Annotated in this window: 41 protein-coding genes (2 of these 41 cut by a window edge); 30 read left to right on the forward strand and 11 right to left on the reverse strand. The window is 39.8% G+C overall.

Going from position 1 to position 57671, the window contains the following annotated elements:
* Both U859_RS0106015 and U859_RS30920 read left to right on the forward strand, forming a co-directional pair.
* Positions 1-200 carry the final stretch of a zinc-dependent metalloprotease gene (locus tag U859_RS0106015; protein WP_051584659.1) on the forward strand. Its footprint begins 2356 nt before the window's first position, so 200 of the gene's 2556 nt are visible here — the last part of the coding sequence; its start codon lies off the left edge, out of view; the stop codon is at positions 198-200.
* A 41-nt stretch (positions 201-241) separates the two neighbouring features.
* Positions 242-1321, forward strand: a complete 1080-nt coding sequence (locus tag U859_RS30920; protein ID WP_025142522.1) for a TlpA disulfide reductase family protein — start codon at positions 242-244, stop codon at positions 1319-1321.
* Between the two features lie 138 nt (positions 1322-1459).
* On the opposite strand, the gene U859_RS0106025 is transcribed toward U859_RS30920, so the two are convergent.
* The 3 genes from U859_RS0106025 to U859_RS0106035 all read right to left on the reverse strand — a co-directional run bounded on the left by U859_RS0106025 (position 1460) and on the right by U859_RS0106035 (position 4223).
* The gene (locus tag U859_RS0106025; protein ID WP_025142523.1) at positions 1460-2053 is read right to left on the reverse strand and encodes a porin family protein; all 594 of its coding nucleotides are present in this window, start codon (positions 2051-2053) and stop codon (positions 1460-1462) included.
* 384 nt (positions 2054-2437) lie between these two features.
* Positions 2438-3202: a LytR/AlgR family response regulator transcription factor gene (locus tag U859_RS0106030; RefSeq protein ID WP_025142524.1), complete on the reverse strand. Its 765-nt coding sequence runs from the start codon at positions 3200-3202 to the stop codon at positions 2438-2440.
* Positions 3183-4223, reverse strand: a complete 1041-nt coding sequence (locus U859_RS0106035) for a sensor histidine kinase (protein WP_240183019.1) — start codon at positions 4221-4223, stop codon at positions 3183-3185. Before U859_RS0106035 ends, U859_RS0106030 begins: the two co-directional genes overlap by 20 nt.
* A 622-nt stretch (positions 4224-4845) precedes the next feature.
* Here U859_RS0106035 and U859_RS0106040 point away from each other — a divergent pair.
* Together U859_RS0106040 and U859_RS0106045 are read left to right on the forward strand one after the other, a co-directional pair.
* Positions 4846-8046 carry a SusC/RagA family TonB-linked outer membrane protein gene (locus tag U859_RS0106040; protein WP_084153031.1) on the forward strand — a complete coding sequence of 1067 codons (3201 nt, stop codon included), beginning with the start codon at positions 4846-4848 and terminating at the stop codon, positions 8044-8046.
* 25 nt (positions 8047-8071) lie between these two features.
* Positions 8072-9628, forward strand: a complete 1557-nt coding sequence (locus U859_RS0106045) for a RagB/SusD family nutrient uptake outer membrane protein (RefSeq protein ID WP_025142527.1) — start codon at positions 8072-8074, stop codon at positions 9626-9628.
* 91 nt (positions 9629-9719) lie between these two features.
* Here the strand turns inward: U859_RS0106045 and U859_RS0106050 are convergent, their stop codons facing one another.
* On the reverse strand, positions 9720-10703 hold the full coding sequence (locus U859_RS0106050) for an aldo/keto reductase (protein WP_025142528.1): 984 nt from the start codon (positions 10701-10703) through the stop codon (positions 9720-9722).
* Between the two features lie 562 nt (positions 10704-11265).
* Here U859_RS0106050 and U859_RS0106055 point away from each other — a divergent pair.
* The 4 genes from U859_RS0106055 to U859_RS30925 all read left to right on the forward strand — a co-directional run bounded on the left by U859_RS0106055 (position 11266) and on the right by U859_RS30925 (position 18760).
* Complete coding sequence (locus tag U859_RS0106055; RefSeq protein ID WP_025142529.1) at positions 11266-14409, forward strand: SusC/RagA family TonB-linked outer membrane protein; 3144 nt, start codon at positions 11266-11268, stop codon at positions 14407-14409.
* 12 nt (positions 14410-14421) lie between these two features.
* Complete coding sequence (locus U859_RS0106060) at positions 14422-16302, forward strand: RagB/SusD family nutrient uptake outer membrane protein (protein ID WP_029985512.1); 1881 nt, start codon at positions 14422-14424, stop codon at positions 16300-16302.
* A 278-nt stretch (positions 16303-16580) separates the two neighbouring features.
* The gene (locus tag U859_RS0106065) at positions 16581-17603 is read left to right on the forward strand and encodes a LacI family DNA-binding transcriptional regulator (protein WP_025142531.1); all 1023 of its coding nucleotides are present in this window, start codon (positions 16581-16583) and stop codon (positions 17601-17603) included.
* Positions 17604-17872: 269 nt separating this feature from the next.
* Entirely contained in the window at positions 17873-18760 is an 888-nt protein-coding gene (locus U859_RS30925; RefSeq protein WP_025142532.1) for a polysaccharide lyase, read from the forward strand.
* Positions 18761-18951: 191 nt separating this feature from the next.
* Here the strand turns inward: U859_RS30925 and U859_RS0106075 are convergent, their stop codons facing one another.
* Positions 18952-20118, reverse strand: coding sequence for a chondroitinase-B domain-containing protein (locus U859_RS0106075; protein WP_025142533.1), 1167 nt, complete (start codon positions 20116-20118; stop codon positions 18952-18954).
* A 267-nt stretch (positions 20119-20385) separates the two neighbouring features.
* Here U859_RS0106075 and U859_RS0106080 point away from each other — a divergent pair, with 267 nt between their 5' ends.
* From U859_RS0106080 to U859_RS0106135, 12 genes are all read left to right on the forward strand, one after another.
* Entirely contained in the window at positions 20386-20883 is a 498-nt protein-coding gene (locus tag U859_RS0106080) for a phosphoheptose isomerase (RefSeq protein WP_025142534.1), read from the forward strand.
* A gap of 139 nt (positions 20884-21022) precedes the next feature.
* Positions 21023-21751, forward strand: coding sequence for an acyl-CoA desaturase (locus U859_RS0106085; RefSeq protein WP_025142535.1), 729 nt, complete (start codon positions 21023-21025; stop codon positions 21749-21751).
* Positions 21752-22370: 619 nt separating this feature from the next.
* On the forward strand, positions 22371-22718 hold the full coding sequence (locus U859_RS0106090) for a DUF1475 family protein (protein WP_025142536.1): 348 nt from the start codon (positions 22371-22373) through the stop codon (positions 22716-22718).
* Between the two features lie 69 nt (positions 22719-22787).
* Positions 22788-23597 carry a DUF1295 domain-containing protein gene (locus U859_RS0106095; RefSeq protein WP_064774705.1) on the forward strand — a complete coding sequence of 270 codons (810 nt, stop codon included), beginning with the start codon at positions 22788-22790 and terminating at the stop codon, positions 23595-23597.
* Between the two features lie 137 nt (positions 23598-23734).
* Positions 23735-24769 carry an SAM-dependent methyltransferase gene (locus U859_RS0106100; RefSeq protein ID WP_025142538.1) on the forward strand — a complete coding sequence of 345 codons (1035 nt, stop codon included), beginning with the start codon at positions 23735-23737 and terminating at the stop codon, positions 24767-24769.
* An 80-nt stretch (positions 24770-24849) separates the two neighbouring features.
* Positions 24850-26094 carry an NAD(P)/FAD-dependent oxidoreductase gene (locus U859_RS0106105; RefSeq protein WP_205314376.1) on the forward strand — a complete coding sequence of 415 codons (1245 nt, stop codon included), beginning with the start codon at positions 24850-24852 and terminating at the stop codon, positions 26092-26094.
* A 181-nt stretch (positions 26095-26275) separates the two neighbouring features.
* Positions 26276-27088 (forward strand): DUF1365 domain-containing protein, encoded by an 813-nt coding sequence (locus U859_RS0106110; RefSeq protein ID WP_029985516.1) that lies wholly within the window; start codon positions 26276-26278, stop codon positions 27086-27088.
* A 10-nt stretch (positions 27089-27098) separates the two neighbouring features.
* The gene (locus U859_RS0106115; protein ID WP_025142541.1) at positions 27099-28337 is read left to right on the forward strand and encodes an SAM-dependent methyltransferase; all 1239 of its coding nucleotides are present in this window, start codon (positions 27099-27101) and stop codon (positions 28335-28337) included.
* Between the two features lie 346 nt (positions 28338-28683).
* Positions 28684-31134: a TonB-dependent receptor domain-containing protein gene (locus U859_RS0106120; RefSeq protein ID WP_025142542.1), complete on the forward strand. Its 2451-nt coding sequence runs from the start codon at positions 28684-28686 to the stop codon at positions 31132-31134.
* A gap of 614 nt (positions 31135-31748) precedes the next feature.
* A complete protein-coding gene (locus U859_RS0106125; protein WP_025142543.1) occupies positions 31749-34883 on the forward strand; it encodes a SusC/RagA family TonB-linked outer membrane protein in 3135 nt (1044 codons plus the stop codon).
* 11 nt (positions 34884-34894) lie between these two features.
* The gene (locus U859_RS0106130) at positions 34895-36325 is read left to right on the forward strand and encodes a SusD/RagB family nutrient-binding outer membrane lipoprotein (RefSeq protein WP_025142544.1); all 1431 of its coding nucleotides are present in this window, start codon (positions 34895-34897) and stop codon (positions 36323-36325) included.
* Between the two features lie 109 nt (positions 36326-36434).
* Entirely contained in the window at positions 36435-38516 is a 2082-nt protein-coding gene (locus U859_RS0106135; RefSeq protein ID WP_025142545.1) for a S9 family peptidase, read from the forward strand.
* Positions 38517-38769: 253 nt separating this feature from the next.
* Here the strand turns inward: U859_RS0106135 and U859_RS0106140 are convergent, their stop codons facing one another.
* Positions 38770-40404, reverse strand: a complete 1635-nt coding sequence (locus U859_RS0106140) for an ABC transporter substrate-binding protein (RefSeq protein WP_025142546.1) — start codon at positions 40402-40404, stop codon at positions 38770-38772.
* A gap of 46 nt (positions 40405-40450) precedes the next feature.
* Between U859_RS0106140 and U859_RS0106145 the strand changes: the two genes are divergently transcribed.
* The gene (locus tag U859_RS0106145) at positions 40451-40903 is read left to right on the forward strand and encodes a hypothetical protein (protein ID WP_029985518.1); all 453 of its coding nucleotides are present in this window, start codon (positions 40451-40453) and stop codon (positions 40901-40903) included.
* A gap of 183 nt (positions 40904-41086) precedes the next feature.
* Here U859_RS0106145 and U859_RS0106155 read toward each other — a convergent pair whose 3' ends face one another.
* The gene (locus U859_RS0106155; protein WP_025142548.1) at positions 41087-42424 is read right to left on the reverse strand and encodes a sigma-54-dependent transcriptional regulator; all 1338 of its coding nucleotides are present in this window, start codon (positions 42422-42424) and stop codon (positions 41087-41089) included.
* A gap of 527 nt (positions 42425-42951) precedes the next feature.
* Here U859_RS0106155 and U859_RS0106160 point away from each other — a divergent pair.
* The 7 genes from U859_RS0106160 to U859_RS0106195 all read left to right on the forward strand — a co-directional run bounded on the left by U859_RS0106160 (position 42952) and on the right by U859_RS0106195 (position 52070).
* Positions 42952-45420 carry a PIG-L family deacetylase gene (locus U859_RS0106160; protein ID WP_025142549.1) on the forward strand — a complete coding sequence of 823 codons (2469 nt, stop codon included), beginning with the start codon at positions 42952-42954 and terminating at the stop codon, positions 45418-45420.
* Between the two features lie 100 nt (positions 45421-45520).
* Positions 45521-47212 (forward strand): sodium:solute symporter, encoded by a 1692-nt coding sequence (locus U859_RS0106170; RefSeq protein ID WP_025142550.1) that lies wholly within the window; start codon positions 45521-45523, stop codon positions 47210-47212.
* Positions 47213-47309: 97 nt separating this feature from the next.
* Positions 47310-47933, forward strand: a complete 624-nt coding sequence (locus U859_RS0106175; protein ID WP_025142551.1) for a class I SAM-dependent methyltransferase — start codon at positions 47310-47312, stop codon at positions 47931-47933.
* Between the two features lie 124 nt (positions 47934-48057).
* Entirely contained in the window at positions 48058-48576 is a 519-nt protein-coding gene (locus U859_RS0106180) for a DUF2911 domain-containing protein (protein ID WP_025142552.1), read from the forward strand.
* A 566-nt stretch (positions 48577-49142) separates the two neighbouring features.
* The gene (locus U859_RS0106185) at positions 49143-51227 is read left to right on the forward strand and encodes a glycoside hydrolase domain-containing protein (RefSeq protein WP_025142553.1); all 2085 of its coding nucleotides are present in this window, start codon (positions 49143-49145) and stop codon (positions 51225-51227) included.
* 72 nt (positions 51228-51299) lie between these two features.
* Positions 51300-51491, forward strand: coding sequence for a hypothetical protein (locus tag U859_RS0106190; RefSeq protein ID WP_025142554.1), 192 nt, complete (start codon positions 51300-51302; stop codon positions 51489-51491).
* 120 nt (positions 51492-51611) lie between these two features.
* A complete protein-coding gene (locus tag U859_RS0106195; protein ID WP_025142555.1) occupies positions 51612-52070 on the forward strand; it encodes an NUDIX domain-containing protein in 459 nt (152 codons plus the stop codon).
* On the opposite strand, the gene U859_RS0106200 is transcribed toward U859_RS0106195, so the two are convergent.
* Complete coding sequence (locus tag U859_RS0106200; protein ID WP_025142556.1) at positions 52059-53162, reverse strand: hypothetical protein; 1104 nt, start codon at positions 53160-53162, stop codon at positions 52059-52061. The genes U859_RS0106195 and U859_RS0106200 overlap by 12 nt on opposite strands.
* Positions 53163-53336: 174 nt before the next feature.
* Between U859_RS0106200 and U859_RS0106205 the strand changes: the two genes are divergently transcribed.
* Complete coding sequence (locus U859_RS0106205) at positions 53337-54194, forward strand: NAD(P)-dependent oxidoreductase (protein WP_025142557.1); 858 nt, start codon at positions 53337-53339, stop codon at positions 54192-54194.
* A gap of 76 nt (positions 54195-54270) precedes the next feature.
* On the opposite strand, the gene U859_RS0106210 is transcribed toward U859_RS0106205, so the two are convergent.
* The 3 genes from U859_RS0106210 to U859_RS0106220 are packed head-to-tail and all read right to left on the reverse strand — an operon-like array spanning position 54271 to position 56183.
* A complete protein-coding gene (locus U859_RS0106210) occupies positions 54271-54672 on the reverse strand; it encodes a DUF1634 domain-containing protein (protein WP_025142558.1) in 402 nt (133 codons plus the stop codon).
* A gap of 12 nt (positions 54673-54684) precedes the next feature.
* Positions 54685-55518: a sulfite exporter TauE/SafE family protein gene (locus U859_RS0106215; RefSeq protein WP_025142559.1), complete on the reverse strand. Its 834-nt coding sequence runs from the start codon at positions 55516-55518 to the stop codon at positions 54685-54687.
* Between the two features lie 11 nt (positions 55519-55529).
* On the reverse strand, positions 55530-56183 hold the full coding sequence (locus tag U859_RS0106220) for a FadR/GntR family transcriptional regulator (protein ID WP_029985519.1): 654 nt from the start codon (positions 56181-56183) through the stop codon (positions 55530-55532).
* A 253-nt stretch (positions 56184-56436) separates the two neighbouring features.
* Here U859_RS0106220 and U859_RS30930 point away from each other — a divergent pair, with 253 nt between their 5' ends.
* Positions 56437-57671, forward strand: partial view of a hypothetical protein gene (locus tag U859_RS30930; RefSeq protein WP_162799880.1) — the 5' portion only. 1006 nt of this gene lie beyond the right edge of the window; 1235 of the gene's 2241 nt are visible here — the first part of the coding sequence; the start codon lies at positions 56437-56439; its stop codon lies off the right edge, out of view.

Genomic DNA, 57671 nt, shown 5'->3' on the forward strand with positions numbered 1-57671 from the left:
CTGGTGTAACTCCGACTGAGATTTTACTTTACTCTAATGTGAAACCATTAGCCCTGGCACACCTGAAAGATTTACGCAAAGATATCGGTGCTGCAATAGCCAGAACAACAGATAACGATAGTAAGATCCATTTGGCTTATTTAAAACAGATGCTGGATAAGATTCTAACAGAATCGCCTATCCCGGGTTTGAATTACTAAGATTAATTACATCGCCTTTTAAAAAAACAGATGATCTACTGATGAAAAAACGATATAAACTGCTAAGCATCCTTATTATAGCCTTAGTTTTAGTTGCTGATCTACATGCGCAGTCTACCGCGCATGTAGCGGCAAATATTAAGGGATTAAATGATGGGAAAATCATATTTTCTTATGAATTAAACGATGTGCTTTATCAAGATTCTGTTCAGGCAGATAAAGGCATTTTTTCGAGGAAAATACCCATTACAGAATCGGTACGCTGTACATTGTCCAATTCAGTTAACAAACAGATTAGCATATTTATGCTCGAAAAAGGTTCGGTTACCATTAGTGGCGAAATCGGGAAGTTTTACGGACTGAACATCTCCGGATCTAAAGAAAACGATCTTTTAAACGCATACAAAACCGCACTTTACGCTTCGCCAAATAAAAAACCGAAACCTACCGGTGATGAAGAAAACGATAAAAAAGCAATCAAAGATTTTGTTTCTAAGCAACAGGTCTTTAAAGACAGTGTGCTTTCTACATTTGTTCATGCCCATCCAGACCAAATTGCCGCCGCCATTGCCATTTTAGACCTTTATGTAACCTATCCCGATAGGCCAAAAGCAGCGCTAAATTTCAAATTGTTGACTAATCAAGTACAACAGAGCAGTTATGGCAAAAGGATTAAAACCTTTATTGATGCGGCGGTAAATACCAAAAACGGTGCTGTTGCGGCAAACTTTTCTTTAGCCGATGAAAATGGCAAACGGTTTTCGTTAGCTGATTTTAAGGGTAAATATGTGCTGATCGATTTTTGGGCAAGTTGGTGCATGCCCTGCAGAAAAGAAAACCCAAATTTAATTAAAGCCTATAATCAATATAAAGATAAAGGTTTTACCATTGTTGGTTTATCAATGGACAGTTCGAAAGAAAATTGGTTAATGGCTGTTGAGCAGGATAAATTACCCTGGCTACAACTAAACGATCCGAAAACAACCGATGGTGCAGCTGCAGAAATCTATGGCGTTAAAAGCCTGCCTGCAAATTTTCTGATCGATCCCTCCGGAAAAATAGTTGCAAGCAATTTAAGGGGTGATGCCCTTGAGCTAAAGCTTAAAGAACTTTTACATTAAGTTAGTGTAATTGATAGATAGTTAATGACTAAACGCAGATGGTGGATGCCTCTGCGTTTTTTTATGATATACAAAAACCGATTACGTTGAGGTAACCGGTTTTGCCATGTTAAATTTAGGATTGGAAATGATATTGATTTAGAACATATAAAACAAACTCGCCTGGGCAACATTGTTTTTCAAATCAGGGCTGATATTGCCCAACTTAAAGTCGCCTACTTTTTGTAGTCCTGCAATATACCTGGCCCCAATACCAAAACCGCTTTTGGTTTGGAAGCCGATGCCACCCACAGCACCTATATCGAGCTTTTTAGCGAAATTATTGCCGTTTAAACCTTCTAAATCTTCTTTAACGCGGAAACCAACCTGGGTACCGGCTTCAACATACAGGCCAAATTTTGTTTTGTACTTCAATAAAACCGGAACACTTGCATAATAAAGCTTGATGTCCTGTCCACCAAAATTGCTGTTGGTTGTTTTTGCGCCCTGGGTAGAGAACAAGAATTCTTGCTGTACAGAGAAACCCTCCGAAATTCTAAAGTTTACAATGGCTCCTGCATGAAAACCAACCAGGCCTTCCGTTTCGAAATTGGCATCGGTAAAATCACTGTAATTTACACCTCCCTTTAGTCCAAAACTTAGGCGGTTAACAATGTTTTTCATCATACTCTGACTATAAGCACCTGTAGATGCTAAAACAAAACAAATACAAACTAGGATTAACTTTTTCATTATCTTTTCTTTAATTTTTGTTGGGTCGCCACGACCTTTATTTTTTCTTTGGTCAAAGGTGAATTTTATATCCTTCAGCCTCAAGGTAAATGATGCCGAAACGGGCAAAATAGGGGCTGAATGTAGCAGTGAACTGTTTGAAAATTTTGGAGAAAATTGATGTTTTAGGTGTACCCCAGTAACATGAGATCAATTCGTCTATACGTTTAGCCTATCTTCCGCAAATTTCATTAGAATGGTCGTCAGTTCGATCCGATAGCTATCATAAAGCGCAGCGAAATGGAGAAATTTTTGGATCGGGTTTATCAAAATGAAAATTAAAAGATTTCTTCCCGAATCCTCGGGATCGAAATGAAGGCCCAACTATTAATTGTACTCAAGTAATTATACCTTGGATAACCATTCAAGAAATTGAGGTGCCTTACCTTTACTAACAATTACCTTTTCATCAAAGGCTATATTGAGGTTTACCGAAAGTTTTCTGGAAAAGAAACTCGACACATCTATGATGGCTTTTCGGCAGATGAGGAACTGCCTGTTCGCCCTGAAGAAATAACTGCCCGACGATCGTTCGAGCTCATCCAGGTTTTTATTGGGATAATAACAGGTGCCAGAAAAAGTGATTAAATGTGTAATCTCGTTTTTCACGTAGAACATGGCAATATCTTCTATTTTTACAGGAATTATTTTATCCTTTGAATGCACGAGGATGGAAGAGGCCTTATGTTTTTCCTTAACGCCGAGCATTTGGAGTAAGGCATCATATTGCGGCGTCTGATCGGCTGAGAATACCCTTTTCAGGTCTTTGTATTTCTGAAGTGCTGCTTCAAGTGTAGCAATGGTAAAAGGTTTAAGGATATAATCTATTCCATTAGCTTTAAATGCATCTAAAGCATATTCATCATAAGCCGTGCAGAAAATAACCGGAACCGACATCGGCTGGGCAACAAATATTTCAAAACTAAGCCCATCACCAAGCTGTATATCGCTAAAAATAAGATCGGGTGCTCCCGCAGATTTGAAGTAATCAATAGATTCTTTTACCGACCTGAGTTGCACCAATTCTATTTCGCTGCCCATCAGTCTCCTGATGTTCAGTTCAAGATCGTGCGCAACTACTTCCTCATCTTCAATAATTACTATCTTCATGTTTTAACAGTTTAATGCTTACAGAAAAGCATTTTTCATCTTCTTCTATGATAATATCGTCTCCACAGCACAGCTTATAACGTTCGGCAAGGTTGGCAAGGCCATAACTGGTAGAATCTAATTTTATTTTTTTCCTTTGGATATTATTGCTGAAAATCAACCGGTCGCCTGCCTGTACAATGGTAATATTTAAGGGATCTTGCTGGGTAAAATTATTGTGTTTTATTGCATTTTCTAACAAAGGTTGCAGTGAAAAGGAAGGGATATTATGACCTTTTATTTCTTCGCTGGTGATGGTTATTGAACAGTTCAGGGCGGTGCCGAAACGCATGCGTTGCATGGCCAGGTAATCGTTCAGAAGCTCAAGTTCCTCTTTTAAACTCGAGATATTTGAGGTGTGGCGAAAAACCGATGCCCTTAAAAAGTTGGCCATGTGCACAATATAAGTGTCGGCAGTTTGCGTATCGCTGTGATATAAAGCCTTAAGTGTATTCAGTGCATTAAACAAAAAGTGCGGCTGAATCTGTTGCTTAAGTAAGAGGTTGGCTGCTTCTGCATTGGCCGTTTTCAATCTCGAAAGTTCCAGTTCCGTGTAAAGCTTGTGCTCGTAAAGCAAAACAGAATCATGAAGCACCAAAATCATGGTGTTAATAACGATACCCGATCCAACAAAAGCCAGAAACAGCCGTCCGTCATCGTAAAACCATTGGTGATTTGCAGCACTGGCGATAATTGGCCATACCAAAAGGTAAATTGCAATACTGACGGGATAAGTAAGCGCATATCTAAACACTTTGAACTGTTTCGATTGAGGTTTGTATAACCTACTCAAAATACTCATAATAATCACGTTGGCAAAGCCAACCATGATTACACCCAATACCGTAAACAGGGTGAAAAAGTATTTTTTAGGATCATCTGAGTTGTGCGAAATGATAATATGAAAAATGATGCCAATGATGGCAGCAAGTAAACCACTCAGAAGATTTAACCGTTTTATGGGCAGCTGCGCTTTCATCATCACAAATATACCGATTGCCCCTTAAGTTGTAACCGATTATTGATTGAAACGGACAAAAGCAGTGTTGAAATGTCCGGTTGGTTAGTTGAAATAATTTTCGCTTTAAAAAATATTAACCCTTATCAGAAATTTTCTCAGATTTTTTGAACCAGAATTAAAAATAGTCTTAAAACTCACATCACGTTAGCGCTGTGAACGATATTTTTCGATTTTTAGTATATGCATCTGTTCAAAAAAATTATCGCCTGTAAAAATAATCATACTGTATTCCGATCGATACGGTAAAGTAAGCCTTAACCAGCAAAATAATATTCTTGATTTTGTAGTAAAATAGTTAATATTGGGTAGATAAATCGTTTTATCCATAACCAAATATAATGAAGAGCCCAGGTACATTTACTTCGTATTGTGCAGTGCACCCTTGTGTAGTTTACACCCCTGTATGTTTATCCTTTTCCAAATCCGTAATTACAGGTTACCCCGCTGACTATTACCTTAAGCCTTCTGATTAAATTATTGATGATTCAAGGTCAACTATTCTGTTTTGACTAGTTGATAAAACGTTTTACCCATTGGGGTGAATAATAGATAATTAACTAAACATTAACTAAAGCAAAACTAAATGAAAATCAATCTACTCAAGATTTCAGGGCTTTCTGTGCTTTTTCTGCTCAACAGTCCCGCATTTTCGATGAATCCGGTTGCCGAAAAATCGAAGCGGCTTTCTGATTTGGATGTGCCTTTTGGCCACATTCAGAACCGAAAAGTAATCACCGGAACCGTATTGGATGAAAAAAACTTGCCTATCCCAGGGGTTGGCATTAAAAACATCACATCGGGTAAAACAGCAGTGACAGATGAGTCTGGTAAATTCAGTATCGAGGCTAATCCTGGCGAGGTGATCCGCTTTTCGTACGTGGGTTATCAGAACAAGGATGTTACCGTAGGGGAGCAGAGTAACCTGAGTGTTAAATTGGCGGTTGCCGAAGCCAGTAAACTGGATGATGTAGTGGTAATCGGTTACGGTACTGTAAAAAAGAGCGACCTTACCGGCTCTGTTGGGGTGGTAAAGGCCAGCGAACTGCAAGAACGCCCGGCACCATCATTAAATCAGGCTTTGGCCGGACGTATTTCGGGTGTGCAGGTAAATACCAACTCGGGTAGGCCAGGCGGACAAACCAACATTAAAATCAGGGGTTTTAGTTCCATCAATACCAGTAACAATCCGCTTTATGTGGTAGATGGGGTGGCTTTACCGGTAACAACACAAACACAGAACAGTAATGCTATCGATTTTATTAACCCAAGCGATATTGCATCGGTAGAGGTATTAAAAGATGCTTCTTCTACCGCAATCTACGGTGCAAGAGGTGCAAACGGGGTTATTTTGATCACCACCAAAAAAGGAACTTCTAATTCTCAGCGTGTTACCTACGATGCTGATTTTGGAATCAATACCTTAGCGGCACATCACGTTAAAATGCTTGATGCAAATGAATATGTAAAGGTTCAGGATCTGGCTTACGACAACATCAAGGTGTACGATCCGGTAGGATGGGCGGCAGGTAACTATGCCTCAACGCCGGTTCCAAAAGCAGCAAGGATTGCATTGCCGCAGTTTTTTGATAGCAATGGAAATCCATTGTACAATACCGATTGGTTAAAAGAATCTACGCAGAATAAACTTTCTCAAAATCACCAGTTAGGCTTTACAGGTGGAAACGAAAACAATACCTATGGGGTTTTTGTGGGCTACCGCGATGATGAAGGACTTTTGTTAAATTCTTATTTAAAACGTTATTCGGGAAGGTTTAATTTCGAAAGTAAAATTAAAACCTGGTTAAAAGTGGGTGGTAATTTAAGCTACAATAACCAAAACGAAAACATTGTAGATCAGGGAACAGGCGGATTAAACTCGGTGCGTATGATCACTGAAGCATTTCCATTCCTTCCTATAAAACTGGCTGATGGTAAATGGGGCGATAATAAACTCATCCCATGGGCCGAGGGCGGTTCTAATCCCGTTCACATCTTAACAGATCAACGTTATGGCATGGTTACACAAACCTCATTGGGAAGTGTTTATTCGACCATCAGTTTCAGTAAGGATCTCGAATTCCGTACCCAGTTGGGCGCCAATATTGTAAGCCGTAACATCAATGAGTATAACGCGAAACAATTATATGGCATTTCTGACGGGCAGAACGGAACGGCCAACGTAACCAATGATAGGGAAACTTTCTGGTCGTTAGAGAATTACTTAACCTATAACAAACGTTTTGCCGAGTCGCATGCCATTAATGCCTTATTGGGTATTTCGTGGCAGGCTACCAATTTCTTCAGCAATACGAGTCACGCTGAAAACTTCGTGACCGACTTTTATGGCAATAACAATATGGGTTCAGGTAGTAAATCCATCACCGTAGGTTCGAGCCGCAACCGGTCTGCTTTTAACTCTTATTTTGGAAGGATAAATTATGCCTTTCAGGATAAGTACCTCGTAACAGTTACTGGTAGGGTAGATGGATCGTCGAAATTTGGTGATAACCATAAATTTGCCTTTTTCCCTTCGGCAGCATTGGCCTGGAAAGCTTCAGACGAAGATTTTCTTAAAGGAAATAAAACCATTTCTAACTTAAAATTAAGGACCAGTTATGGTTTAAGCGGAAACTCTGAGCTTCCTGCTTATCAATCGCTGGCCACTTTGGTTAATAACTCGGCCATTATTAACGATACCAGGGTAACCGGTATCGGAATCGGAAGGTTGGCCAATCCGGATCTAGTTTGGGAAAAAACCGCGCAGGTTGATGCCGGTGTGGAACTGGGTTTATTTAATAACCGCATTAATTTAGAGGCCGATCTTTATTACAGAAAAACAACCGATATGTTATTGGATGCACCGGTACCACGAACTTCGGGTTTCTCGGTAATCAGAAAAAATGTGGGTTCGATGCAGAATAAAGGTTTGGATTTAGGTATCAATACGGTGAACATTCAAACGGACGATTTTACCTGGAAAACTACCTTCAATATCTCCCTTAACCGTAATAAAGTACTTTCTTTGGCTACCCCAGATGATATTTTTGGTGTAGGTAACCCAAATTTCACTAACCAGACTGGTATCATCAGGGTAGGCGAGCCTGTAGGTTCATTCTGGGGACTGGTACGTTTAGGTACATGGAGCGAGGCTGAAAGGGCTGAAGCTGCAAAGTATGTAAGCTACCGCGGTGGTAAAACCTTGCTTCCAGGCGATATTAAATACCTGGATGTGAATGGTGACCATGCCATTACTGATGCCGACCGTCAGATTATCGGTAACGGAACACCAAAAGGATGGGGATCATTCTCTAACTCCTTCCGTTATAAAAATTTAGACCTGATTGTAGAACTTCAATATTCTTATGGTAATGATGTACTGAACATGACACACCACTCTGGTGAAGACAGACAGGTACAGGCCAATAGTTTTGCAAGTGTATTAAATGCCTGGACGCCTCAGAACCAGGATACACCGATTGCAGCCATCAGGGATCAGGCTGCTGGTTATGTAACCAATGTAGATACCCATTGGCTGGAAGATGGTTCTTTCATCCGCGGTAAAAACCTTTTGCTTGGTTATACCTTCAACAAAACGCTGGTAGAAAAATTGCGTTTAAACAGGCTACGTGTTTATGCATCTGTTCAGAATTTCTTCCTGGCCACCAAATATACCGGTAACGATCCTGAGGTAACCACTTATGGAAATGTATTTGCACAGGGACAAACATTTTTCGATTATCCAAAACCAACCACTTTTATGGTAGGCTTAAACATTGGATTATAATATTAACAAAAGAAAGGATATTAAAATGAAAATAAATATAAAAAATATCGCTGCCCTGTTATTGCTTGGTGGTGCTATCATCGGGAATTCGGGATGTAAGAAGTTTTTGGATGAAACCGATCCGACCAATCTTTCGCCCAACAGTTTTTATACCCTGCCAGAACATGCGGAGGCTGGTATTGCCGCAGTTTATTCAGAAATCAGGTTCATTGGCAATGGCGCCGGAATTTTCTCCAACAACTGGCAGATGCTTGATGCCCCAACGGGTATCCAGACTACCGAAACCGCGCAGAATTCTGATCTGAACAACTTATATTCATTGATTTATGACGGAACCAATCTACATGTAAACCAAAACTGGAACGGCTTTTACAAAGTAATTGCGCAGACCAATCTGGTACTGGATAAAGTACCAGGCATTAATCCAATGGACGCTGCACAGAAGAAAAGGATTTTGGGCGAAGCCTCTTTCATCAGGGCCTGGGCTTATTTCTACCTGGTGCGTTTATGGGGCGATGTGCCTTTAATCACCAAGCCGATTACCAGTCCTAATGATCCTAATTTTTCACCATCAAGAACACCACAGGAACAGGTTTACAAACAGATTGTGGATGACCTGGTTTCTGCAGAAGCTGCAGGATTACCTTACATGGATGGAAGTGGCCGTGTATCTACCGCTGCCATTAAATCAGAACTGGCCAAAGTGTATTTAACCATGGCCGGTCAGCCGCTAAATAAAGGTGCTGCCTATTACAGGTTGGCTGCTGATAAAGCAAAAGAAGTGGTTGATTATGCTGCTGCAAACACTGGTAGCCTAGGTTTATATACCACTTATGGTGCCATTCATGATGCCAAGAACGATAATAAACTGGAGCACCTTTTCGGGATTCAGTACAATGATGCAGCCGGAGCAGGTAACCCATTACAATCGTCTTATTTGCCATTGCACCAGCCTTTGGTTTCTAAAATCGACGGGATTGGAACTTCTATTCCAACCCAGAGTTTTTATGGTTCTTATGAAGCTGGCGATTTAAGGGCAAAAAACAGGGATGGTTATTTCTTTACCGATTATTATACTGATGGGTTTAAACTGCCTTTGATCAACCGCGGCAAACCTTATATTTTTAAACACTTCGATGTAATCGCAAATGGAACATTGGGCGTAGAGGGTACCAGCAGAAGTGATTTGAATATTCCGCAGATCCGTTTTGCCGAAACCTTATTAATTTATGCTGAAGCGCAGAACAGGGCTGATGGAGCACCGAATGCAGCAGCCTATACGGCCGTAAATGCCATCAGGAAAAGAGCGCAACTGGCTGATTTGGCTGGTTTAAGCCAAACTCAGTTCGAAGAAGCAGTGTGGAGAGAACGCTGGCATGAGCTATGTTACGAAGGCATTACCTGGTTTGATATGGTTCGCCTGCGTAAGGTATATAACGAGACTACTAACGGTTTCGATAATTTTGTTGGCCACATCAATAAAAGTGTAAACCAACCTTTGCAGACTAAACATTTGCTGTTCCCGATTCCTACTCCAGAAATTAAGAACAACCCTAATTTGACGCCAAATCCGGGTTACTAATTAAAAAAATTAATAAAAACGGATGCCTGATATATTCAGTCATCCGTTTTTTGTTTATTCCTAATGGTCGGTGGCCTACCAACCATAATACCTACAGTTTCTCCAGCGCTGTATTAATAAAAGCAAGTTCTTCATTACTGATTTCAAAATCCATAGCTGCAGCGTTCGATACCGCTTGTTCTGCATTTCTTGCACCTGCAAGCACCACTGTAATGCCTTCCTGCAAAGTTGTCCAGCGTAAAACCAATTGCGCCATACTTGCATTTTTTGCTTCTGCTATCGGTGTTATATTTTCCAAGAACGTTTTTACTGCTTCGAGATCAAACTGACTGAAATAGCTATTACGGTGATCATTAGCCTTTAGTTTTTCATTATTGAAATATTTACCCGATAAAAGCCCTCTTTCCATTGGGCTATAAGCAATAATACCAATATTGTTTTCTACGCTGTAAGGAATTAGTTCTTTCTGGATTGCCCTGTTCAGCATACTAAAAGATACCTGGTTTGATGCAGGCTGACATACTTTGGATGCATTTTCTAAAAGGTTAACACCTGCATTAGAAAGTCCTGCTGCAAGTATTTTCCCATCTTTAATCAATTGTGCCACTGCTTCCATGGTTTCCTCCATCGGCGTAGTTGGATCAGGCCAGTGCTGTTGCAAAAGATCGATATAGTCGGTGCCTAAACGTTTAAGGCTATCTTCCACTTCTTTGATAATCGAGGCTTTTGTAGAATAGCGGTAAATGGGAACTGCTTTTCCATTGTTTTCTGCATCAAAAAAATGTTCTCCTCTGCCATGATTACTCCCGTCCCAAACTAATCCAAATTTAGTAAGTAATTGTATTTTATTTCTGTCGTAGCCCTTAATGGCCTCGCCAATTATTTCTTCGCTTAAACCAAAGCCATAAAAAGGTGCGGTATCGATGGTTGTGATTCCTTTATCTATTGATGCTTTAACGGCTTCGACCGAATCCTTCCTATCATTTCCACCCCACATGTTACCGCCAATTGCAAAGGCTCCGTATGCGATTGCTGATAATTTCAGTTCTGTATTTCCTAATTTTCTGTATTCCATGATTTATGTTTTTTGAGCGGGCAAAATTTCACAAACCGATGCTATTATCAAAATAAGTTAAATTGGGTTGATGTATTATAATAATGATACTTGTGTGTTATATATGAAAAGAAAAGATCCTGAGCACAGCGAAGGATGAGAACGGATAACGGCGCCATAATTTGTCATTCTGAATGCAATGAAGAATCTGTTAAAATAGTATGAAAAGGTAGCACTTTTTAGGTTAGGGATCCTTTGCTTGGCTAAGGATGATAGTGGCTGAAGAGGCATCTATAACTAAAATATTGAAATCCTGAAATTAATTACATCGTTGTAAATCAACGCTGACGCAGATTTTCGGGTTATTTGAATTATAGTTTTTTACATCTCGCTCCACTCGTTTTTATATTAGATAAAATAAGCCTAACCGAATAACCTATGTTTACGAGTCAATCTATATACCGCTATGCTGGTATTATTCATTTTTTTTCCGGCTGATATACCCACTTTATGCTGAAAACATTTTGTCCGTTCTTCCCATAACGTGCCAAATAAAAAACTAACCATTAACTAAACTATAAATATGAGTAAGATTTACAATCAAGGGGGTATATTCCTATACCTCAAGCATACCTGTAGGGGTAAAGCAAAAAAAATGGCCTTTGTGCTCCTCGCGCTCTTTGCAGGTTTTAATGCTTTTGCACAAACCACGATTGTGGGTACCGTTAAAGACAATAAAGGCGTAACCCTCCCCGGGGTAAGTGTAAGGCTAAAAAATACTCAGGCAGGAACCCTTACCGATGCCCTCGGAAAGTACACCCTCAAAGCAGAAGGAACCAGCCAGACACTGGTATTTACTTTTGTGGGTTTCACAACGCAGGAAGTGCCTTTGAATGGCCGTAGCACAATAAACATTACTTTAGAAGATGCCTCACAGGGGCTGAACGATGTAGTGGTAATTGGTTATGGTACGGCACAGAAAAAAGACGTTACCGGAGCCGTATCGAGTATTAAAGCTACACAACTTGAAAATGAAAACCCGAATAGTGTTACCGATATCCTCCGTGGTAACATTCCGGGTTTAAGCGTGGGGTTTAACAACAGTGCCAAAGGCGGCGGAGATCTCCTGGTGCGTGGAAAAACTACCCTTACCGGTACTACCACACCGCTAATTGTATTGGATGGGGTAATTTTTATCGGTCAGTTATCTGATATCAACCCCAATGATATCGAATCTGTAGATGTACTTAAAGATGCCAGCTCACTTGCCGTTTATGGTGCAAAAGCTGCAACAGGTGTGGTAGCCATTACCACTAAAAAAGGAAAAAGCGGGGCACCCACCATTACTGTAAATACAAACTTTGGGATGGCTACTTTAGCACAGGATCAACCTGTATACGATGGGCCAGGTTTTTTAAACTGGCGTGCAGATGTGCAACGTAGTGGCGGTGTTAATCCACCCTATATTTATAACGATCCGAATAACTTGCCAGAAGGTGTAACCCTTACCCAGTGGTTAAACGGGCAAACTACTACCAATCCAACTGACCTTTGGCTAAGCCGGCTCGGGTTATTGGCTAATGAAAAAGCAAATTATCTGGCCGGAAAAACAACCGATTGGTACGACATGCTTTTTGTTACAGGGCAACGCCAGGACCATACCCTGAGTTTGAGCGGTAAAAAAGAAGAAGTTTCCTATTACATGTCATTAGGGTATCTTAAAAACGAAAGCATTATTGCAGGTGGTGGTTTCAGTACTTTTCGTACCAGGTTAAACCTCGAAGGTAAAGCAGCAAAATTTTTAACCCTGGGTATGAACCTGCAGTTTGCCGATCGTGATGAGGGGGCAATTGAAGCACAGTTTTCACAACTTCCGGATTTATCTCCCTATGGCGATTTCTATAATGCTGATGGTTCTTTAAGAAGGATCCCGACAGATGATAACGGTCTTAATGCACGTAACCCTTTTCTTGATCAGACTTACAATTCGAGGTTACAAAAACAGAGCACCTTATTTGGCAGCATTTACGCCAAGGTGCAATTGCCTTTTGGCATTACTTATCAGGCCAATTTTAGTCCGGGGTTAGATCAGTACCGTACCTTTAACCACCTTTCATCTAAAAATCCAAATGTTACCGTACCGGGCGGTTCAGCCTCAAGAGCACAGGAAACCAGGTACAACTGGCAACTGGATAACCTCTTAAAATGGAATAAAACCTTTGCAACCGATCATAATGTAGATGTAACCTTATTGGTAAATGGTGAAAAATATTCTACCTGGTACACCATTGCCAGCAACGAGGGCTTTGCGCCAACTGATGTGCTGGGTTACCACAATATTCAAAGTGGGAACAAACCGACCGTTAGCAGCGATGATAAAGTGTACACAGGTGATGCTTTATTGGCCAGGATTAATTATTCATACAAGGGCAGGTATGCATTAACCGGTTCCATCCGTAGAGATGGTTACTCTGCATTTGGAGCTTCAAAAAAACGCGCCAATTTCCCAGCAGCTGCGGTAGCCTGGACAGTGAGTGAAGAAAGCTTTTTGAAACCGGTTAAATGGATCGACTTTTTAAAACTGCGTTTATCTTACGGTATTAATGGAAACAGGGAGATCAGGGATGCAAATAATGTTATCGATCCTTATGTGTCAATCCAGACTTTAACGGGTGGTAAATATCAATCGGTTAACAGCAGTGGTACCCCGGGCGAGGTAAATACGGTGGTAAACAGCTCCCGCCTGGGCAATCCTAACCTGGAATGGGAAAAAACGAAATCTTTAAACCTCGGTTTGGATTTTGGGTTTTTGAACAACCGGATCAGTGGATCGCTTGAGCTTTATGACAAAAAAACTTCCGATCTCTTGATCGGCCAATCATTGTCATCAGCATCGGGTTATGTAAATGTGATTGCCAACTTAGGCCGTGTAAATAATAAGGGTTTCGAACTTGGTTTAACCACTAAAAACTTCACCGGGGGTAACATCACCTGGAGTACTACCGCTAACTTTTCGCTTAACCGCAATGAAATTGTGGCTTTGGCAACCCCGAATGATGACCCTGGGAACGGATGGTTTATCGGTAAGGACATCGACGTGATCTGGGAATATAAAATTTTGGGCGTTTGGCAGGAAAATGAAGTAGCAGAAGCCAATAAATTTAACAAAGGCATTAAACCCGGCGATTTTAAGCTATTGGATGTAGATGGTAACTATGTTTATAACGATCTCGATAAACAGTTTATCGGTTACCGGAGCCCAAGGTTCAACTGGTCGTTACGAAATGATTTCAATATTTATAAAAATTTCGATTTTTCATTCCAGCTGATTTCAAGCTGGGGACAGCTTAGGGCCGATAACCAGGCTAAAAATCAGCCCGGAAGTGTGGGTTTTGGCCGGTCGAGTTCCTATGTAGTACCTTACTGGACACCTGGAAACCCGATTAACGATTATGCCCGCCTCAATTCTGGCTTAAGTGGTGTAACCTTTAATGCTTACCGCAAAAGCTCGTTCATCAGGTTAAATACTGTTGCCCTTGCCTATAGCCTGCCGAAAGAATTTTTAGGTAAACTGAGGGTGCAGAGTGCAAAAGTATATGCCAATGTGAGCAATTTCGGGGTGTATGCACCAAACTGGAACCAGTGGGACCCACAAACCGCAGATAATAACGGAAACCCTGTACCAACCCCAAGAGTTTACACTTTCGGACTGAATGTTACCTTTTAAAAAATGACGAAGATGAATATCACATATAAAAAAATAATTCCATTTCTGGCCCTGACCATGCTGTTATCAGCCAATGGATGTAAAAAATCGAATCTTGATTCAGAATTGTTATCACAGCTGGAGCCTCAAACCGCATTAACAAGCGTAGCTGCCATGAAAGCTGCTATTGCAGGCATTGGAGCCAATGTTAGGAGAGAATTTACCGGCGATATGGCACCCATTGTAACCGAATCTATCTTCTCGGAAGTAGCTGTAGATGGAACAACCGATAAAACCACACAAGCACAGGATATGGATACCCGCGTAACACCAGATGCCAATCTTGATAATCCGGATTTTAACAGGATCGGGTTTTACTGGACTGAAGGTTTTAGAGGGGTAAGGATGGCAAACACGGTGATTACTTACATCGATAATGTAACTTATAAAGATGAAGCCGAAAAAAATGCCATCCTGGGTGCCGCTTATTTTTACCGTGCTTATTATTATTACCGTTTGGTACACCAGTTTGGCGATGTGCCTTTAAATTTAAAAGATATTACCGCACCAAAACTGGACTATTATTCTACTAAACGCGAAGTAATATTGAAAAAAATGCAGGAAGATCTTTTGTTTGCCGAAAAGTGGCTAAAAGATAATGTAGACCGTGGGGATGTAACCAAAGGCGCCTGCAGCCATTTACTCACTAAAGTTAACCTCGCTTTGGGCGATTTTGATGCCGCCATTACCTCGGCTAATAACGTTATCAACAGTGGTACCTATAGCTTAATGCGTAACCGTTTTGGAAGCACCGCCAACGATGCCACCAAAAACGTGGTTTGGGACCTGCACCGTATGGATAATAAGGCCATAGCTGCTAATCGTGAAGCACTTTTTTTAACCATTGATAGAGAAACCCTTGCTGGTGCTACCGATCTGGGTTCGCAGGTGATGCGCAACTGTGTTCCGGCGTGGCATTTTGCCAATCTAAAAACTCCATCAGGAGCTACCCAGGCAATTGTTGATGGGGTGAACGTAGAGATTCCATTAACCCTGATGTATGGCAGGGGAATTGGCCGTTACCGTGGTACTGCCTACAGCACCAAAAATATCTGGACAGATAATACCGATTATCGCCATGCACCTGGCATGTGGATGAATATGACCGATCTGGTATATAACAACCCAGCGATAAAAACCGGTAGCAATGTTGCAGAAAGGGCATTGTACGGGAAACCATTGGTTGATGTAACACCAGCCAATGTGAATAATATGTTCCTGAATAAAGGATTGGACACCATCCGTCACTTTTTTGGCTGGCCACATTATAAAACTTTTATCAATTCGACCAATGCACTGGCGGTTGATAAATACTGGACTCCGCCAAGAGGTACCAATACCGATTGGTATATCTTCCGTTTGGCTGAAACTTACTTGTTAAGGGCCGAAGCCTATTATTGGAAGGGGAATTTAGGTCTGGCAATGGCCGATTTAAACCAGGTGCGCTCCAGGGCCAACGCCGCATTACTTACTGATGCTTCTGCCATTAACATTGGTACCATCCTGGATGAAAGGGCAAGAGAGTTGTATTACGAAGAGCCACGTAAAACAGAGCTTACCCGTATCGCTTACATTTTTGCGATGACCGGAAAACCAGCTTATAACGGGAAAACCTATAACCTGGCATCCTTTTCTGATAATAATTTCTTTTACGACAGGATTATTGAAAAGAATGATTTTTACCGAAACAAGGTGCCGACCGTATTGGGTGTAAACTTTAAAATGTCTCCTTACCATGTACTTTGGCCAGTTCCTGCAGCTGCGCAGCGGTTTAATACAGGCGGCCGCATCAATCAGAACAAGGGTTATACCGGTTACGAAAATAATGTACCGGCTCTGGATAAAATCCAATAGTGCAATGTTTTTAAGTTAATGGATAAATCAAAAGATGTCATCCTGAGCGTAGTCGAAGGATAATCTTTTTTGATTTATCCAATATTAAGGGTCTTAGACTACGCTCATACTGACAACGACTTGTTTTTAACTTTATAATATTCATATAGCCTTTAGAAAGCACTTTAAATAAGTATAGGTTTAATTTTATGTGTTGGAGCAGTTGCTCACTGTTCCGGCCATTTTAATCGCTCTTCACCCATCGCACTAACTTTTGTAACGCCTAATATCCTTTACCTATGGAAAATAAACCTGTTACATTAAAACTGATTGCAAAAGAACTTAAACTGTCCATATCTACCGTTTCCAAATCATTAAAAGATTATCCGCGGATAAAAGAGAGCACCAAACTTCGCGTAAAAGAACTTGCTGCACAGTTAAATTTTACGCCTGATATTTCGGCCTTAAGGCTAAGAGACCGGAGATCGAGAATTATAGGTATCATTTTGCCTAATCTTTCCGATCATTTTTTTACCCGTAGTATTTATGGGATGGAGCAGCTGGCAACGGCCAATGGTTATAATATCATCATCAGCCAATCGCACGATAATTTCGAAATGGAAGTAAATGCTGCGGCCACACTTTTAGGTTCGCGGGTTGATGGATTAATTGTAGCCATTTCAAAACAGACTTCGGATTTTGCACATTTAGATCAGTTCGAGAAAATCGGTATACCAGTGGTTTATTATACCCGAAACCCCAGTTTTAACCTCAACTGCCATAAAGTTTTAGGGAACACCCATCAGGGTTGTTATATGGCAACCGAATACCTCATCAAAAGAGGGCACAAAAAAGTGGCTTATCTCGGAGGACCAAAAATGGTCAATTTTAGTCACGACCGCTTTTCAGGTTATATCAATGCCCTCAAGGATAACGATATCCCTTTTAATGCCAATCATGTGGCCTATACCGATTTTGACGATGAAAATACGCTTACCGCCATTAAAAACCTATTCAGCGATCCCGAAAACGGACCAACAGCCTTGGTTGCTTTTAAAGAAAAACTGCTTTTTGATACCATAAAATTCCTGAGATCTATAGCACATCCGGAACATCAAAAACTCGAATGTATTGGTTTTGGTAACGACCCGATTATTGCTTACCTCAGTTCGCCTCCAATTGCTTCAATAGAAGAAAATCCCGAATCGCTGGGTGAGCAGGCTGTTGCCTTATTGGTTAAACTCATTCATGGCGATATTGATGCCAAAGATTATAAAAAGGTAATTGTAAACTGCAACCTAAAGATTCATGAAATAGTATAAACTGCTGTTAAATAGTGTAATGGGTACTATTGATTATGCGCTAAAGCTATCATTATTTCAATCGTTGTAACAACAAGAGGAGAGTGTTTTTCTGTTTTTTAGATGGCCTGTGTCTGTTTGTGTTTACGTTTTTATTTAAGTTAGTATATCAGATAACTACTAAACAGAAAGATAAAAAACTCTTACAAAATCAGGTAATGAACTATCAAGGATAGGGCATTGCGACCCGCAAAAAAACACTAACCAAATTTAAATCTAAAAAAAATTACATGAACCTAAAAATGAATTCGATGCATTTTATTGCATCCCTATTGCTTATACTTTCCCTGAGCTTTTATGGCTGTCAGAAAGATAAAACAGAAGAACCAACCCCAGGCAGTATTAACTCTTCAGAGAAACTGGCTGCTGCCAATCCGGCTGTAGCTGCCGCGGCGGTATATCCAAGCAATATCAACACCGGATTTACCCACGCAGACGGCGCTTATACCTACGGAGAAGCCAGTGCAGATTTTGGTGGTGCCAGCTTAACCGGCTGGAACGAAAGCAGGGCCTATATTTCGGGCAACTGGGCCAGGGCTACTTTGGCTCCCAACTCAGTATCAAATGGCCTAATTGCTGGCGCTGATATATCAGACGGTTCTGCTTACGAAGCTACCTTTAAAGTTCGTTTCCATAGCCAGTTCGATTGGAGCAGGGGAGGGAAAGTTGGTTTCGGTTTCCTGATTGGCGAAGGAAACACCGGATGCGATATTGCCAGCGATGGTAACGGCGGAAGTTTGCGCCTGATGTGGTACAATACTGGTAGCCGTGTATTTTTTCAGCCTTATGTGTACCATAGAGATATGGCAGGCCCTTGTGGTGATACCTTTGGTAAATCTTATCCGTCATCAGGTAGTTTGGTTAAGGGCGATACCTATACCGTTCACCTTTATGTAAAAAGCAATACCGGATCGAATAAAAATGGTCAGGTACAGGTGATTATTAACGGTACAACTGTATTGGATCAATCGATCCGCTGGACAACCAACGATGCGCAACGCCTTATTAACAGGTTATCGTTCCACAATTTTAGGGGCGGAAAAGATGTGGCGGTATGGGGTTCGAGCCAAACCAGTTACATTTATTTTGATGACCTTGTGGTGAATAAGATTCAATAGATAAAGAGACTGTATTAGGAATAGTTCCGTTATTTTAATCGCCGGGTAATATTTGATAGGGACGTCATTCCCAACATGATTGAGAATCGTAATGCATAGGCTTTAAGATTCCCGCATGCGCGGGAATGACGATAACGACAAATAACGCTGCCTTAGTGCTCACAACTACGCTCGATACAGTCTCTTTTTTATTATTTCTTTACCACTTCCGTCTTAACATTTTTAAAACTATTCTCTCCAATTATATTGTTAAAAGGAGCCACATTTTGCATTACCGGCGAAGGGTATCTTTTCGTATCAAATTTTCCTGTCCAGTCCGCATCCTTACTATCGCCGATCAAAATTCCCGTTGTGGCGTTAGATATGGTGTTGTTTTTTATGGTACAATCGCTCGCCGCAATGTAAAACCCGATTTCATCTTTTCCTCTAGCCATGCCATACATCAACCTGATTGCTGTTTGGATACCATCGATTTTATTATTTGTTATTTGATGGCCCGTACCATTGATGCGTATACCGCCAGTACCACCTTTAAATGTATTATCGGCAATTATACAATCGTGGCCGCCACGCATCACCAGTTCACCATCATTATCTTCAAAATAATTGTTAAGGTATTTATTGCCACTGCTTTTATTGCTGATCACTTCATTTTCGCCATTGCAATGGATAAACCTGTTTTTGCGAACGGTAGTTTCTGGTTTTAGATTGCCCAATAATACCGGATCCTGTCCAACCTGCACACATTCACCACCATTAGCATTTGGCCAGCTCACTTTATTTTTATCCCTAAAAATGTTGTTTTCAATCAGTGTAAGTTTTGGGTAGGCATCTTTCGTAATTTTAACCTGCACATCCTGGTTATCCACATTGGATATAAAACTACAACCTTCAATTACGTTATTGCTGCCATTTCCTGAAATAATGACCAGCGGAGTAAATTGAGTTCTAACCTGGTTTGCAGAAAAACTGCAGTTGGATATCCGGCAATTATTGCTGGTAGCAAGCTCAATCAGTACACCAGTTTTAGTTAACACACAATCTTTAAAGTTGATTCCTTTAATAAAAACATATTCTCCTAAAACGCTGAATATTGGTTTGGTAACACTTCCCGAAAAAATAACCATACCCTGTTTTTCTGCATGTATAATGATAGGCTTTAACGAAGTTCCTTTGTTGTTGATACTTATAGACCAATCTGTATAAATTCCATTTTTGATTACTACCTCATCTCCCGGAATCAGTAAAGATTGAACAGCCTTAAATTCCTGTTCTGAGCCAATGCGGTATACCTTGGCAGAGATTTCCTGCATGAAAATTAAAGATAATAAAATGAAAATACTGAGTTTACGGATCATTGTTAGTGCGGGAGTTATATTTCTTCAAACATACTAAAGCAAAGGCTGATATGATGATTAATAAATCGATTTTATCAGCAATTTTACAGCATTTAATGGGCTTATGAATGGTTTTAGCGTACCCAGGTAGTTTCTGCCTAAAAAAATAAAAGGTACGAGAGGTCTTTTTTAATTTATTAGGCTTATTTTTGCGGCAATTATAGAACCATATAGGTAATTATTTATGCCTATAAACCTCGACAATCATTAGAAAACAAATAATTATCAATGACAAACGACAAAAAAGAAATATTCGAAAGCGTAGCACAACGTTTAAAAATTGAAGGTTTTAATGTAGTAAACCGCGATGAAACCCGTCCTTGGGGTGGTTTCTTTGTTATAGACGAAGCGCAGGCACAACAATTTGCCGATACTTATTTTGATGGATTAAATGTAGAAGACCTTAAAATTGGTGGTAAATTAAGTCCAAAAATTTTAATCGTTGCTCCAAATACACGCCTTTCGTGGCAATATCACCACCGCAGAGCCGAAATATGGCAAGTGGTTACCGGTACAGTTGGTATTAAAACCAGCCAGACGGACGAAGAAGGTGAAGTGAAAAAATATGCACCAAAAGATCAGATCAAATTACAGCAAGGCGAACGTCACCGTTTAATCGGTTTAGAAGACTGGGGAGTTGTGGCAGAAATCTGGCAACATACCGATGCTTCGAACCCATCAGATGAAAGCGATATTGTGCGCGTTCAGGACGATTTCGGTAGATAATAAATACTTTAAAAAGGATCTTGTTTTTATCAAATCAGAGCAAGATCCTTTTACTCTAAACGCTTAAACTAAAGCAGTTTTCTATACGCTGGAAAACTAAACGCCCTCAAACTACGTTTATAAAGCATACACATCATACATGATTATCTTCATTTTTTTTCTTTGCCATTGGTTTTTATCCCTTTTCAGTCAAACCTTTTTCCTTCACCGTTACTCATCACATAAGATGTTTAAAATGGAGCTTTTCTGGGAGCGGTTTTTCTACCTGGTATTGCTGATTTCGCAAGGTTCCTCATTTTTAAACCCGAGGGCTTACGCCATTTTGCACAGGATGCACCATGCCTACAGTGACACAGAAAAAGATCCGCATTCGCCACATTTTTTTAAGGATGTTTTCGGGATGATGATTGCTACAAAAAACATGTATATGAATTATCTGCAGTTTAAAATACAGCCAGAGCCAGCTTTTCAGGGTAATTATCCGGAATGGCCTATTGTTGATAAAATAGGAAATTCGTGGGCCTGGAGAATTGCATGTGGTTTATTTTATATTGGTTTTTATATTGCTTTTGCCAACCATTGGTGGCTGTACATTTTATTGCCAGTACACTTTTTAATGGGCCCTTTACATGGTGCAATTGTAAACTGGTGCGGACATAAATACGGTTATTCTAATCATGATAATGATGACCACAGTAAAAACTCCTTACCTTGGGATTTCTTATTAATGGGTGAACTTTTTCAGAACAACCACCATAAAAAACCAAATAGTCCCAACTTTGCAAGCAAATGGTGGGAATTTGATCCGACCTACCCGGTAATGAAAGTATTACACTGGATGAAGATTATTAAGATCAGGAAGGTTTAAGGGGAAGCTTAAAGCTCAAAGACTAAAGCTGAAAAGCTAAAGTTAATTCTTTCTCGCGCCATGGTCTGTGTCCCCACAGACCATCATCTAAGCAACCTAAATAAATAGGTTTTTTGCCACTGAGGCACGGAAAAACACGGATTTAATAGATTCGGTATTTCGACTGATAATAGATAAATATTTTCTTCTCATTCCATGGTCTGTGTCCCCACAGAGCATTATTTAGTTCTTTCCAGCTAGCTCCAGGATTTAGTTTTTTCCATTTTGCACTGTTTTGTGTAACCTAAACCTGACAGCAGCGAAAATCCTTTTTGTTTGCAGCATCTCATATATACCGTCATCTGCAGCCTATGAAACAGATACTTGCGCCTGAGTAGTACAGTACCTCAAAAAGATTGAAGCAAATGGCAGGGCTACTGCAACCGATAAAAACCGGACCCTGCTTTTCAAAAAAAACGCTTTTATTTTTTGCCACGGAGGCACAGAAAACACGGAGAATAACCCACTGTTTTATCGCGCTGAGCGGAGTCGTAGAATAATAAAGGCTTATATAATAAAATCCTTTTTGCCTATCTTACCGTATATACAGCAATCTGTTTTAAAAAATTAAAGCCATCTGATGATCAACTTCCTCAAAATCATTTTCGCTGCACTGTTAGTTTTTATGTGCTATAAAGTAATCAGCACTTCGTTAGAAAGTAACCTGTTTGATCAATGGGATTTTCTGGGTAGCATACCCTGGATGCGCGCTACCCTTTGGGATTTTTACGCTAACATCTTCATTATCACTCTCTGGATGTTTTATAAAGAAAAAAGCATTATTCTTAAAATCTCTATTACCATTTTGTTCGTATGTTTAGGCAGCATAGCAACCCTGGCTTATGTTTTAGTGCATTTATTCAAACTAAAAGATGGCGAAGGTGTTAGAGAGTTGTTGGTTAATAAAGGTAGAAGGCAAAAGGTGTAAGGCTGAAGGTGAAAACCTAAAGTAGAATGCATTTCCTTAAACCTTATGCCCTAAACCTTAAACCTTTTTATGGATTATAAACATCTACTATTCCTCGCGCTCATTTCGCTAATTGCTTGCTGCTTGATTATGGCCATGGTTTGGCTCTGGGCAAAGAAAATTAAAAACGCCGGTGTGGTTGATGTTTTCTGGGCATTAAATTTCCCGGTAATTACACTGATTACTTTCTTTCTTTCCGATGGTTTTGACCCCCGTAAAATTTTAATCTGCGGCATGTTTTTGCTGGCAGAATTGAGATTGGGCATCCACCTTTGGCAAAGGGTAATCGGTCATTTAGATGAAGAAGAGGGAAGGTATGAGCAGTTGCGTAAAGAATGGGGAGACAAAGCCGACCGCAATTTCTTTGTGTTTTTTCAGTTTCAGGCCATTTCCAATGTAATCCTGGCGATTCCATTTTTTATCATCACGGCAAATCAATCGCAGGGAATTTCTATTTTAGAATTTATTGGCGCTTTAGTATGGGTAATCGCTTTTTTCGGTGAAATGATTGCCGACAGACAGCTTGCTGCATTTAAAAAAGATGCCGGCAATAAAGGCAAGGTTTGCGATACCGGATTGTGGTACTACAGCCGTCACCCAAATTATTTCTTTGAATGGTTAACCTGGATGGGCTATTTTATTTTCGCACTGGCTTCGCCATGGGGTATTCTCGCTATCATCAGTCCGGCCATTATTTTATATTTATTAACCAAAGTTACCGGTGTGCCGAATAATGAAGAACAAAACCTGCGGAGCAAACCCGTAGCTTATAAAAAATACCAGGAAACAACGAGTGCCTTTTTTCCGTGGAAAAAAAATAGTCGGAAGACAGGAGTCTGAAAGACAGAGGTTTATGGGCTAGCAAATCCGAATTAAGAAAATTAACATTAGCCAATCCGCTGTTAGGCGTTTTGCGTATAAAATAATAACACCGGACATCCGACTTCGGACTTCCGACCATCAAACTCCAAAATTACATGTGGTACGATAAACTTTTAGAAAACGACAAACTTCCTGATACCGCCTTGCGTATCGGCATCAGAAAATTATGTAAACAACGCCTGGATGACGAAACGCTTGGCGATGAGGAATTACAGCAGGAAAAATTTATGGATCTGGTTACAGAGCTAAAGCAATCGCCAATTGCAGTAAATACAGCCGATGCCAATGAGCAGCACTATGAGCTCCCTACCGAATTTTTTCAATATTGTTTGGGTAAAAATTTAAAATACAGCAGCGGTTACTGGAAACCGGGCGTTAAAGATATTGATACTTCAGAAGATGATATGCTGGCTCTAACCTGCAAGAGGGCTGATTTACAGCGCGGGCAAAATGTTTTGGAACTGGGCTGCGGCTGGGGATCGCTTTCGTTGTATATGGCGGCTAAATTTCCGGATAGCACTTTTACCGTGGTATCTAACTCCGCCACGCAGAAAATCTTTATAGATGAAACAGCAAAACAGCGTGGAATTCAGAATTTAACGGTTTTAACTGCCGATATGAACACTTTTACTATCGCCGATACATTCGATCGCGTGGTTTCAGTAGAGATGTTTGAGCACATGCGTAATTATAAATTCCTGCTCAATAAGGTGGCTTCTTTCATGAAACCTGATGGAAAACTTTTTGTGCATATTTTTACCCATAAAACCCTGGCCTACAAATTTGAGGTAATTGATGAAACCGATTGGATGAGCAAATATTTTTTTACCGGAGGGATTATGCCATCAAATCATTTGTTTTTCTACTTTAATGATGACCTGAAAATTGATAAACACTGGGTGGTAAACGGAACCAATTACGGTAAAACTTCCGAAGCATGGTTAAGCAATATGGATAAGCATAAAAAAGAAATTATGCCGATTTTAGAACGCACTTATGGTAAAGATCAGGCGGTAAAATGGTGGGTATATTGGAGGTTATTCTACATGTCCTGCGCCGAACTCTTCAATTATAATAAAGGAAACGAATGGATGGTGTGCCATTATTTGTTTGAAAAAGTTAAGGTATAGGATTAAGGTTTAGGGGACTAGATGCGTCCGTCTCAAATCTAATATCTCAAATCTTGTATCTCAATTATCAAATCTATATAATGAAAACACTCGCCATTATCGGCTCCGGAATAACAGGCATGGGCTGTGCCCACAAACTGCAGCATAAATACGACATTACCCTTTTCGAAGAGCTCGATTATATCGGTGGTCATACTAATACCATAACGCTGGAAGAAGATGGACAACCCATTTACCTGGATAGCGGTTTTATGGTTTTTAACTATCAAACCTATCCCAATTTGACGGAGATGTTTGCTGAGATTGATGCGCCGGTAATTAAAACCGATATGTCTTTCAGTGTGCAGTTTCTGCCTAAAAAATTAGAATACAGCGGCTCTAGCCTAAATCATCTTTTTGCCCAGCGGAAAAATTTGTTCAATATTTCTTATTTAAAAATGTTGATGCAGATTAACCGTTTCAATAAGCAGAGTGTCGAAATTTTGGATAAGCCGGAATATCAGGATTATTCGATCGGGCAGTTTTTTAAGGAATTTGGTTACAACGAAGAGATGCTTTGGCAATACCTCATCCCGATGAGCGCTGCGGTTTGGAGTGCCCCGATGGAACAGATTCTGGATTTTCCGGCTGTTACGCTGATCCGTTTCTTTAAAAATCATGGTTTTTTAGGTTTAGATACCCAGCATCAATGGTATACTTTGCAAAATGGTAGTCAGGCTTACCGCGAAAAACTGATCGCGCCATTCCGCGACAGAATCAAAATCAATAATAAAATTATTTCGATAAAGCGTTTAGAAAATGGCAAAGTTGAGGTGGAAAATCAAAAGGGCGAGAAAATCGAATTTGATAAAGTGATTATGGCCAGTCACGCCGACCAAACTTTCGAAATTGTAAAAAATAAAACAGTATTAGAAACTGAACTGCTTTCTAAATTCAAATACCAGTTAAACAAAGCTGTGGTGCATACCGATGAAAAGCAGATGCCAAAAGCGAAACTGGCCTGGAGCAGCTGGAATTATCGTGTAGAAAAGCAGGGTGATAAATTATTGCCGAGTACCATTTACTGGATGAACAGTTTACAGGGCGTTTCTAAAAAGCAGAATTATTTTGTTTCCATTAATCCTACAGAAAGTTTAAACCCGGAAAAAATCATTAAGGAAATCGATTACCATCACCCTTTGTTCGATGTTCCGGCCATGCAGGCACAGGAGCAGTTGCATAAGCTAAACGAAACGGGGCCGATATATTATTGCGGAAGTTATTTTAAGTACGGTTTCCATGAAGATGCTTATAAGAGTGCGGTGGATTTGTGCAGGGGGTTATAACCAGTTACGTCATTCCCAACTTGATTGGGAATCGTAATGCTTTAGTATGGCTTGTAAATTGCATTAAGATTCCCGCCTGCGCGGGAATGACGGATCGTTTAAAATGATTCTTCGCTGCGCTCAGAATGACAATGAACTCAAAATGACGATCAACAATAAAATTTTGTAAATTGTAATAACAATGAAATTTAACTCATCCATCTACACCGCAAAAGTCATGCATCACCGCCTGGCACCCAAAAAACATTCTTTTTGGTACAGGGTGTATATGTTCTACATCGATCTGGATGAGTTGGATCTGCTAACGCAAAAACTGCGCTGGTTTAGCCGGAATAAATTTAACCTTTTTTCTTTTCGTGATGCCGAACACCTTCAGTTGCCAAAAGAAAATCCCGATCAGACCAAAAATACACGCCAGCATGTAGAAGATTATTTAAAAGAAAATGGGATTGACGGAAGCGGACTTAAAATAAAACTGCTTACCAACCTTAATGTTTTAGGTTATAATTTTAATCCGGTTTCCTTTTATTATTGCTTCGATCAGGAGGCCAATCCGGTTTGTTGTGTGGCAGAAATCAGCAATACTTACCGCGAAATGAAACTTTTTTTCTTTGGAAAAGAAGAATTGCATGGCGATACCTTTAAAAAAATAACCACAAAATATTTTTACGTTTCACCCTTTATCGATCACGACGATTCATTCGATTTTAACTTAAAAGTGCCTGCTGATACGCTAGATATTAAAATTAACGACCTGGATAAGAATGGTAAATTGTTTTTTATCAGTACCTTAATGGGTGAGAAAAAGCCATTAACCAACGCCAGTTTGCTGCGGTATTTTTTCTCTATACCTTTAATCCCTTTGCAGGTAATGGGCATGATCCATTGGCAGGCCTTTAAACTCTGGATAAAAAAAATACCTTTTCATCCAAAAGCTGAAAACCCTGAGCTGCAACGTAACGTATATAAACCCTATAAACCACAAATCAAATAGATCAAAGATTATGAACACGCTTACCGCTACCAGAACATCAACGGGTTTTTTCGAAAGAGTGGTGCTTAATGCACTTTCCAAAATGACTTTAGGAAAATTGGAACTTTCGCTGCCAAATGGCGAAACTTTGGTATTTGGGAATGGTGAACATAAAATTGAAGCACATATCCAGGTTAATCACTCTGATTTTTTTAAATCCATCGCGCTTTATGGCGATATCGGATTTGGCGAAGGCTACACCTCGGGTCTTTGGGATACCACAAACATTACCAACGTAATTAAATGGGTAATCCTAAATATTGAGAATGCACCCTCGGTTACCGGGAGCAAGGTAAAATCCATTGCTTTGGGCATTTTTAAATGGGTAAACAAGATTTATCACGTGCGCAGGGCTAATACTTTAGCCGGATCGCAGAAAAATATTTCTGAGCATTACGACCTCAACAACGATTTTTTTGCCACTTTTCTGGATAAAACCATGACTTATTCCAGCGGTTATTTTAACCCTGAAGATTTAAGTTTAGAGGAGTCGCAATACGCTAAATACGACCGTTTGGCCAGTCAGTTAAAAATCAAAGCAACTGATCATGTGTTGGAAATCGGAAGTGGTTGGGGCGGAAACGCTATCTTTTTGGCCAAAAATTATGGCTGTAAAGTTACTTCGGTTACTATTTCTAAAGAACAGCAAAAACTTGCGATGGAGCGTGTACATGCTGAAGGATTGGCCGATAAAGTTTCTGTCATTATTCAGGATTACCGTAAAATTGAAGGCACTTTTGATAAGATCGTTTCCATCGAAATGTTAGAGGCCGTAGGTCACCAGTATTTAGAAACCTATTTCGAAAAATGTCAGGAACTTTTAAAACCAGATGGAATTTTTGCCTTTCAGGTAATTACCTCGCCCGATTGCAGGTACGATAAACTAAGAAACGGTGTAGACTGGATCCAGAAACATATTTTTCCGGGATCACTTTTGCCTTCGGTAGCTGCGATGAACAAAGCAATTAATGAAACCGGCGATTTAACTATGGTTGATTTAAAGGATATGGGTTTAGATTATGCCCGTACACTTCATTTATGGTTCATCGAATTCAATAAAAACCTTGATAAGGTAAAAGCACTGGGTTTTGATGAAACCTTTATCCGCAAATGGAACTATTACTTAAATTACTGCGAAGCCGCTTTTGCTATGCGGAATATTAATGTGATGCAGATGGTGTACTCGAGACCGAATAATATTTCAAGGTAAGATGTAAAATGGATGAGTTTGTAGTTTTAGTCCGCGAAGAGTCGTCGTCTCAACTTCGTTGCAACCGATAGCTATCCGGGCTGCTCGAAAGAAAGTTCCTCTTGGGGAATTATCGTTTTAACCATCCTGCAACAGTTAACCGATTAACCAATTTAAACAGTTAACCCGTTTGCACTCACCAAGAAACAAATGACCAATGAACCAATGGCTAATGAACCTCTTCTCCCTTCACCGATAAATCTCCATCATTCACCGAACAAAACATAGAGTTGGAATAAAAAGTATAGCGTATTATTGTAACAAAATGCAATTTGCGTAGACTAATTACAAAAGACTAACTCTTAACATGAAAAAACTTTTACTTTTAATCCTCACCCTTGGGATATTTTTTACTGCACAGGCCCAATTTCCGGGCGGCTTTGGTGGTGGGGCCAAGAAAACTACTGTTACCGGACGTATTACTGCAACTATACTTGATTCAGTAACAAAAAAACCGATTGACTATGCAACGGTATCACTAATTACCGTGAAAGATAATAAATCTGTAAACGGTGGGGTAACCGACGAAAAAGGAAAATTATCACTACAAAATATTTCTCCTGATTCTTATAAACTGATGATCGGTTTTATGGGTTACAAAACAAAAACGGTTTTGGTTACCACAACGCCATCTAAGCCGGATAATAACATTGGAACGATTTATATTTCAGGATCAGAAAATACCCTGGCCGATGTTCAGGTTCAGGGTACAAAAGCGGTTATCGAAAATAAAATCGATAGAATGGTTTACAATGCAGAAGCTGATGGTACAAATGCAGGTGGCGATGCTACAGATGTAATGCGTAAAGTGCCCATGCTTTCAGTAGATCCTACGGGAAACATTCAACTTCGTGGTGCAGCAGTAAGGGTTTTAATTAATGGTAAACCATCTGGTACGATGGCAAGTAGCGTAGCTGATGCATTAAAGATGATTCCTGCTGAACAAATTAAGAGTGTAGAGGTAATTACAAGCCCATCTGCTAAATACGATGCGGAAGGTTCTGGCGGCATTATTAATATTATCACAAAAAAATCTAGTGCTCAAGGCGTTTCAGGAAGTGTAAGTGCTGCGGCAGGAACGCGTCAAAATAATGGAGCGTTTAATCTAACCGCAAAAACAGGTCGTTTGAGTGTAAATACCAGTTTAGGTACAAACTTGGCTTACGCCCAGGATTCAAGAACATCGTTTGTAACCAATACTATATACAAGGATGGAACTACCGACAACAGAGTACAGGATGGTGTTTCTAAATGGAGTCGCAATGGTTACAATGGAAGTGTAGGTTTAGATTATGACTTTAATGCTTACAATAACATTAGTACAACAGTTAAATTAAATAACTTTTCTAATGGTGGTCCAGGTTCATCTAAATATATTATCAATAATTTGGCAGCAACCAATATTAGCGATATGGATATGACGTTTAATAATATGGATTGGAACGTAGATTACCGTAAAACCAGCAAAAAGGAAGGAGAGGAGTTTTCAATTTCTGCACAGCTTTCAACAGGTCGTACCCCAACAAGTTTTAGTAATACTTTCATTCCTGATGGTGCTATAACTGGGCAAACGTTGATTAGTAATAATACAGGTAAGAATAATGAATACACAGCTCAAACCGATTACACTTATCCATTTAGTAAGGCTGTTGTTTTAGAGGTTGGGGCTAAAGGTATTTTCAGAGATATTAAAAGCCAGTTTGATGTTTCTGCACAAGATTTCGAATATAACCAAAATGTTGGAGCAGGTTATGGGGTAATCAGCTTCAATTTAACCAAGAAAATACAAGTTAAGGGTGGTTTAAGAGCCGAATACACTCAAATAGATTTCAATACCCAAAGCAGTGGAATTCAAAAAAATGATTACTTCAATCTGTTTCCCAGTGTAATTGTATCTAGAACCCTAAAAGGTAGTACAACGCTTAAATTGAGCTATAACCGCAGGGTACAGAGGCCTACTCAATCTTATTTAAACCCATTCAGAAATACAAGTGATTTGTTTAATATTCAACAGGGAAATCCGCAGTTAAGCCCTGAGTTAAGTGATAATCTAGAGCTTGGATATTCAACATTTATCAAGGGTTCTGTTATCAACGCATCAGTTTTTTATCGCCGTACAGGTGGGGTTATCGAAAGTTCTATTTCTCCAATTCAAGAGTTAAATACGACAACAAATCAATTGGTTGACAAAACCTTAACCTCATATATCAATGTTGGTACAGCAGAAACCTATGGATTCAATCTTTTCGCATCGTACAACATTAAACCGAAATGGACCCTGATGACAAATTTTGCTGGAAATACTTATTCAGTAACTAATACCCAAACCAATATCAATACAGGTACATATTTTAATTTCAACTGGTTTATACGCTCTGCTTATGGTTTTGGCAAAGGCTACAATTTTGAGCTTTTTAATGTGATCACCTCGAAAAGACGTACCTATCAAGGTTCAACAGATCCATTCTATATCTATGGGGGATCTATCAAGAAAGATATTTTGAAGAAAAAGGGAAGTATTGGTCTTAACGTTCTAAATCCGTTCACGAAAGATTTACATATAAAAACAGTAAACAATGCGATAAATGCAACAGGTACGATTTACCAAAGTGCTAATATTTATTATCCTCTACGTTCATTCGGTGTTAACTTTAGCTATTCTTTCGGTAAGCTTAAGTTTACCGAGAAGAAAAAAATCAAAAACGACGATGTGAAGCAAGATCAGCAACAAGGTGGCATGGGCGGTGTTCAACAGTAAAAACCCAGTCCAGATATATTTTTTAAAAGTCTTTCCGCTAACCCGGAAAGACTTTTTTTGTTTAACACTTAAGTAAATGATTCCTTAAATGATCTAAGGTACCCTAGGTAATCACAAAATGTTTGTTGATTTTACCTCAAGCGTTTTACCACCTAGGACACCTGAGCACACCTTAGCCGATAGGTTAATTTTAAAGAGGAGTTAGAAAACTTAGATGACCTAAGGTGCCTTAGGTGGTTACAAATATTTGTTGGGTTACACTTACTTAAAGCGTTTTACTGCCTAAGCTGATCTGTTAATTTTATCAGGTATTAAAATCAGTAAAAAAATTGGATTAACTGATAGAAGCGTTGCTGAAACATCTAAAATTCTCCTCAAATATCATTTTGATGATTTAATAGACAGTGCCGGGGCCTTTTTTGAGGTAATCATAACGTTTTATGGTTTTATGCGGTTTTATGTAGCGGTTATTTGCTTGTTTGTGCAGGGATATACATTTTGTAATGTAAAAAATACTTTAAATTGCTTACGGTTGTCGTGTTTTATGCGTTTTTGTGTCGTTAAAAACTTATATTGCAATTAACTAACAAATCATTACCCTAAATAATCCAGATATGAGAAAAATCTTTACCTCACTTGTTTTTCTGTGCATTTTACTTACTGGCCTCACCACTTTGGCTCAGGTAAAAACCATAACAGGAAAAATAACTTCTTCTGATGATGGTGGTCCGTTACCCGGAGTAAGCATAAAAATTAAGGGAACCACAACGGGTACCTCAACTGATGGTAATGGTAGTTTTACGATACAGGCGCCATCGCCCAGTGCAGTGCTTGTAATTAGCCTTATCGGATATAAGGCGCAGGAAATTACCATTGGCAGTAAAACTACTATTAATGCGGCCCTGGCTTCTGATGCTCAGGAATTGCAGGAAGTAACCATTTCTACTGCTTTAGGAATTACCCGGCAGGTTAAGTCTTTAGGTTATGCCGCACAAAGTGTTAGTAGCAGCGATTTAAACTATAACCACCAGCCCAACCTGCTTAATGCTTTGCAGGGAAAAGTTGCTGGTGCAACAATTTCGAGTACCGGTGGCGGTCCGGGCCAGGGGGCAAGTATCCGGATCAGGGGTGTTAACTCCATCGATCCTAACATTTCTGGCGATCCTTTATATGTGATTGACGGAGTACAGATTGATAACTCAACTTCTACCGCTGGTGCCAATCCTGATGGAACCGCATTTGGCTCTAGGGGGGTAACCAACAGGGCTTCAGATATCAATCCTGAAGATATTGAGACCATCAATATTTTAAAAGGAGGTGCCGCTACCGCGCTTTATGGGTTAAGGGGAGCCAACGGTGTTGTGGTCATCACCACCAAAAGAGGCAAACAGAATGGTGTAAGTGTTAATTTTAACAGCAGTTACGGTTTTGACGAGGTGTTGAAATCACCTGATGTTCAAACAGAATATACCCAGGGCGTTTTAGGTGTTTATACCAATCCTCCAGGAGGTATCGGGCCAGGATGGGGGCCAACCATTGCTGAGGCAAAATTGATCGATCCAACACATCCCGATCAATTGTTCAATAACTACGACCGCGCTTTTGGTACCGGACAACAGGTTAAAAATTCGTTGTCGGTTACCGGAGGAAGTGATGCCATAAAGTTTTTCTCTTCCATTTCGCAGCTTTACCAAAAAGGGATGATGCCCAATACCGATAACAAAAATTTCTCCGGAAGGTTGAATACCGATTTTATCATCAGCCCGAAATTTAAAGCATCGGTTAATATGAATTTTACCAATTCCGGCGGTTATACTTACAGTGCCGACCGCTTTGGAGAAGGTTTGGCTTATTGGTCGCCACGTTATGATGTTGCCGATTATCAGAATGCAGATGGTTCGCAAAAATATTTAGGAACAAATAACCCGATATGGGGTACGGCAAACAATAAGTTTAAAGGCGATGTTAACCGCTTTATAGGTGGGGCAAGTCTGAGTTACGATCCTGCTAAATGGCTTAATTTTTCTTACCGTTTAGGGGTAGATACTTATGGTGATAACCGCGTGCGTACCGCCCGTGGACCAATGTATGCTACTGAAGCCATGTACGATAATCAACAAGGTTTTTATGGTGAGTATAATACCAAATTCAGAACCATCAACAGTACTTTTGTGGCCACCTTTAACACTAAAATAACCGATGATATTACCGGAACATTAAGGCTAGGACAAGAACTTTACGACCGTAAGTCGAAAGAGATTGGTACGCTAGGTAGTATTCTCGGCGTGTATAATTTCTTTAATTTAGCCAATGCCGGTGTACTTACACCAACCCAAACGCTAAAACAAAAAAGACTGGTGGGTTATTTCGGAGAGGCTACTTTTGATTACAAAAATTACCTTTTCTTAACTGTAACCGGAAGAAACGATATTACCTCAACGCTACCGAAAGCAAGCAGATCGTTTTTCTATCCTTCAGCAAGTTTAAGTTATGTATTCTCCGATCAGTTTAAATTGCCTGCTGCCATTAGTCAGGCCAAATTGCGTTTATCTTATGCGAGGATCGGTAAAGATGCATCCGAATATTCTACTTTTACAGGCTACTCACCTTATACCTCTTTGCCAACAGGAACAGGCGGTTTAACCATTGCTCCAAATCTTGGTAATCCCGACCTCCGTCCTGAATTTACCAATACTTACGAAGCCGGTTTAGAAATGTCTTTCTTTAAAAACCGTTTAGGCTTCGATTTTACTTACTATTATTCATTAAGCAAGGATCAGATTATCCAGACACAGGTTTCGTCTGCTGTAGGTTATGTAACCAAATCAATCAATGCTGGCGATATCAGGAACAGGGGAGTAGAGCTGGTATTAAATGGAAAACCCATTGTTTCAAAAGATTTCAGATGGGATGTAAATGTTAATTTTTCGGCTAACCGGAACATGGTGCTGAGTATGCCTAACGGGATATCAGAAATTGTATATGGCGCGGCAAGAGGGTATGGCAATGCCGGAGTAACCATGAAATTGATCAAAGGACAGCCTTATGGCAATATTTATGGCAGTTACTTTAACCGTTATTATGGAAGCACGCCTGAAGATCCGGTAGTACTTGATAAAAACCTTCCACTGTTAATCAGCGCAAATGGTTTTCCGAGCATTTCGGGTGGAAAGCAGAAACTATTGGGTAATTCGCAACCGAAATATATTATCGGCATGGGCAATACTTTCAAATACAAAAATTTCAGTTTAAATGTATTGTTCGATGCCCGTTTAGGATTTGAAAAATACAACTGGTTAGAAGATTTTTATTCGGCTTTCGGATTACCTGATTATACTGCAGACAGAAGAACAGTGAAGGTATTTGATGGCGTACTGGCCAATGGTCAACCAAACACAAAACCGGTTTATATGGGCCAGAGGATAGGACCAGATGGTGTTGATTATGGCGAAGGATATTACCGCATCTATTACCGTAACGTTTCTGAGCCCTTTGTAAGCGATGCCTCCTGGGTACGTTTGCGCTCTGCCAGTTTAACCTATAACTTACCAGCAAATTGGTTGCCTGCAAAAGCGATTAAAAATGCTTCGTTATCGGTTACCGGAAATAATTTATGGTTGTGGACAAAATATTATGGTGTTGATCCTGAATCAAGCTCTTACGATTCGGGCAGTAATAACGATGGTTCTGCTGGTTTTACCTATCCATCAGCCCGTACAATCATGTTCACCCTTAATGTTGGTTTTTAAATAGAAATACGATGCAAAAAATTATAAAATATACATTGTGCTCAGCTTTAATTGCAACACTAGCTTTGCAAAGCTGTAAAGACAGTTATTTTGATTCACTGTCTGATAATCCGAACCAGGTTCCGGTAGCTACGTTAAGTACTTTACTGGCCACATCAACCTATAAAGCAGCAAATGACAATTACTTCATCGGAAGCATTATTGCCCCTTATGTACAGTATACGGCCAATCCGGCAGCCAATGGAGCTGGCGATACTTATCAGGCCATTGATTTTACGGCCACCTGGGATGCGCTTTATTTTGCCATGGCCGATGCGAATGAAATGAAAAAGCTGGCTGTTGCACAAGGCTCGAGCGAATATAAAGGCGTAGCCAATGTGCTCATTGCCTATAACCTAACACTGGTGAATGATTTGTGGGGAGATGCCCCCTTTTCGGAAGCCTTTAATATCAATAACCTTACGCCAAAGTATGATAAACAACAAGATGTTTATAATCAGGCTATGGCACTTTTAGATGAGGCCATTGTAGAGCTTGCTAAAACAAATGCAACCATTAAACTGGCACCAACCAGCGATTTAATTTATGGGAAAAGCACTACAGAAAGGGCAAACTGGTTAAAAATGGCTTATGCTTTAAAAGCCAGGTTATTAAACAAGATCAGTAAAACCAGTTCTTACAATCCTACAGCTGTATTGGCTGCATTGAGCAATTCTTTTACAACAAATACAGATGATGCCAGTATGGCTACCTTTAAAGAGCGTAATCCATGGGCCAATGTGGCTTTATTAAATTCACAGCAGTCATTGGGCGGCTGGCTCTCGGAACAATTGATCGATGCTTTAAATGGTACTACATTTACTGTTTTTGATCCCCGTATAGAAAAGATTACTGATAAAACCGTAAATAACATTTATATAGGAACGGTAAACGGGTCAGGTAACAGATTGCCTGGAGCAAATACCACAAAGGATGAATGTTATATCTCGAGGAACTCCCCATGGACCAGCGATACTTCGCCGATATTCATCGTTACCTTTGCGGAACTAAAATTTATAGAAGCCGAAGCCTATTTCAATACCGATAAAACCAAGGCTTATGCAGCATACCTTGCCGGTATCAGTGCAAATATGGATAAGTTTCAGGTTACTGCAGCAAATCGTGATGCTTACCTGGCAAACCCTGTAGTTAGTGTGGGCGCGGCTGCTTTAACCAAGGACTTAATTTTTAAAGAAAAATACATTGCCACTTATTTAAATCCTGAAGCCTGGAATGATGCCCGCCGCTTTGATTATAAGTATAAAGACTTTGCCTTGCCATTTAACAATGCACTGCCAACATTTATTCGCAGGTTAGATTATACCCAGGGTGAAAGAAGTAAAAATGGAAACAACGTACCTGTTGATGTGCCAAGAACAACCAGATTGTGGTGGGATCAGTAAGATAAAGCGAATGGCGTTTGGCGGAGAGCGTTTAATATACTTTTCGCCAAATGTTATTTGCCAACATTATTCGCTCACCCCATACGCTTAGCGCCAAACTATATGATAAATGAAAAAAGCACTGTTTTTCCTTCTGGTTCTACTCTCTACTTCTAATATATTCGCACAATCTTTTAGCTTAAAATCTGTTTTATCATATCCTTTTCCTACACAACTAGTGGCATCGCCCATAGAAAATAAAATTGCCTGGGCAGCAAATGAACAAGGGAAAAGAAATATTTATGTAGCGCAGGCTCCAGATTATAAAGCGGTAAAAATTACAGATTATACTGAAGATGACGGGCAGGAATTAACCAGTTTATCTATTTCTCAGAATGGCAAATGGATTATATTTGTACGTGGCGGAGACCATGGCGGGAGGGATGGTGTTCCTGTTAATGCAAATTCATCTCCAATTGCGCCTAAAGTGCAGGTGTTTAGCGTTCCTTTTGAAGGTGGTAAAGTAATTCTGTTGGGCGAAGGTGATAATCCCGTGATTTCGCCCAATAGCGATCAGGTTATTTTTGCTAAAAGTGGTCAGGTGATGATTAGTCCGGTTGATGGAATCTCAGCGGCTAAAAACCTGTTTTATGCCAAAGGAATAAACGGAGCCTACAAATGGTCGCCTGACGGAAAAAAAATAGCTTTTATTTCAAACCGTAGCGATCACTCCTTTCTAGGGGTTTACACCGATCAGCAAACACCGGTTAAATGGTTATTGCCTTCTTTTTCTAAAGATAATATCCCGGTATGGTCGCCGGATGGAAATGATATTGCTTTTGTAAGAACGCCTGGCATCGGAGGTGAAACTGATTCCATCTTAACTAAAAAGCACCAACCATGGGCCATTTGGACAGTTAACGTAAATACCGGAACCGGAAAACAGATCTGGAAAGCTCCCGAAACATTACGCGGTTCATTCCCCACAATTGATGGTGGCGCAAACTTGTTATGGGCCGATGGAAAAATTGTTTTTACCTCTTATGAAGACGGCTGGCCGCACCTTTATGCCATCAATCCGGATGGATCAAAGCGTTTGTTGCTTACCCAGGGTAATTTTGCTGTAGAGAATATTAAGTTAAGTACTGATAAAAAGACCCTGGTTTTTGCAGCCAATGCAGGGAGCGATATAGATGATCTGGATAGGTGTCACGTTTATAAAGTTTCGGTAGATAAAGCCAATATGCAGGAATTAACTTCAGGAAAAGGCATAGAAGCTTACCCTGTTGTTGCAGGTGATAATCAAACTTTTTTCTGTTTAAGTTCAACTGCCGAAAGGCCACTTTTACCAGCTTTAATTAATAACAAAAAACTAAAACTGATCGGCGAATCGCTTATCCCTGAAGATTTTCCGTTAAAGGATATGGTTGTCCCTAAACATGTAAGCTTTAAAGCTGCTGATGGAAATACCGTTTATGGTCAGTTGTTTTCACCAAAAAAAGCACTTAGAAACCACCCGGCAATTGTTTATGTGCACGGTGGACCGCAACGGCAGATGTTTTTAGGCTGGAACCCGATGGATTATTACTCAATAGATTATGCTTTAAACCAATATTTGGTTAATCTGGGTTTTACAGTGTTATCGGTAAATTACCGATTGGGTATTGGTTATGGTTACGAATTTCATAAACCCATACATGCCGGGGCACAGGGTGCATCAGAATATCAGGATATTAAAGCTGCCGGCGAATGGCTTGCTGCACAACCCAATATCAACAAAGAAAAAATTGGTATTTACGGCGGTTCTTATGGCGGATATCTGACTGCATTGGCTCTTGGTAAGGATTCTAAACTATTTGCCGCCGGGGTAGACATTCATGGCGTAAATAACCGGTTTACAAATTTAGATCAGGAAGGGCGGAAACCTGCACCAGATGCAGCTCTTGCGGCAAAGGTAGCCGAAGAATCATCACCGGTTAGTTATGTAAATACATGGACTTCGCCCACATTGATTATCCATGCCGATGACGACCGGAACGTTGCCTTTAATCAAAGCGTCGATCTCGTTAAACGTTTTGAAGATAAGAAATTTGATTTTGAATTTCTGGCCATCCCGGATGATACCCATCACTGGATGAAATTTTCTAACGGTTTAAAGGTAAGCGAAGCGACCGCCGATTTTCTGAAAAGGAAATTGATGGATAAGAAGTAGGTTTTTGTGTTTTATTTAGGTTTAAAATAAGTAATGTCATCTTGAGCTTTTCGGAGGATAAGTTACCTTGTTTAACAATTGAAAATCTTCGAATAGTTTACCATAGACCGATTCTAATAGAGGCTTCGTCATTCCCAACCCGATAGCTATCGGGTTGATTGGGAATCGTAATGCAATAAGCTTTAAGATTCCCGCATGCGCGGGAATGACGCATTGCTTTTAGGTATTCTTATTAGTAAATAATGTAATCTAATTACCCTTTTTTAATCCTTTTTAAAATCATTAAGCTCAAGGGATTAAAAGAATAGCCCGAAATATTATTCTGTAGCATTACCACCGATTGATCATAAAACAAAGGTACAACCGGCGAGTAATCCATCACCATCTGGTCCATTTTACGGTAGAGCTCAAAACGTTTATCATTATCGGTTTCATAATAGCTTTTCTCAAAGAGCTGATCAAATTCCTTGTTGTAAAAGGCGGTATAATTTGGCCCGTAAGGTACTTTGTTTTTGGAGTAGAACATCGAGAGGAAATTTTCTCCGTCACCATAATCAGCCAGCCATGAGCCACGGAAGAAATTTACATTGTTTTTCGACATTAAATCCCTTAAACTGGCACTTGGACTTACATCTATTTTTACCTTAATGCCTACCGCAGTTAGTTCGCCCTGAATAAATTCAATCAGATCTTTATAAGTAGTTGTGGTATTTAAGGTTACTTCTGGCATACCTTTGCCTTCAGGAAAGCCGGCTTCTGCCAGAAGTTTTGCAGCAAGTTTAGGATTATAGGCGTATCCATGCACCGCCAGGCTATCAAAACCTGGCATTCCCTTAGGGATAAAACCGGAGGTTGCGGCAACACCAATTCCGTTTCTTAAGTATTTAATCAGCCGGTCGCGGTCTATAGCGTAATTGATCGCCTGTCTGACTTTCTTCTGTCTTAACGGCGATTTTTTAACAATAGAAAGGTTTGTGTCCACCAATATACCAACATATTCTGTACACAAGTACGGGCTTTTGGTTAGCGTAAATTTCCTTTTATATTTTGAGGTCATTTTACCGCTTTTTGTCAGGATATCATCCCGATAACTCCCATCAACATTGTAATAAAAGTCCAGGTCTTTTTTCAGAAAACTCATAAAGCCGCTTTGTTTATCGGTTATAAAAGTGGCTTTTACAGCGTCAAGATAAGGAAGTGCCTTTCCTTTAGCATCTTTTTCAAAATAATGAGGATTTTTTAACAAGACTAATATTTCACCCTCTTTCCAATATTTGAAGGTAAAAGGACCAGTTCCAATGGGATGGCTCCTGAAATCCTTGCCGTAATGCTCTACCACTTCTTTGGGTACTACTGAACAGTATTGCGTAGTAAGCAGGCTCATAAAAGGTGGAAAAGGACGAACGAGTTTAATCTGGAAAGTGGAATCGTTCAGGGCTATGAAATTGTTTTTATCCTTCACCTTATCGCTAAAAATCCATCCACCAGATGAGGCTACTTTTGGATCGATCAACCGATAAAAACTATATACAAAATCGCTTGCAATTACTTTTCGGCCCTTCCCATTTCTAAAAATAGGGTCGTCATGAAAATATACATCATTACGCAGCTTGAAGGTATAAGTAAGTGCATCATCCGAAACCTGCCAGTTTTTTGCAATACAGGGAATGGTTTGTAGTGATGAATCGATCTGTACCAGTCCGTTAAAAATCTGGTTGGTCATCCAAATCGCGTTCTGGTTGCGGGCAAAGGCCGGATCAATAGAGGTTAAACCCTGATCGAGGTTGATATTGAATACTTTTTTGTCTTTATGATCATTATTTTCTTTGCACGAAAAGACTAAGATGACACAAAAAATCCAAAATATATACTTAAATGAGCCTCGCATGCGATCAGGAATGTTATTTTTGCACAAATTAATAAATTTAATGCAGATGTCTTTTTTAAACGATTTATTTATTGGCCTTGATGCTGCCAAACAGGAAGAATTACAGGAACGTTTAGATTTAGTGGAGCACAAGATTAAATTTATGGATAAAATGCCTGTAGCTTGTGTGGATACCAGCAATAATCCGGGTTACTTTTTATCGGAGGAAATCGCGTTGGCAGGTGGCATGTTAGAAACCGATATGCTAAGCGCCGTTTTTGTGATTTATTATCAACAAGGCAAAACCCTGACTAATTTAATGCGCGAAGTACCTTCTGTATTAAATACCGATTGGCCAGCCGTAAAAAATAACCGTATCATTTTATTAAACGATGATGTAGAACGCGAAAGAACTGCCGAAAATGCGGTTTCTTTAATAGAAGATATTGCCGAAATGCTGCACCCGGGTTCGTTTATTTTTGGCCACGAAGGCGATAAATGGATCAGGTTTGAGGTTTAAGGGAGATATGAGAGGGGAGATGTGAGATTTGAGACTGGCGAAAAAACGAAGATTCAGTGCTTGCGCTAGTTAAAAATGGCTTCAGCTGAATCCGCCTGATGGATTTGCAACTTTACAACATTCCAACCTTTAACTTTTACAACCTTCCAACCCTCAACCTTCCTGCCTTTCAAACCTCAACCCTCAAACCTCTCTAATCTGGTATTCTTCTATCTTCCTGTAAAGCGTAGTTAAACCAATCCCCAACAACCTCGAAGTTTCAGTTTTATTTCCCTTGGTGTGGATAAGTACTTTTTGAATATGCTGTTTTTCTATCTGTTGCAGGTTATAATCATTTTCAATCGGTGCAAACTCGAAAAACTCTGGTGGAAGGGCTGTTGCACTCAATGTATCACCATCTGATAAAATGACCAAACGCTCGATCACGTTTTTAAGCTCGCGGATATTTCCTTTCCAGCTGTGATCACTCAATATGGACAAAATCTTATCGTCCATTTTTGGCGTTGAGCGGTTCACCTTCTCGGCAAATTCTTTCAGATAATGTTTCGCCAATGCGGGGATATCTGCTTTACGCTCCCGAAGCGGTGGCAGAATGATGGTAAAAACCGAAAGCCGGTAATAAAGATCCGACCTGAATTTCCCAGATGCTGCATCGGCTTTTAAATCTTTGTTTGTAGCTGCCAAAATCCGAACGTTTACCTGTTGGGTTAACGTATCGCCCACTTTTATAAAAGTCTGGCTTTCCAGTACCCGTAATAATTTGGCTTGTAAATCGAGGTTCATTTCGCCTATCTCATCCAGCAATAAGGTACCTCCGTTGGCTTCTTCCAATAATCCTTTTTTATCTTTATTGGCACCGGTAAATGCACCTGCTTTGTAACCGAATAATTCACTTTCCAGTAAATCGGGACTAAAACCGCTGCAGTTTAAGGCTACAAATGGCTTGGCTGCCCTTGGGCTTTCATAGTGGATGGATTGGGCAAAAACTTCTTTTCCGGTACCGGTTTCACCTAATAAGAGCACAGTAGTATCAGTTGCACTTACTTTTTTAGCCAGGTCAATCGCTTCTTTTAAGGCTTTTGATTGACCAATAATGGTTTCAAAACTGTGTTTTTTAGCGATCTTGTTTTCAAGGTCAGAAACCCTGCGCTGCAGGTTTGATTTGTCCATAGCCTTATACAAAAGCGGAATAATCTTGTCATTATCATCACCCTTTACCAGGTAATCAAAACCACCGTTTTTAATCGCCAAAACGCCGTCGGCAATGGTTCCGTAGGCGGTAAGGTTAATAATTTCTACATAAGGCTTTATGGCTTTAATATCTTTAACCAAAGCAACGCCATTTACATCCGGCAGTTTTACATCACTGATGACAAGGCTTACATCATTATTTTTAAGTAATTTAAGTCCTTCTTTTCCGGTACCGGCCTGTAAGGTTTTAAAGCCTTCAAGTTCTATAATTCTGGAAAGTAAACTGCTGATTTTTTTTTCATCATCGATGATGAGTACCATGCCATTCATAGGTAAAAATTATGCTGCAATATTAAGGATAAAAATACCGAAACGTACTGTGGAGGATCAAATTTGAATGAAAATGCTTTTGAGGTTAATTAGTTAACGGTAATGTGTAATTGTTAAATTGCTGGGGATTGTTACATTGCCAACTGCCGATTGAAAACCACAAACTGTATATTAGGTTAACTGGTTAATTGTTTAATCGGTTAACTGGTTTGAATGTTGAACCTTTTTCTCGCTCAGCATCCTCATAGAAAAACGAAAGGGTAAGAAATAGTGGTCTGTGAGGACACAGACCACGGATCAGACTATGATTGTAAGCTCAAGATCCTTTCCTCGGTCTGTGTCCTCACAGAACGAAATAATATAAAAAAACTAATGGTCTGTGAGTATATAGACCATGGATGGAGCTTTTGATTGTAGACTTATGACTATGGACTCAGGACTTCAGACTAAACTAAATTGTACCTTTTTCGTTTCCGTAGCCTTAATTAAAAGCTTTTTGAGCATATTTGATGTGCAAAACAAATATCATGCTTAAAAGATTAACTGCAATATTCATATTATGCTTTCCTGCAATATTTTGCGCTGCCCAACAGGTACGTCCGGCAAAATCTTCAGAGATTTATAGAGAACTTAAAACCTTAAAACACCTGCCAAAGGTTTTATATTTAGCAGCCCACCCCGATGATGAAAATACGGGTTTATTATCATGGTTGATCAACGATCAGAATGTAGAAACGGCATATTTATCGCTTACCAGGGGAGATGGCGGACAAAATCTTTTAGGTACCGAACAAGGTGCAGCCTTAGGCTTGATCAGAACACACGAACTTTTGGAAGCACGTAGATTAGATGGAGCACAACAGTTTTTTACCAGGGCCATTGATTTTGGTTTTTCTAAAAATACCAATGATACCTTTAAACAGTGGGATGCCGATAGCATTACTGCTGATGTGGTTTGGGTGATCAGAAAATTCAGACCGGATGTGATCATCTGCCGTTTTCCGCCTACTGCTGCTGCAGGTCATGGTCAGCATGCTGCTTCTGCTGTTGTTGCTGAAAAAGCTTTTAAAGCAGCAGCTGATAAAAATATGTTTCCTAACCAACTTAAATACGTTTCGGTTTGGCAGCCAAAAAGATTATTGTGGAATACTTTTAGGTTTGGATCAGTAAATACCACGGCCGAAAATCAATTAAAAGTTACTGTTGGTCAATACGATGCGCAATTGGGCATGGGTTATGGCGAGCTGGCTGGTTTAAGCCGAAGCCTGCATAAAAGCCAGGGCGCAGGAACACAATCGGTAGCTGGTGTGCGCACTGAATATTTTACCAACATTTTGGGCGATCCTGCAAAGCGAACCCTATTTGATGGATTAAACCTTAACTGGTCGGAAAAAGGAATTGGCGATATAGATGAATTGATTGATATTGTACTTTTATCTTTCAACTACAACCAACCCGATAAAAGTTTGCATGGACTGTTGATGTTGAGAAAGAAAATTGCCGAATTACAGGATGTTGCTTTAAGAAAAGATAAACTGGCGGCTATCGATAACATCATTTTAAGTTGTGCGGGTTTTATGGGCGAAGTGGTAACCAACCAGCCCGAAGCCATCGCAGGCAATGGTTATAATTTCCGTTTAAATTTAATTTCGAGGTCGGCTACTCCTGTTACGGTTGAAAGTGTGAACTGGTTAAATCAAACGGATAACCTAAACAGAAACCTCGCTAACGACTCACTGATTACGATAGAACGTAAAATCCAGATTCCAGCTGATGCAGCACTTACCGAACCTTATTGGTTGGCCAAACCAGCAAAAGATGCTGCAACTTTCAGTGTTGCCAACGATACCTTAATCGGATTACCAGAAATGCAATCGCCAATTAATGTGATATTATCGCTGAAAATTGAAAATGAAAAATTTGAAGTCGGCTTACCATTATCTTATAAAAAATTAGATCCTGTTAAAGGCGACGTGGTAGAAGCCCTGCGGATTATTCCACCACTTGATTTGAGTTTTGCTGAGCCTGTTTATTTTGCTAAAGAAAAAGAAGCGTTAAGTGTCACACTCCGTTTAAAAGCAAACAAAAATATCAACTATGGTAAGGTGAGTTTTAAGATCGGTAATCAGGTGATAAAAACCTTCCAGGGGATCAATTTGCCAGAAAATACCATCACAACCAAAGATTTCCTGATTCCGGTTGAAGATCTGTCCAAAATAAAAACAAGTCAGAACAAGCTCGAAGCCATTTTCTCATCAGAAGCGAACGAATATTCCAAAGGGCAGGTATTAATCCAATATGCACATTTACCAACATTGCAGTATTTTGTTCCGGCAACTACCTGGCTGATCAAAGGTGACGTGAAGGTATTGGCAAAAAAGATCGGATACATTGAAGGAGCAGGTGACTTAATCCCTGAATTTTTAAGACAGGCTGGTTTGCAGGTAGATGTACTTAGTGAAGCCGACATCCTGAATGCTGCAAAACTGGCCACTTACGATGCCGTGGTTACTGGTGTAAGGGTGGTCAATACCGAAAAAAGGATTAAAAACTGGCAAACGGCTTTGCGTAGTTATGTAGAAAATGGCGGAACCATTGTAATGCAATACAACACTACACAGGATATGGCTTTACAGGATTTCGGGATTTATCCATTTACCATTGGAGGTAAAAGGGTAACCGAAGAAAATGCCGAAGTTAAATTCTTAAACCCTACTCACAAACTGTTAAATTATCCGAATAAAATCACTGCCGACGATTTTAAAGGCTGGGTGCAGGAACGTGGTGCTTATTTTCCTGATAAATGGGACACCAAATACGAACCTCTTTTCGAAATGAACGATACCGGCGAAGAACCGCTTCAAGGCTCAACGCTTTATGCAAAATATGGTAAAGGGAATTTTATTTACACGCCTTTAGCCTTTTTCAGGCAATTACCTGCCGGAAATGTTGGTGCAGCTAGGTTATTCTTTAATTTTTTATCGGCTGGAAAGTGATGAAAAATCAATTTAAAAACTGGAATACCTGGTATGTATTATTGGCCTTAGCGCTGGTATTCCAGATTGTATTTTATTACCTGTTTACTAAATTCTGGGCATGAGTAATATCGATTGGGCAGTATTGATATTTACTTTGCTTGCTGTGGTAACTTATGGCGTTTTTATTGGTCGCGGACAAAAAAGCAATGCCTCTTATTTAAAGGCCGATAATAAAATGCCCTGGTATATTGTGCTTTTAGGTATTATGGCTACCCAGGCCAGTGCAATCACTTTTCTATCAGCCCCGGGGCAGGCCTATACCGATGGTATGCGCTTCGTACAATATTATTTTGGGCTGCCATTGGCGATGATCGTCATCTGTATCACTTTCATCCCGATTTTTCAGCGGTTAAATGTTTATACAGCTTACGAATACCTGGAGAACCGCTTTGATAAAAAAACGCGTGTATTAACCTCGTTGCTTTTTCTTTTTTCAAGGGGATTATCAACGGGGATCAGTATTTATGCGCCCAGTATTATTCTATCCAGTGCTTTAAACTGGAATATTTATTTAACCAATATTTTAACTGGGGGCATACTTTTAATTTATACCTATGTTGGTGGTGCCAAAGCCATTGCCCATACACAGAAACTGCAGTTTTTGATCATCTTAGGCACCATGGCCTTCGCCGGATATCTTTTGGTACAGAACATGCCCAATGGGATCGGTTTTAAAGACGCACTTTACCTGGCTGGCAAATCAGGCAAGTTAAATGTGATTACTACAGAATTCGATTGGAAAGATAAATACAACATCTGGAGCGGACTGATTGGAGGTTTTTTTCTGGCACTTTCCTATTTCGGAACAGATCAGAGTCAGGTAGGCCGGTATATTACCGCAAAAGACAATACCAATGCAAAAATGGGTTTGCTGTTAAATGGATTGGTTAAAATTCCGATGCAATTTGCTATTCTTTTAATTGGTGCATTATTATTTGCTTTCTTCTCTTTAAAACCTGCACCGATATATTTTAATGAGCGTTCTTATCAATATCTAAAAGAAACACAGCCACAACAGGCGGCTGCATTTGAAAAAGAACACAATACATTGGAGCAAAAATTCAGTCAGCAATCAAGGCAAATTCTTGAGGAAAAAGAAAAACAATCTCCTACATTAAATAATTCGATAGCGGATTTTAGGTCGACCCAAAAGCAGGTAAAAGAATTGCATGGCAGGGTTGAAGAAGCGATTAATAAATCGAACTATAATGCCGAAAAAACCGATACCAATTATATCTTTTTATACTTTGTAAAAAACACGCTTCCCGTAGGGATGATTGGGTTACTTTTCGCAGTGATTTTCCTGGCCAGTTGGGGATCAATTTCTGCCGCACTTAATTCTTTGGCCGCATGTTCCTTAAAAGATGTACACCTCATTTTTAATAAAAAAGAAGTAGACGATGAAACCGAACTGAAATATAGCCGCCTTCATACCCTGGCCTGGGGGATTTTCTCCATTGCGGTGGCCATGTTTGCCACACAGATGGGTTCGCTGATTGAAGCAGTAAATGTATTAGGGTCACTTTTTTACGGTCCGATATTGGGTATTTTTTTAGTGGCTTTTTATTTTAAAAAGATAAACGGACCTTTGGTTTTTATTGCAGCAATCTTATCAGAAATTGCAGTTATCGCTGTATATGAATTTGATATCGTTTCATTTCTGTGGTTAAACGTAATCGGCGCCTTTGCGGTAATTTTATTTTCGCTACTCGGGTTTTTGTTTTATCGCCCTAAAACTGCATTGGGCTAATCATTCTAATTTTTACCTCAGAAAGATATTTGAAGTTTATCCGCAACGACAAAATTCGATACCTTTATTTTAACCAATTAAATAAATTACGCGCAATATGAACGAAGCCTGGGTTGAAAGATGGAACGACCGTTATAGTACAGAAGAGTTTGCTTATGGCGAACAACCAAATAACTATTTAAAAGAACAGTTAGAAAAGCTCAATCCCGGCAAAATACTCTTCCCTGCAGAGGGTGAAGGTCGTAATGCTGTTTTTGCAGCCAAACTGGGTTGGGAAGTTTCAGCCTTTGATATCAGTCTGGAAGGAAAAAACAAAGCCTTCCATTTGGCAGAAAATAATCACGTAAGTATCGATTATCAGGTGGGCGAATTGGAAACATTAAATTATCAACCTGAACAATTTGATGCCATTGCCTTGATTTATGCACACTTCCCGGCCGCAATTAAATCTTCTTTTCATAAAATGCTCAGTAGCTATTTACGGAAAGGCGGAATCGTTATTTTCGAAGCCTTTAGTAAAAATCACCTCGATTATCTGGCCAGGAATGAAAAAGTTGGCGGACCGAAAGAAATCGACATGCTGTTTTCTGTAGAAGAAATAAAATCTGATTTCCCTGATTTTGAAATCATCATTTTAGAAGAGAAAGAAATTGAACTGAACGAAGGTTTATTCCATAACGGGCAAGGTTCGGTAATCAGGTTTGTGGGGCAGAAAAAATAGAAAATCAGAAGTGAAATAATAAAGCATTTCCAGCGTTTTTAGACACTGGGATTATAGTTTTATTCAACCTAAAGCCATAAATTCGTGAAATCAAAAAACAACAAAAACAGATAAATATAATTCTATGAAAACGATGATTAAATCAATCGCGTTGCTATTTACAGCAATTACCGTTTCTGTAAGTGCAATGGCTCAAGATGCTCAGCCAAAGCCAAGTCCCGCGGCTACAGCAACCGGAAAAGTTAAAGGCGCAACCATCACCATCAACTACAGCAGCCCGGCCGTAAAAGGACGTAAAATCTGGGGCGGCCTTGAAGCCTTCGATAAAGTATGGCGTGCTGGCGCAAACGAGGCTACAACTTTCGAAACCGATAAAGATATCGTGGTTGAAGGCAAACCTTTGGCAGCTGGAAAATACAGTTTCTTCCTGATCCCTAAAGAAAGCGGAACGTGGACAGCTATTTTTAACAAAGAACCTACACAATGGGGTGCTTACAAATACGAAGAAGCAAAAGATGCTTTACGCGTAGAAGTTAAAACCAAAGCCTTAAAAGCTACACAAGAACGTTTGGTTTATAAAATTACCAAAAGCGGTTTCTCTTTGGATTGGGATAAAATCTCGGTTCCGGTTACCATTAAGTAATAAAAATAAAATTATTTAGAGCCGTCCCGACACAAATCGGGATGGCTTTTTTTTTGCCTTATTTTTTTTTGGGAAAATGAAGGGGCAGTATTTCTTGGAGGTCTGGAGTCCCGCCATCCGCTATAGCTCCGATAGAAAAAATCGGAGGCTGTCGCTGTTGTCGGGTTTATGGACGTGAGTTTGTGCAACCTCGCAACCTCAAAAATGAAAAATGTTTTGGCCTTTTAGCCCCGGTTGAAGCGTTACCCTGCAGCAACGAGGTACGAGGCAGCGAAGCGTAAAAGCGAAAAACGGGAAGGAATTTATTGTTTTGTACCAGCCTTGCGCTTCAGAAATTGTATTGTTAGTCGAATTGTATTGTTAGTCGGGATTTGCAATCCCGTCTTAGGAACTTAGGATTTCTAATCCTAATAAGCGGTTAAAACTTGATTATAAAGCTGGAAGACTATGATAACAGGGTCTGGATTACAAATCCAGACCAACAACTTTTGTAAAGAACCTAACACATAATATCTACTTCACGTTAAAATGTTATTTTAGGCCGATTTACAAACCAGCATCCTATAATGAAGTTTCCTATTAAATTATTGGCCCTATTGCCGCTTCTTTCATTAAACGTTTTAGCACAACAAAAAACACAGAATTTTTCTATTAAAACCGCTAAACCTGTTGATCAGGTTAATGTGTTTTTAGGCTCTTCTGCCGATCATGGACAAATGTCGCCAGCAGCATCTGCACCCTTTAGCATGTTGAGTATCGGTCCGCAAACGTACCCTAAAACACATACCGGTTACGAATACCTCGCCAAGAAATTTGAAGGTTTTACCCATAACCGGTTTGAAGGCGTGGGTTGTCAGGGATCGGGTGGTAATATTTTCATCAAACCTTTTTTAGGTGCTGATCCGGCGCAATCTGAACTGATTAAAGCTTCAGAAAAAGCAAGTCCGGGCTATTATGAAGTAGGTTTTGAAAATAAAATTAAAGCGAGTTTTACCGTTTTGGGTAAAGCCGGGAAACATGCCTATCAGTTTCCTAAAGGCGCAAAAGGTTTTTACCTCGATTTGGGCTATGCCTTTAACGGTGCTTTTGTGGCCGAATCGCATGATGTAAACGGAAATGCAGTTAGCGGTTGGATTACCTCAAAAACAACCTGTGGCGCTGGTAAGTATAAAATATTCTACTACCTCGAAATCGCCGATAATGTATCGTGGAAAGTGATTGATGACCATAAATTGATCGCGGTACTAAATGGGGATTTAATTTCAACAGGGATCAATATCGCACTTTCTTCAGTAAGTGTAGAGGCTGCTAAAGCTTCTATTAATAAAAATTCTTTCAATACGGTAAAAGAGCAAAGCAAAGCCGATTGGAATACGAATCTTTCTAAAATTGCGGTGAATGGCGATCTCGAAAGTGCAAAACTGTTCTACTCGCTTTTGTACCGTACCATGCAATCACCTTATGTGATCTCCGAAACGGATGGCCAATACCGCAATACTAAAGGGGAACTTCAAAAAGATAAAGAAATCCGTTACAATGGCTGGGCCATTTGGGATAATTACCGTACGCAGTTGCCGTTGCTCTCGCTCATCACGCAAGACCGATATGCTGGAATGGTTACTTCCATCGCTGATCTGTATAATTCTGGCAAAAAAGATTATGCTGGTCAAAACGAGCCTTCAAATACCGTTCGTTCCGAACATGCCATTGTGGTGTTGTTAGATGCTTACCGAAAAGGTTATCCGGTAGACTTTAACAAAATTGCCGATTCATTGGTGAAAGAAGTAAATGGACTCGATTACAAATCGCCAGATAAAGCCCTGGAATCGAGTTATGATAATTGGGCACTGTCAGAAATTTTCAAGATTTTAAATAACAAGGAGAAGTCAGATTTTTACCTGAACAAAGCCCTTGAATATAAAAAATACTGGAATAAAGATTTTAAGGACATGACCAAAAATGATGTAGACCGCATGCAGGCCCGGGGTTTATATCAGGGAACCATTTGGCAGTACAGGTGGTTTGTTCCTTATGATTTTAAGGGATTGATGGAACTGGATGGTGGAGAAGAATCTTATCTCGCAAAACTGGATGAGTTTTTTGCCCGCGATTTATATAACCATGCTAACGAACCCGATTTACAGGTGCCGCTGATGTATAATGTAACCAAATCCGGTTATAAATCGCAGTATTGGGTGCACCAATTGGCCGCAGATACGGTGATACAGAACTATTTTAACGATAACAGCCGCGGAATTGGTAGCTATATTGGTAAAATTTACAGGAACCAACCTCATGCTTATCTCCGTACCATGGATGATGATGCTGGAGCGATGAGTGCATGGTATGTGTTTGCTGCCAGCGGATTTTCGCCTGCCTGTGTGGGCTGGCCGGTTTATTACCTTAACGTGCCTTTATTTCCATCGTTAACCTACAATTTGCCAAAAGGTAAAACTTTTACCATCGAAACGGAAAACTTTAATCTTAAAAATAAATACATCAAAGCGGTTTTTCTTAACGGAAAGCCCTTTAAAAGAAATTACATTACCCAGGGGGAAATTAATGCCGGAGGGCTGTTAAAGATTGTTGCTTCGGCGGTTCCTGTCAAAATTTCGGATACAGAGAACTGGATTTCGAGCCTTGAGAAATAATTTTAGAAAAATTATCCTCAAATGGCAAACTTATTTTTAAGAAACATGTTATTCTAGTATAAATTCAAGATCATGGCACCTTTAAAATTAAGCGAAGAACAAAATGCAACACTAGGCAACAAAAACACCTTAGGACAAGTTAACGAACAGCCTTTAGAACTTCATCCCGAAGCATATAAAGTAAAAGGCCCGTCACCTGATAAGATGAAGACGGTATCGTCGTCGTTAAGGAACTATGCCCACGGTTTATACGGATTGTTGTAAAAACGCCTCCAAAAAAATCTGATTATACCAGAGTATACAAAGCAGTTAAGGACTAAAACTTGGCTGTTTTTTTATGTTAAAAAAAACAAGAATATAAAATAAAATACCAAACTTACACTTATGAAAGAAAGCGCGGGAATTTTACTCTTTAGGAAAAAAGATCAAAGCATCGAATTTTTTCTTGCTCATCCCGGGGGACCATTTTTTGTAAATAGAGATTTTGGCTTTTGGACCATACCTAAAGGAGAACTGGATGAAAACGAGGCACCTTTATCTGCTGCTATCCGCGAATTTGCAGAAGAAACTGGTAAAAAACTATCCGGTGATTTTATCGAATTAACTCCAATTGTTCAAAAAGGAGGTAAAAAGGTTTTGTGCTGGGCAATAGAGGGCGATCTGGATCCTGAGGCTTTTGTTAGCAATACTTTTGAAATAGAATGGCCACCCCGCTCCGGTAAAAAGCAAAGTTTTGCCGAAATGGATAAGGCTGCATGGTTTACGTACGACAAAGCGATTAAACACATTAACGAAAGGCAAATTGCCTTGCTCGATGAACTGATTGCGCAATTAGGCTGTTAATTCGAAATGTGAAATTTCTTTTTCTGCACCATTGATGATCATCGAAATCTGATGATCACCCAGATGAAATTTCCTGGTGGTGATCAATACAAATTTTTGTTTGCGGATGATGTTAACTGCTGCACCTGCAGGATAAACCCGTTCTGAAATTTTATATACCTTTTTCGTATTCTGGCCATTTTGCTTTTTATAATAAATGGCATATTCCAGCCGTACTTTTTGTTCGGTAGGATTTTCATTAACGATAGAAAAAGAAAATTCGAGACTTTCGCCGATTTTAACCGCTGGTGTAAGGATTTTAAAATCAGCTAGTAAAATACCTTTATCATCCAAGCCATAATGTTTAAGGATAGCTGCATGCCCCTGCTTAAGTAATGTGCGGCTACCGTGTTTAATAATGGCATCGGTATCGCTACCTAAACCCGACCAGTTTTTGGCAACGTTCAGTATCACCTGCGGATGATCTTTTGCAATGTCGTTTAAGCTGTTGGCTACGCTCCGCCTTACATATTCTGACGGATCTGTTTTAAGGTTCTCCAATATCGGTAAAATAGTGGTTGGATCTTTCTTCAGAAAAGGAATGCCCATTGCCCAGGGTAAACGAGGCCTGCTGCCTTCGCTGGCCAATCTTCTTACTTTGTGGCTTTCGTGCAGCGACCATTGCTGCATTTTTGAGATCATCTGATTTTCGTATTTTAAAATAAAAGGCCGCACCGCAAATTCGCAGCTCACAAACTGGGTAATAAACTCAAGTGCCTCAACAGAGTTTTCAAAATCGTTGATACCATAAGTTTCGATATAATCTGGCAGAAACATATAAGCCAGTCCATCTTCCCCGATTCCCTGGATCCTCAATTGTTTGATTGTTTTTTTGATCAGCTCAATACTTTCCGGATAATCATAGGGTAAAAAACGATGTAAAACTTTAGAGGTATGTTTCATCCGCTCTTTAAGTTCCTTTGATTCAAATTCTGGAATAAAAACCGCCTTAATAAATTTTCCTTTATCAAATTTAGGGATGCTAACCGCTAAGGCATTGCTTAAACGATCGTAAAAAGCAGGTGAGTATAAATCTTTCAGTGGGCTGGCCATGTTTGCGAATTGTTGAGTGTGCTATCAAGTTTTATTGCGCAACTAATTTACTAATTTTATTAGTATTTAAAAACTGAGAACCCTAAATAAATTATTTTGCAGTAGTATTTTTACCAACTGCTAAATAATTTCAGCTTTTTCTTTATCACATTTGTTTATCATAAAAACAACGACATGAACACAACAAAAATAGGTTGGATCGGCTTGGGCAATATGGGGATCCCAATGGCAGAACAATTGATAAAAGCAGGTTACGGAGTAACTGTTTATAATAGGAGCAAAGACAAAGAAACTGCTTTGACAGAAATGGGGGCATTGATTGCCGAAACGCCCAAAAATCTGATTAGCCAAACAGCAGTAATTGTATTAATGGTATCTGATGATGCCGCAATTGAGCAGATTTTTAACGGACCAGATGGCCTTTTCAGCGAGGAAATTTCAGGTAAAGTTATTATTAATATGAGTACCGTTTCTCCCGCTATTTCAAAAGAAATGGCCACTTTGTGTAAAGGAAAAGGAGCTCAATATTTAGATGCACCGGTTTCCGGAAGTGTTAAGCAGGCAGAAACAGGACAACTGGTGATTATGGTTGGTGGCGATGAAACCGCTTTTGAACAAGTGAAACCAATACTCGAAAAAATGGGTAAAATGGCCGTGCGTCTGGGCGATACAGGCGCTGGTAATGTGGCAAAACTCGCCATCAATTCACTACTGGCACTATACACTCAGGGCTTGGCCGAAACTGTAATATTTGCCAATCAACAAGGTATTGAAACTGAAGACCTGCTTAATTTGATCAATAATGGGGCTATTGCCAATATTTTTACCAAAATTAAAGGTGATGCTATTGTAGCAGATAACTACAAACCTGCTTTTGCCCTTAAACATATCGTGAAAGATTTAAATCTGGCTAAGGCAATCGGTCTTGATTCTCCTTTGGCCAAAACCGCATTGAACACTTTTGAGTCTGCATCTGCAAAATACGGAGAAGAAGATTTGATTGCAGTGATTAAGCAGGTTAAAGATAGGTAATGTTTTAAGCTCCAATAGCCGAAAACATCATTAATAAAATGGTGTTTTCGGCTATTCTTGTCGGGTGTTGAAATAATTACACTTTTAGTCCCCCAAAAGTACTGCCCAGAATAATTGCCAAAACAATTAAGGTAATTATTACATACATTTTATCTTTTTCCAGAACAAAGGCAAATAGCGAAAATACAATCCGCATAATCGGGGTGATAATCAAAAGCAAAACCCCGAATTGGATAATGGCCATTGGCTTAAAAGTAAAAAGCCCCATAAAAATGCCTTTGAAAGTAATGAAGTCATTTTCTTCGCCTTTAAAAACATGGTAATCTGGTCTGACCTGTGTGCCATTCTGTACCAGAAAAAGTATGCCGCCCAATAAAACAACCAGGCTTGCGGTGATTACACCAAACCTCAATAGTTTGCCAACAATTTTTTCTACATCGCGGTCTTGTATAAGATGTGTTGAAATGATATTTTTCATTTTGTGTTTAAATTAAAATTTGTGGTGATAACCATTGTAAATCATTTCGAGTGCAACGAAGGTGATGGCGATACAGAAAATAATCCTCAAGGTTGAAGGGTTAATTTTGGTCAATAATTTGGCTCCTGTAAATGCTCCGCCCAATACGCCAAGCACCACGGGGAAAGCGATGCCCGGATCCATATAACCGCGTTGCAGGTATACTACGGCACTGGCGGCTGCAGTAACACCGATCATAAAATTACTGGTGGTTGTGCTTACTTTAAAAGGTATTTTCATTGCCGTATCCATCGCCAGTACTTTTAGCGCACCCGAGCCTATACCCAATAAACCCGACATTACGCCTGCTATCGTCATAATTGAAAAGCCGGCTCCAACGTTTTTAAGTTTGTAATCAACTGTTCCCGTTGGGGTAGGGTAGCTGCTATTAAGTTTTAATATGGCCGATAGTTTACTGCCTTCTGTTAAAGCCTCCTGGTTCTTTTTTCTTAAAGTCATTGCTGCAGAAAAGAGAAGTACAGCGCCAAAAAGAATGGCGATGGTATTAGTGGGTGTATATATCGCAATTAAAGCGCCTATCACTGCACCAACCGTAGTTGCAATTTCTAAAAACATCCCCAGCCTGATATTGGTAATTCCTTCTTTGATATAAGCACTCGCAGCACCCGATGAATTTGCAATAGATGCCAGCAGCGCGGCACCAATGGCATAACGGATATCGACATGGAAAACAAGGGTAAGCAGAGGAATTACGACTACCCCGCCACCGAGTCCGGTTAGCGAGCCTACCAGGCCTGCAAGGTATGCCCCGAGTATTAAGATCAGGGTAAAAGTTAAAATTGACATGATTTTATATTTTAATGATTGTTGTTCAAAATGGTAGTGATGATTTCGCGGGCAGTATCAGCATTTCTGTTAGTTATGGCATCAAATAATGCCTGGTGTAAATAGTGGCTCATGGCAAAATGGGCAATACCAGAAGGCGAACGTTTGGCAAAAAAATCGCGGATAATTACGGTGAAACTTTCATAAAGATCACTTAATACACGGTTTCCTGATGCGCGGGCAATGGCCAGGTGAAATTCGATATCGGCATTTGCACATGCTGCCCTCGAATCGTTTTCGATGGCCAGTTTTCGTTTTTCAAGCGCTTCGCCAATGGCTTTTAAATCAGAATCGTTTCTGTTTTGTGTGGCTAAACGCACAATTTCCTGCTCCAGCAAGGCCCTAACCTGATTGATTTCTTCAAAATCTGAACTGCGCAGGCGCTGTTCGATGGGTTCGGCAGGGGCAGCATTAACTTTAGTTCCAAAACCTTGCTGAACGGTAAGGATTCCGGATAAGGTTAAGGATTTAATTGCCTCTCTAATGGTAGATCGGCCAACCTGGTATAATTCCATTAGGGCTGGCTCCGAAGGGATTTTTTCTCCAACTTTAAATTTGCCTTCTTTAATGTCGTTCCTGATTTTGATGGCTATCTGTTCAAAAAGCTTGCTTTCCTGTTTCATCATTTTAAATTAACACTACAAACATACGATGTTTATTTTAAACATCATATGTTTTGTGTCGGTTTAAAATCATTTTAGTTTATTAGAGTGTATTAGTCTTTATGTTCTGTTTCTGCTATCTTGCTTTCTGCATTTTGAATACTTGCTAATTTTACCTAATTTGTTTTTTCGGTGCTTCATCCGGCACTGGTTAACAACTGGTTATTAACAGACGATGCCCACCATCGTTCCTGATATACACATACAATTAAAAACTATGGCTATAATCAAGAAAATCAGATCCATCTTTAAACGCATTATCGAATTTCTTTCCCCATCAAATCAATTACCGGGCTTTGCTCAGAAACTGATCGCCGCTTTTGTCGTAGTGTTCTTATCGGCGGTACATGTTTTGTATCTTTTTGGGCATGTACCGCTTTTATACCTTATTGCTTATCTGTTGTTTTATATTGCCTGCGGACTTGTCCTGTCAATTTTGTTCGTATGGCTGCTAAAGCTGGTCCGATGCATTCCTTCTGCTTATCAGGTGGCCATTATCTTTAGTTATCTGGCCGCTTTTTATTTTTTCCATCTTCCCACCAATTATGGGTGGTTATTGATCCTGGCGATCATTATATTACCTGTACTGTTAATAACAGGGGTTTACCAATGGAGAAATGGTGATTTATTTCCTTTGAAGAGCCCAAAACGGATTCTTTGGTTCTCAATATTGCTTATTTCTTCCGTTGCTTTAGTTTCAGGACTTATTATTTTACTGGGACAGGGAAGCAAACCACAAGCTGTTGTAAATTATAAGATGAAAAGTACTCTGCCTGTAGCGCTAAATTTACCTGATCCATCATTAAAAGGGCCGTACAAACCTTTTTTTCTAACTTATGGCAGTGGGAAAGATAAATGGCGAAGAGAATTTGGAGACCGTGTGAATATTAAAACCAAAAATATAAATGGTTCGCGATTGCTTACTTCATGGACCGGGGTTTCGGGAAAGCTAAGGACTTTATATTTTGGTTACGATCAAAAATCGTTACCCATGAATGCGCTGGTATGGTACCCGCGTGAGAAAAAAGAAAAACTGCCACTGGTCATGATTATTCATGGAAACCACCTGGGGCAGCAGGCTTCCGATCCGGGTTATGCTTTTTTAGGAGAGTTACTGGCCAGCCGCGGGAACATGGTGGTATCTGTAGATGAAAATTTCTTAAACCTTTCATTAACCGATCTGGATGTATTTGGTGGCGGATTAAAAAATGAAAATGCGGCGCGGGCCTGGTTGCTTTTAAAACACCTTGAGCTTTTACGCGACTGGAACAATACGCCGGGCAATACTTTTTATAAGCGCTTGGATATGGATAAAATTGCCATTATTGGCCATTCAAGAGGAGGAGAAGCCGTAACCCATGCCGCGGCATTTAATAAACTGCGCCATTATCCTGATGATGCCAGAGAAAAATTCAACTTTAATTTTAATATTGGTGCAGTTGTAGCCATTGC

The organism is Pedobacter jeongneungensis (genome assembly GCF_000633455.1).
GTDB lineage: Bacteria > Bacteroidota > Bacteroidia > Sphingobacteriales > Sphingobacteriaceae > Pedobacter > Pedobacter jeongneungensis_A.

Coding starts and splice junctions, on each gene's coding strand:
- U859_RS0106115 (WP_025142541.1), top strand. CDS start 27,099: ATGAACACGCTTACCGCTACCAGAACATCAACGGGTTTTTTCGAAAGA.
- U859_RS0106085 (WP_025142535.1), top strand. CDS start 21,023: ATGATTATCTTCATTTTTTTTCTTTGCCATTGGTTTTTATCCCTTTTC.
- U859_RS0106100 (WP_025142538.1), top strand. CDS start 23,735: ATGTGGTACGATAAACTTTTAGAAAACGACAAACTTCCTGATACCGCC.
- U859_RS0106045 (WP_025142527.1), top strand. CDS start 8,072: ATGAAAATAAATATAAAAAATATCGCTGCCCTGTTATTGCTTGGTGGT.
- U859_RS0106065 (WP_025142531.1), top strand. CDS start 16,581: ATGGAAAATAAACCTGTTACATTAAAACTGATTGCAAAAGAACTTAAA.
- U859_RS0106040 (WP_084153031.1), top strand. CDS start 4,846: ATGAAAATCAATCTACTCAAGATTTCAGGGCTTTCTGTGCTTTTTCTG.
- U859_RS0106055 (WP_025142529.1), top strand. CDS start 11,266: ATGAGTAAGATTTACAATCAAGGGGGTATATTCCTATACCTCAAGCAT.
- U859_RS0106050 (WP_025142528.1), bottom strand. CDS start 10,703: ATGGAATACAGAAAATTAGGAAATACAGAACTGAAATTATCAGCAATC.
- U859_RS0106060 (WP_029985512.1), top strand. CDS start 14,422: ATGAATATCACATATAAAAAAATAATTCCATTTCTGGCCCTGACCATG.
- U859_RS0106075 (WP_025142533.1), bottom strand. CDS start 20,118: ATGATCCGTAAACTCAGTATTTTCATTTTATTATCTTTAATTTTCATG.
- U859_RS0106205 (WP_025142557.1), top strand. CDS start 53,337: ATGAACACAACAAAAATAGGTTGGATCGGCTTGGGCAATATGGGGATC.
- U859_RS30920 (WP_025142522.1), top strand. CDS start 242: ATGAAAAAACGATATAAACTGCTAAGCATCCTTATTATAGCCTTAGTT.
- U859_RS0106145 (WP_029985518.1), top strand. CDS start 40,451: ATGTCTTTTTTAAACGATTTATTTATTGGCCTTGATGCTGCCAAACAG.
- U859_RS0106030 (WP_025142524.1), bottom strand. CDS start 3,202: ATGAAGATAGTAATTATTGAAGATGAGGAAGTAGTTGCGCACGATCTT.
- U859_RS0106195 (WP_025142555.1), top strand. CDS start 51,612: ATGAAAGAAAGCGCGGGAATTTTACTCTTTAGGAAAAAAGATCAAAGC.
- U859_RS0106090 (WP_025142536.1), top strand. CDS start 22,371: ATGATCAACTTCCTCAAAATCATTTTCGCTGCACTGTTAGTTTTTATG.
- U859_RS0106095 (WP_064774705.1), top strand. CDS start 22,788: ATGGATTATAAACATCTACTATTCCTCGCGCTCATTTCGCTAATTGCT.
- U859_RS0106130 (WP_025142544.1), top strand. CDS start 34,895: ATGCAAAAAATTATAAAATATACATTGTGCTCAGCTTTAATTGCAACA.
- U859_RS0106025 (WP_025142523.1), bottom strand. CDS start 2,053: ATGAAAAAGTTAATCCTAGTTTGTATTTGTTTTGTTTTAGCATCTACA.
- U859_RS0106175 (WP_025142551.1), top strand. CDS start 47,310: ATGAACGAAGCCTGGGTTGAAAGATGGAACGACCGTTATAGTACAGAA.
- U859_RS0106120 (WP_025142542.1), top strand. CDS start 28,684: ATGAAAAAACTTTTACTTTTAATCCTCACCCTTGGGATATTTTTTACT.
- U859_RS0106135 (WP_025142545.1), top strand. CDS start 36,435: ATGAAAAAAGCACTGTTTTTCCTTCTGGTTCTACTCTCTACTTCTAAT.
- U859_RS0106160 (WP_025142549.1), top strand. CDS start 42,952: ATGCTTAAAAGATTAACTGCAATATTCATATTATGCTTTCCTGCAATA.
- U859_RS0106140 (WP_025142546.1), bottom strand. CDS start 40,404: ATGCGAGGCTCATTTAAGTATATATTTTGGATTTTTTGTGTCATCTTA.
- U859_RS0106190 (WP_025142554.1), top strand. CDS start 51,300: ATGGCACCTTTAAAATTAAGCGAAGAACAAAATGCAACACTAGGCAAC.
- U859_RS0106105 (WP_205314376.1), top strand. CDS start 24,850: ATGAAAACACTCGCCATTATCGGCTCCGGAATAACAGGCATGGGCTGT.
- U859_RS0106220 (WP_029985519.1), bottom strand. CDS start 56,183: ATGATGAAACAGGAAAGCAAGCTTTTTGAACAGATAGCCATCAAAATC.
- U859_RS0106110 (WP_029985516.1), top strand. CDS start 26,276: ATGAAATTTAACTCATCCATCTACACCGCAAAAGTCATGCATCACCGC.
- U859_RS0106215 (WP_025142559.1), bottom strand. CDS start 55,518: ATGTCAATTTTAACTTTTACCCTGATCTTAATACTCGGGGCATACCTT.
- U859_RS30925 (WP_025142532.1), top strand. CDS start 17,873: ATGAACCTAAAAATGAATTCGATGCATTTTATTGCATCCCTATTGCTT.
- U859_RS0106185 (WP_025142553.1), top strand. CDS start 49,143: ATGAAGTTTCCTATTAAATTATTGGCCCTATTGCCGCTTCTTTCATTA.
- U859_RS0106035 (WP_240183019.1), bottom strand. CDS start 4,223: ATGATGAAAGCGCAGCTGCCCATAAAACGGTTAAATCTTCTGAGTGGT.
- U859_RS0106210 (WP_025142558.1), bottom strand. CDS start 54,672: ATGAAAAATATCATTTCAACACATCTTATACAAGACCGCGATGTAGAA.
- U859_RS0106125 (WP_025142543.1), top strand. CDS start 31,749: ATGAGAAAAATCTTTACCTCACTTGTTTTTCTGTGCATTTTACTTACT.
- U859_RS0106180 (WP_025142552.1), top strand. CDS start 48,058: ATGAAAACGATGATTAAATCAATCGCGTTGCTATTTACAGCAATTACC.
- U859_RS0106200 (WP_025142556.1), bottom strand. CDS start 53,162: ATGGCCAGCCCACTGAAAGATTTATACTCACCTGCTTTTTACGATCGT.
- U859_RS0106155 (WP_025142548.1), bottom strand. CDS start 42,424: ATGAATGGCATGGTACTCATCATCGATGATGAAAAAAAAATCAGCAGT.
- U859_RS0106080 (WP_025142534.1), top strand. CDS start 20,386: ATGACAAACGACAAAAAAGAAATATTCGAAAGCGTAGCACAACGTTTA.
- U859_RS0106170 (WP_025142550.1), top strand. CDS start 45,521: ATGAGTAATATCGATTGGGCAGTATTGATATTTACTTTGCTTGCTGTG.